Origin of the sequence: Thermosphaera sp., assembly GCA_038827615.1 — an archaeon.
GTDB lineage: Archaea > Thermoproteota > Thermoprotei_A > Sulfolobales > Desulfurococcaceae > Thermosphaera.
Genome location: JAWBNK010000001.1, coordinates 169,339 through 224,657 on the forward strand (window position 1 = coordinate 169,339; position 55,319 = coordinate 224,657).

At 48.5% G+C, this 55,319-nt stretch carries 66 protein-coding genes and 6 tRNA genes (1 of these 72 running past the window's edge); 30 read left to right on the top strand and 42 right to left on the bottom strand.

Annotated elements, in window-relative coordinates; all coding sequences use genetic code 11:
- On the bottom strand, positions 1-438 hold the 5' portion of the coding sequence (locus tag QXH45_00980; protein MEM2077828.1) for a protein-L-isoaspartate(D-aspartate) O-methyltransferase. It extends 240 nt beyond the left edge of the window; 438 of the gene's 678 nt are visible here — the first part of the coding sequence; the start codon lies at positions 436-438; its stop codon lies off the left edge, out of view.
- A 61-nt stretch (positions 439-499) separates the two neighbouring features.
- On the opposite strand from QXH45_00980, the gene QXH45_00985 reads away from it, so the two are divergent.
- Positions 500-967, top strand: coding sequence for a DUF371 domain-containing protein (locus QXH45_00985; protein MEM2077829.1), 468 nt, complete (start codon positions 500-502; stop codon positions 965-967).
- On the opposite strand, the gene QXH45_00990 is transcribed toward QXH45_00985, so the two are convergent.
- Positions 914-1,879, bottom strand: a complete 966-nt coding sequence (locus QXH45_00990; protein ID MEM2077830.1) for a methyltransferase — start codon at positions 1,877-1,879, stop codon at positions 914-916. The two genes, QXH45_00985 and QXH45_00990, sit on opposite strands and share 54 nt — an antisense overlap.
- A gap of 82 nt (positions 1,880-1,961) precedes the next feature.
- On the opposite strand from QXH45_00990, the gene QXH45_00995 reads away from it, so the two are divergent.
- Positions 1,962-2,780: an NAD(+)/NADH kinase gene (locus QXH45_00995; GenBank protein MEM2077831.1), complete on the top strand. Its 819-nt coding sequence runs from the start codon at positions 1,962-1,964 to the stop codon at positions 2,778-2,780.
- Positions 2,746-3,291 carry a nucleotide-binding protein gene (locus QXH45_01000; protein MEM2077832.1) on the top strand — a complete coding sequence of 182 codons (546 nt, stop codon included), beginning with the start codon at positions 2,746-2,748 and terminating at the stop codon, positions 3,289-3,291. Before QXH45_00995 ends, QXH45_01000 begins: the two co-directional genes overlap by 35 nt.
- Here QXH45_01000 and QXH45_01005 read toward each other — a convergent pair.
- Positions 3,266-4,429 carry an RsmB/NOP family class I SAM-dependent RNA methyltransferase gene (locus QXH45_01005; GenBank protein ID MEM2077833.1) on the bottom strand — a complete coding sequence of 388 codons (1,164 nt, stop codon included), beginning with the start codon at positions 4,427-4,429 and terminating at the stop codon, positions 3,266-3,268. The genes QXH45_01000 and QXH45_01005 overlap by 26 nt on opposite strands.
- A 94-nt stretch (positions 4,430-4,523) precedes the next feature.
- Between QXH45_01005 and QXH45_01010 the strand changes: the two genes are divergently transcribed.
- Entirely contained in the window at positions 4,524-4,844 is a 321-nt protein-coding gene (locus QXH45_01010; protein ID MEM2077834.1) for a hypothetical protein, read from the top strand.
- A 9-nt stretch (positions 4,845-4,853) separates the two neighbouring features.
- On the top strand, positions 4,854-5,072 hold the full coding sequence (locus QXH45_01015) for a DUF2283 domain-containing protein (GenBank protein ID MEM2077835.1): 219 nt from the start codon (positions 4,854-4,856) through the stop codon (positions 5,070-5,072).
- A gap of 2 nt (positions 5,073-5,074) precedes the next feature.
- Here the strand turns inward: QXH45_01015 and QXH45_01020 are convergent, their stop codons facing one another.
- Together QXH45_01020 and QXH45_01025 are read right to left on the bottom strand one after the other, a co-directional pair.
- Entirely contained in the window at positions 5,075-5,380 is a 306-nt protein-coding gene (locus QXH45_01020) for a hypothetical protein (GenBank protein ID MEM2077836.1), read from the bottom strand.
- Positions 5,381-5,391: 11 nt separating this feature from the next.
- The gene (locus tag QXH45_01025; protein MEM2077837.1) at positions 5,392-5,682 is read right to left on the bottom strand and encodes a NifB/NifX family molybdenum-iron cluster-binding protein; all 291 of its coding nucleotides are present in this window, start codon (positions 5,680-5,682) and stop codon (positions 5,392-5,394) included.
- Between the two features lie 80 nt (positions 5,683-5,762).
- Between QXH45_01025 and QXH45_01030 the strand changes: the two genes are divergently transcribed.
- The 5 genes from QXH45_01030 to QXH45_01050 all read left to right on the top strand — a co-directional run bounded on the left by QXH45_01030 (position 5,763) and on the right by QXH45_01050 (position 11,365).
- Positions 5,763-6,608 carry an N-glycosylase/DNA lyase gene (locus QXH45_01030; protein MEM2077838.1) on the top strand — a complete coding sequence of 282 codons (846 nt, stop codon included), beginning with the start codon at positions 5,763-5,765 and terminating at the stop codon, positions 6,606-6,608.
- The gene (locus tag QXH45_01035; GenBank protein MEM2077839.1) at positions 6,605-7,213 is read left to right on the top strand and encodes an HD domain-containing protein; all 609 of its coding nucleotides are present in this window, start codon (positions 6,605-6,607) and stop codon (positions 7,211-7,213) included. The genes QXH45_01030 and QXH45_01035 overlap by 4 nt, the downstream gene beginning before the upstream one ends.
- A 17-nt stretch (positions 7,214-7,230) precedes the next feature.
- Positions 7,231-8,370, top strand: coding sequence for a radical SAM protein (locus QXH45_01040; GenBank protein ID MEM2077840.1), 1,140 nt, complete (start codon positions 7,231-7,233; stop codon positions 8,368-8,370).
- A gap of 35 nt (positions 8,371-8,405) precedes the next feature.
- Positions 8,406-8,804 carry a hypothetical protein gene (locus tag QXH45_01045; protein ID MEM2077841.1) on the top strand — a complete coding sequence of 133 codons (399 nt, stop codon included), beginning with the start codon at positions 8,406-8,408 and terminating at the stop codon, positions 8,802-8,804.
- 113 nt (positions 8,805-8,917) lie between these two features.
- Positions 8,918-11,365, top strand: a complete 2,448-nt coding sequence (locus QXH45_01050) for a valine--tRNA ligase (GenBank protein MEM2077842.1) — start codon at positions 8,918-8,920, stop codon at positions 11,363-11,365.
- On the opposite strand, the gene QXH45_01055 is transcribed toward QXH45_01050, so the two are convergent.
- Positions 11,355-12,029: a PHP domain-containing protein gene (locus QXH45_01055; protein MEM2077843.1), complete on the bottom strand. Its 675-nt coding sequence runs from the start codon at positions 12,027-12,029 to the stop codon at positions 11,355-11,357. The two genes, QXH45_01050 and QXH45_01055, sit on opposite strands and share 11 nt — an antisense overlap.
- A 64-nt stretch (positions 12,030-12,093) precedes the next feature.
- Positions 12,094-12,336: a hypothetical protein gene (locus tag QXH45_01060; protein ID MEM2077844.1), complete on the bottom strand. Its 243-nt coding sequence runs from the start codon at positions 12,334-12,336 to the stop codon at positions 12,094-12,096.
- A 67-nt stretch (positions 12,337-12,403) separates the two neighbouring features.
- Between QXH45_01060 and QXH45_01065 the strand changes: the two genes are divergently transcribed.
- A complete protein-coding gene (locus QXH45_01065) occupies positions 12,404-13,141 on the top strand; it encodes a metallophosphoesterase (GenBank protein ID MEM2077845.1) in 738 nt (245 codons plus the stop codon).
- On the opposite strand, the gene QXH45_01070 is transcribed toward QXH45_01065, so the two are convergent.
- The 7 genes from QXH45_01070 to QXH45_01100 form a co-directional block, all read right to left on the bottom strand.
- A complete protein-coding gene (locus QXH45_01070) occupies positions 13,134-13,997 on the bottom strand; it encodes a hypothetical protein (protein MEM2077846.1) in 864 nt (287 codons plus the stop codon). The two genes, QXH45_01065 and QXH45_01070, sit on opposite strands and share 8 nt — an antisense overlap.
- Before the next feature lie 157 nt (positions 13,998-14,154).
- Complete coding sequence (locus tag QXH45_01075; GenBank protein MEM2077847.1) at positions 14,155-15,045, bottom strand: RimK family alpha-L-glutamate ligase; 891 nt, start codon at positions 15,043-15,045, stop codon at positions 14,155-14,157.
- 4 nt (positions 15,046-15,049) lie between these two features.
- Positions 15,050-15,379, bottom strand: coding sequence for a hypothetical protein (locus QXH45_01080; protein ID MEM2077848.1), 330 nt, complete (start codon positions 15,377-15,379; stop codon positions 15,050-15,052).
- Between the two features lie 37 nt (positions 15,380-15,416).
- Complete coding sequence (locus tag QXH45_01085; protein MEM2077849.1) at positions 15,417-16,334, bottom strand: hypothetical protein; 918 nt, start codon at positions 16,332-16,334, stop codon at positions 15,417-15,419.
- Positions 16,295-17,116 (bottom strand): S-methyl-5'-thioadenosine phosphorylase, encoded by an 822-nt coding sequence (locus QXH45_01090; GenBank protein ID MEM2077850.1) that lies wholly within the window; start codon positions 17,114-17,116, stop codon positions 16,295-16,297. Before QXH45_01090 ends, QXH45_01085 begins: the two co-directional genes overlap by 40 nt.
- 3 nt (positions 17,117-17,119) lie before the next feature.
- Positions 17,120-17,803, bottom strand: a complete 684-nt coding sequence (locus tag QXH45_01095) for a phosphoribosyltransferase (protein MEM2077851.1) — start codon at positions 17,801-17,803, stop codon at positions 17,120-17,122.
- Between the two features lie 53 nt (positions 17,804-17,856).
- Positions 17,857-18,414 carry a flavin reductase family protein gene (locus tag QXH45_01100; GenBank protein MEM2077852.1) on the bottom strand — a complete coding sequence of 186 codons (558 nt, stop codon included), beginning with the start codon at positions 18,412-18,414 and terminating at the stop codon, positions 17,857-17,859.
- A gap of 68 nt (positions 18,415-18,482) precedes the next feature.
- Here QXH45_01100 and QXH45_01105 point away from each other — a divergent pair.
- The 5 genes from QXH45_01105 (at position 18,483) to ppa (ending at position 21,728) form a co-directional block, all read left to right on the top strand.
- Positions 18,483-18,567: transfer RNA gene (locus QXH45_01105), tRNA-Leu, on the top strand.
- A gap of 83 nt (positions 18,568-18,650) precedes the next feature.
- A complete protein-coding gene (sucC, locus tag QXH45_01110; protein MEM2077853.1) occupies positions 18,651-19,784 on the top strand; it encodes an ADP-forming succinate--CoA ligase subunit beta in 1,134 nt (377 codons plus the stop codon).
- The gene (gene sucD / locus QXH45_01115; GenBank protein MEM2077854.1) at positions 19,784-20,647 is read left to right on the top strand and encodes a succinate--CoA ligase subunit alpha; all 864 of its coding nucleotides are present in this window, start codon (positions 19,784-19,786) and stop codon (positions 20,645-20,647) included. Before sucC ends, sucD begins: the two co-directional genes overlap by 1 nt.
- A 77-nt stretch (positions 20,648-20,724) precedes the next feature.
- Complete coding sequence (locus tag QXH45_01120; GenBank protein MEM2077855.1) at positions 20,725-21,138, top strand: hypothetical protein; 414 nt, start codon at positions 20,725-20,727, stop codon at positions 21,136-21,138.
- A 62-nt stretch (positions 21,139-21,200) separates the two neighbouring features.
- Complete coding sequence (gene ppa / locus QXH45_01125) at positions 21,201-21,728, top strand: inorganic diphosphatase (protein MEM2077856.1); 528 nt, start codon at positions 21,201-21,203, stop codon at positions 21,726-21,728.
- 78 nt (positions 21,729-21,806) lie between these two features.
- Here ppa and QXH45_01130 read toward each other — a convergent pair whose 3' ends face one another.
- Positions 21,807-22,163, bottom strand: coding sequence for a hypothetical protein (locus tag QXH45_01130; protein ID MEM2077857.1), 357 nt, complete (start codon positions 22,161-22,163; stop codon positions 21,807-21,809).
- A gap of 92 nt (positions 22,164-22,255) precedes the next feature.
- Here QXH45_01130 and QXH45_01135 point away from each other — a divergent pair, with 92 nt between their 5' ends.
- Positions 22,256-23,677 (top strand): ATPase domain-containing protein, encoded by a 1,422-nt coding sequence (locus QXH45_01135; GenBank protein ID MEM2077858.1) that lies wholly within the window; start codon positions 22,256-22,258, stop codon positions 23,675-23,677.
- A 20-nt stretch (positions 23,678-23,697) separates the two neighbouring features.
- The gene (locus tag QXH45_01140; protein MEM2077859.1) at positions 23,698-24,021 is read left to right on the top strand and encodes a hypothetical protein; all 324 of its coding nucleotides are present in this window, start codon (positions 23,698-23,700) and stop codon (positions 24,019-24,021) included.
- Here QXH45_01140 and QXH45_01145 read toward each other — a convergent pair.
- Positions 24,002-24,514 carry a hypothetical protein gene (locus QXH45_01145; protein MEM2077860.1) on the bottom strand — a complete coding sequence of 171 codons (513 nt, stop codon included), beginning with the start codon at positions 24,512-24,514 and terminating at the stop codon, positions 24,002-24,004. The genes QXH45_01140 and QXH45_01145 overlap by 20 nt on opposite strands.
- A gap of 92 nt (positions 24,515-24,606) precedes the next feature.
- Between QXH45_01145 and QXH45_01150 the strand changes: the two genes are divergently transcribed.
- A complete protein-coding gene (locus tag QXH45_01150) occupies positions 24,607-25,971 on the top strand; it encodes an ATPase domain-containing protein (protein ID MEM2077861.1) in 1,365 nt (454 codons plus the stop codon).
- Between the two features lie 334 nt (positions 25,972-26,305).
- On the opposite strand, the gene QXH45_01155 is transcribed toward QXH45_01150, so the two are convergent.
- Positions 26,306-26,381, bottom strand: a tRNA-Gly gene (locus QXH45_01155).
- 95 nt (positions 26,382-26,476) lie between these two features.
- Here QXH45_01155 and QXH45_01160 point away from each other — a divergent pair.
- A tRNA-Glu gene (locus QXH45_01160) sits at positions 26,477-26,551 on the top strand.
- A 252-nt stretch (positions 26,552-26,803) separates the two neighbouring features.
- On the opposite strand, the gene QXH45_01165 is transcribed toward QXH45_01160, so the two are convergent.
- The 15 genes from QXH45_01165 to QXH45_01235 form a co-directional block, all read right to left on the bottom strand.
- A complete protein-coding gene (locus QXH45_01165) occupies positions 26,804-28,042 on the bottom strand; it encodes a pyridoxal-phosphate dependent enzyme (protein ID MEM2077862.1) in 1,239 nt (412 codons plus the stop codon).
- 123 nt (positions 28,043-28,165) lie between these two features.
- Positions 28,166-29,215, bottom strand: a complete 1,050-nt coding sequence (locus QXH45_01170) for a deoxyhypusine synthase (protein MEM2077863.1) — start codon at positions 29,213-29,215, stop codon at positions 28,166-28,168.
- A 285-nt stretch (positions 29,216-29,500) separates the two neighbouring features.
- Positions 29,501-29,575, bottom strand: a tRNA-Arg gene (locus QXH45_01175).
- Positions 29,576-29,630: 55 nt separating this feature from the next.
- Entirely contained in the window at positions 29,631-30,605 is a 975-nt protein-coding gene (locus QXH45_01180) for a complex I subunit 1 family protein (GenBank protein ID MEM2077864.1), read from the bottom strand.
- A gap of 2 nt (positions 30,606-30,607) precedes the next feature.
- Complete coding sequence (locus tag QXH45_01185; GenBank protein ID MEM2077865.1) at positions 30,608-30,949, bottom strand: hypothetical protein; 342 nt, start codon at positions 30,947-30,949, stop codon at positions 30,608-30,610.
- Between the two features lie 10 nt (positions 30,950-30,959).
- Positions 30,960-31,460 (bottom strand): Na+/H+ antiporter subunit E, encoded by a 501-nt coding sequence (locus tag QXH45_01190; GenBank protein ID MEM2077866.1) that lies wholly within the window; start codon positions 31,458-31,460, stop codon positions 30,960-30,962.
- Complete coding sequence (locus QXH45_01195; GenBank protein ID MEM2077867.1) at positions 31,457-31,864, bottom strand: sodium:proton antiporter; 408 nt, start codon at positions 31,862-31,864, stop codon at positions 31,457-31,459. The genes QXH45_01190 and QXH45_01195 overlap by 4 nt, the downstream gene beginning before the upstream one ends.
- Positions 31,861-32,646: a Na(+)/H(+) antiporter subunit B gene (locus tag QXH45_01200; protein MEM2077868.1), complete on the bottom strand. Its 786-nt coding sequence runs from the start codon at positions 32,644-32,646 to the stop codon at positions 31,861-31,863. The genes QXH45_01195 and QXH45_01200 overlap by 4 nt, the downstream gene beginning before the upstream one ends.
- Complete coding sequence (locus QXH45_01205; GenBank protein ID MEM2077869.1) at positions 32,630-32,875, bottom strand: hydrogenase subunit MbhD domain-containing protein; 246 nt, start codon at positions 32,873-32,875, stop codon at positions 32,630-32,632. The genes QXH45_01200 and QXH45_01205 overlap by 17 nt, the downstream gene beginning before the upstream one ends.
- A 2-nt stretch (positions 32,876-32,877) precedes the next feature.
- Complete coding sequence (gene mnhG / locus QXH45_01210) at positions 32,878-33,246, bottom strand: monovalent cation/H(+) antiporter subunit G (protein MEM2077870.1); 369 nt, start codon at positions 33,244-33,246, stop codon at positions 32,878-32,880.
- Positions 33,243-33,521, bottom strand: a complete 279-nt coding sequence (locus QXH45_01215; GenBank protein MEM2077871.1) for an MrpF/PhaF family protein — start codon at positions 33,519-33,521, stop codon at positions 33,243-33,245. The genes mnhG and QXH45_01215 overlap by 4 nt, the downstream gene beginning before the upstream one ends.
- Positions 33,518-33,970, bottom strand: a complete 453-nt coding sequence (locus QXH45_01220) for a 4Fe-4S binding protein (protein ID MEM2077872.1) — start codon at positions 33,968-33,970, stop codon at positions 33,518-33,520. Before QXH45_01220 ends, QXH45_01215 begins: the two co-directional genes overlap by 4 nt.
- A gap of 6 nt (positions 33,971-33,976) precedes the next feature.
- On the bottom strand, positions 33,977-35,098 hold the full coding sequence (locus QXH45_01225; GenBank protein MEM2077873.1) for an NADH dehydrogenase subunit D: 1,122 nt from the start codon (positions 35,096-35,098) through the stop codon (positions 33,977-33,979).
- A complete protein-coding gene (gene nuoB / locus QXH45_01230; protein ID MEM2077874.1) occupies positions 35,073-36,089 on the bottom strand; it encodes an NADH-quinone oxidoreductase subunit NuoB in 1,017 nt (338 codons plus the stop codon). Before nuoB ends, QXH45_01225 begins: the two co-directional genes overlap by 26 nt.
- 4 nt (positions 36,090-36,093) lie before the next feature.
- Positions 36,094-37,632, bottom strand: coding sequence for a proton-conducting transporter membrane subunit (locus tag QXH45_01235; GenBank protein ID MEM2077875.1), 1,539 nt, complete (start codon positions 37,630-37,632; stop codon positions 36,094-36,096).
- Between the two features lie 152 nt (positions 37,633-37,784).
- Between QXH45_01235 and QXH45_01240 the strand changes: the two genes are divergently transcribed.
- A tRNA-Pro gene (locus tag QXH45_01240) sits at positions 37,785-37,859 on the top strand.
- Between the two features lie 338 nt (positions 37,860-38,197).
- On the opposite strand, the gene QXH45_01245 is transcribed toward QXH45_01240, so the two are convergent.
- Positions 38,198-38,374: a 50S ribosomal protein L40e gene (locus tag QXH45_01245; GenBank protein MEM2077876.1), complete on the bottom strand. Its 177-nt coding sequence runs from the start codon at positions 38,372-38,374 to the stop codon at positions 38,198-38,200.
- 52 nt (positions 38,375-38,426) lie between these two features.
- Positions 38,427-38,984: a nucleotidyltransferase gene (locus tag QXH45_01250; protein ID MEM2077877.1), complete on the bottom strand. Its 558-nt coding sequence runs from the start codon at positions 38,982-38,984 to the stop codon at positions 38,427-38,429.
- 72 nt (positions 38,985-39,056) lie between these two features.
- On the opposite strand from QXH45_01250, the gene QXH45_01255 reads away from it, so the two are divergent.
- The 3 genes from QXH45_01255 (at position 39,057) to QXH45_01265 (ending at position 41,381) form a co-directional block, all read left to right on the top strand.
- A complete protein-coding gene (locus tag QXH45_01255; GenBank protein ID MEM2077878.1) occupies positions 39,057-39,704 on the top strand; it encodes an endonuclease V in 648 nt (215 codons plus the stop codon).
- An 11-nt stretch (positions 39,705-39,715) separates the two neighbouring features.
- Positions 39,716-39,790 (top strand) — tRNA-Arg (locus QXH45_01260).
- An 811-nt stretch (positions 39,791-40,601) separates the two neighbouring features.
- Positions 40,602-41,381: a hypothetical protein gene (locus tag QXH45_01265; GenBank protein MEM2077879.1), complete on the top strand. Its 780-nt coding sequence runs from the start codon at positions 40,602-40,604 to the stop codon at positions 41,379-41,381.
- Between the two features lie 374 nt (positions 41,382-41,755).
- Here the strand turns inward: QXH45_01265 and QXH45_01270 are convergent, their stop codons facing one another.
- Positions 41,756-41,884: a hypothetical protein gene (locus QXH45_01270; GenBank protein ID MEM2077880.1), complete on the bottom strand. Its 129-nt coding sequence runs from the start codon at positions 41,882-41,884 to the stop codon at positions 41,756-41,758.
- 145 nt (positions 41,885-42,029) lie between these two features.
- Here QXH45_01270 and QXH45_01275 point away from each other — a divergent pair, with 145 nt between their 5' ends.
- From QXH45_01275 to QXH45_01290, 4 genes are all read left to right on the top strand, one after another.
- Complete coding sequence (locus tag QXH45_01275; GenBank protein MEM2077881.1) at positions 42,030-43,847, top strand: aldehyde ferredoxin oxidoreductase family protein; 1,818 nt, start codon at positions 42,030-42,032, stop codon at positions 43,845-43,847.
- Between the two features lie 49 nt (positions 43,848-43,896).
- Positions 43,897-44,154, top strand: a complete 258-nt coding sequence (locus QXH45_01280) for a MoaD family protein (GenBank protein MEM2077882.1) — start codon at positions 43,897-43,899, stop codon at positions 44,152-44,154.
- 2 nt (positions 44,155-44,156) lie between these two features.
- Positions 44,157-45,284, top strand: coding sequence for a tungsten cofactor oxidoreductase radical SAM maturase (locus QXH45_01285; GenBank protein MEM2077883.1), 1,128 nt, complete (start codon positions 44,157-44,159; stop codon positions 45,282-45,284).
- 181 nt (positions 45,285-45,465) lie between these two features.
- A complete protein-coding gene (locus QXH45_01290; protein ID MEM2077884.1) occupies positions 45,466-46,707 on the top strand; it encodes an OFA family MFS transporter in 1,242 nt (413 codons plus the stop codon).
- 108 nt (positions 46,708-46,815) lie between these two features.
- Here the strand turns inward: QXH45_01290 and QXH45_01295 are convergent, their stop codons facing one another.
- Entirely contained in the window at positions 46,816-47,868 is a 1,053-nt protein-coding gene (locus QXH45_01295; GenBank protein MEM2077885.1) for a hypothetical protein, read from the bottom strand.
- 89 nt (positions 47,869-47,957) lie between these two features.
- Here QXH45_01295 and QXH45_01300 point away from each other — a divergent pair, with 89 nt between their 5' ends.
- Positions 47,958-49,094, top strand: coding sequence for an alanine--glyoxylate aminotransferase family protein (locus tag QXH45_01300; protein ID MEM2077886.1), 1,137 nt, complete (start codon positions 47,958-47,960; stop codon positions 49,092-49,094).
- Positions 49,095-49,122: 28 nt separating this feature from the next.
- Here the strand turns inward: QXH45_01300 and QXH45_01305 are convergent, their stop codons facing one another.
- The 6 genes from QXH45_01305 to QXH45_01330 form a co-directional block, all read right to left on the bottom strand.
- A complete protein-coding gene (locus tag QXH45_01305) occupies positions 49,123-50,082 on the bottom strand; it encodes a 2-hydroxyacid dehydrogenase (protein MEM2077887.1) in 960 nt (319 codons plus the stop codon).
- 69 nt (positions 50,083-50,151) lie between these two features.
- Positions 50,152-50,826 (bottom strand): hypothetical protein, encoded by a 675-nt coding sequence (locus QXH45_01310; GenBank protein ID MEM2077888.1) that lies wholly within the window; start codon positions 50,824-50,826, stop codon positions 50,152-50,154.
- Positions 50,823-51,773: a TRC40/GET3/ArsA family transport-energizing ATPase gene (locus QXH45_01315; protein ID MEM2077889.1), complete on the bottom strand. Its 951-nt coding sequence runs from the start codon at positions 51,771-51,773 to the stop codon at positions 50,823-50,825. Before QXH45_01315 ends, QXH45_01310 begins: the two co-directional genes overlap by 4 nt.
- On the bottom strand, positions 51,773-52,069 hold the full coding sequence (locus QXH45_01320) for a hypothetical protein (GenBank protein ID MEM2077890.1): 297 nt from the start codon (positions 52,067-52,069) through the stop codon (positions 51,773-51,775). The genes QXH45_01315 and QXH45_01320 overlap by 1 nt, the downstream gene beginning before the upstream one ends.
- Positions 52,070-52,121: 52 nt before the next feature.
- A complete protein-coding gene (locus QXH45_01325; protein ID MEM2077891.1) occupies positions 52,122-53,948 on the bottom strand; it encodes a carbon starvation protein A in 1,827 nt (608 codons plus the stop codon).
- Between the two features lie 4 nt (positions 53,949-53,952).
- Complete coding sequence (locus QXH45_01330; protein ID MEM2077892.1) at positions 53,953-54,183, bottom strand: hypothetical protein; 231 nt, start codon at positions 54,181-54,183, stop codon at positions 53,953-53,955.
- Positions 54,184-54,399: 216 nt separating this feature from the next.
- Here QXH45_01330 and QXH45_01335 point away from each other — a divergent pair, with 216 nt between their 5' ends.
- Positions 54,400-55,311, top strand: coding sequence for a glycosyltransferase family 2 protein (locus QXH45_01335; protein ID MEM2077893.1), 912 nt, complete (start codon positions 54,400-54,402; stop codon positions 55,309-55,311).
- Positions 55,312-55,319 lie beyond the last annotated feature (8 nt).

Below are 55,319 nucleotides of genomic sequence, written 5' to 3' on the forward strand. Positions count from 1 at the left end.
GTATCCCAAGGTTCCATCGCCAACGATAACCCTCACGAAATCCGCATAACCAGCCCTCTCGAGATTTAACCTCGCGAACGATGCGAGCTCGGCAATTCTCTCAACTGTGAAGACCATGCCGCCCCCGGCATCCTGCTTCGCAACAATATCTGCTAGAACGGCGGCTTGATACCCGGAGCCCGTGCCGATCTCTAGGACCCTGTTCCCGGGCTCAGGGTTCAACTCCTCCGTCATGATCGCAACCATGTGGATCGCGCTTATCGTCTGCCCCCATCCTATTGGGAGAGGGGTATCGTGGTATGCGAAGTTCTTCATCTTATCCGGGACGAAGAGCTCCCTGGGAACAGTGAGAAGGGCCTTAATGACTCTTGGATTACGGAGGTAGCCGGCGTCCACAAGGGACCTGACGACCCTCTCCCTCTGTTCTATATAGTCCAATTTATCCCCTTGAAAAATATAGGCTACGTGGATTAATTAAACATGGGGATCTAAACTGATAGTGGCGAGCGAGCAGGTCACTGCGAGAGGGCACTTCAACATCACGGGCAGGCATAAGACAACTCTCGAGATCACGAGGGAGCGGGATCTAACGGTGAGGGGAGATTGTATAATAGGTGTTGAAGCAGATAAGGCTGCCTCAGACTTTTCCAGCGAATTCAAGAAAGCCTTGAGGGATCCAAGGAATGTTTTACTGATAATTCTGGAAGCCAGAGGGATAAGAGATTTTCTCCTCGCGCATTGCTCAAGCAGCCTCATTCTAAGCGATACGAGGAGGATTATAGTAAGGAGGAGCGGTTTCATCGAGCCAGCGACGATCGGGTTGCATGCGACGAAAGCAGCAGGCGACTTGAACAGGGAGTTGATCAATGCCTTGAAGAACGGCGAAACAGTATTGAAAGCCGATTTTTACGTTCTAAGGCTTGAACAAGTCGAAGCGGTAGATCCCAGCACCAGGGGAATACTCTAAGACGAGACGTTTACCCATGATTCTCCACTCCGGCAGTAGCGAGACCACCTCTTCCGCCGTCCCTTCAGCATCTCTCGTTAAAACATACAAGTGAAGAAATCCCCCCGGTGCAAGAAGAGTTGAATACGTCTCAGCGAAGTCTAAACTCCTCTTTGGGAGATTTGCGATCACTCTATTGGCGGCCTCCCTTCTGCCAAGTATGCCTGGTATTTCCGCCGCATCATTATTGAATGGTATGATGAAACCCTTCAATCTCTTCTTGTTTAAAACAATATTCTCAAACATTAGCTCGTACGCATCCGGGTTTAAATCATTCGCTATGATAAGTGAAAACCTTTGAGAAGCGATGTGTATTGGAAAACCGCCGATCCCGGAGAACAAATCGACAACGACTTCCCCGTCCCTCACCATTGATGCAATCCTTCTATGCTCCTCTGCCAGCCTGGGATTGAAGTAGACTTTGCCGAGTCTTACTCGAAAGCTGAGGCCGTACTCCCTTGCAACGACCTCTTCAGCAGGCTCCCCCCACAGTAGCTTGAGAACAGGTACTCTGAAATCCTCAACCGTTTCCTCTTTAACGTAAATAGCCCTCAGCCTAGGATACGTGCACCTGAGGGTCTCAACCACATCCCGGGGGTCCATGGTTTCCAAGACCTTACTCCTAAGGATGGCAACATTTCCGACGATGTCGTGTGAAGGCGGCTTAACTCTTGACTCCTTGATCCTTGGATCGCACTCGACTATTTCGAATGAAATATTCTTCAAACACTCGGGGGTGTTAACCACAGGTATTAAGACCTTGTCGCCGGCTCTCTCAATAAGGTATTTCTCATCGATCAAACCCTTCCTCCTCAAGAGGGTTATAGCTTCTTCAGCCCGCCTCTTATCGATGCTTACGCAGAGTTTTCCCAATCCGATAGACCGCCTCCATGGATCTATTTTATTGTTAAACCTATATTACTAGGTTCACCATATCATTGATCGTGGATAGGGAATGTTCGCAAAGGTCGGATTAATCTACAAGCCTACTTTGAAATGTATCGAAATGGTTAAAGAAGTATCCAACATCTTTGCGGGCAAGGGTCTGAAAGTGGACGTGTACACGGTGGACGATGTAATCCCCGCTGAAATCGGGCAATCAGACCTCGTAATAGTAGTGGGCGGGGATGGGACGCTGCTCAAGGCATCTATAACACTCCAGGCTAGTGAGGCGCCGATTCTACCAATTCTGTGCGGAAGGAGAGGAGCATTCTACGACCCATTAGATGAACCTTTAAGCGTGATAGTTGAAAAAATCATCAAAGGCGACTTCGTGATTCAATACTATCCCAGGTTGAAAGCGTGTAGAGGCGGGGAATGCAGAGTTTTCATCAACGAGTTAGCGATCTCGTCAATGGATCAGGGGAAGGTGACGGGTTTCAGCGTTTCTATCAGCACGCCAGGGATCTCGTCCAGGTACGAGTTCGAAGGGGATGGGGTACTGGTTTCCTCCTCGCCGGGTTCAGCAGCCTACAACTTGTCAGCTGGAGGACCCTTGGTCGATGCATGGAATGATTTAATGATAATAACACCTCTCAACCCTATGCAGTTGAAAATACCGTCTATCGTGCTTCCAGCATCCTTAACCGCGGTGAGAGTATCTTGCAGGGGCTTTTCAACGATGTTCCTGGACGGGGAGAAAATAGCGACCCTAGGGAAAGGGGAAGAAGTCTTAATCACGGGTTCAGGCAAATATCTAAGAGTAGCGAGGTTCAAATCCCGGAGGGATTTGATAAGAAATGTCATTGAAAGCAGGAGGGTCGTGTTCGACTAGTAGAGTCATCGTGCTCGACGCCTCCGCAGTTCTCGCAAAGATGTACAGGCTCCTGCCCCGATACGAGCTAGAGGTCTACACCACGCCTGGAGTGGTGAGCGAAATACTGGACTCGGAGAGCAGGCAGGCTCTTGAGGAATCCTTGGAGCTCGGGTTGCTGAGGGTTCGCTCACCTAGTAAGGCAAGCATCGATCTAGTCGTTAAGGAGGCGTCGAGGATTGGGGAAGTCTCAAAACTCTCGAAAACCGACGTGGAAATAGCTGCTCTAGCACTAGAGCTAAGGAATTCTTCAAAAACTATAGTCTTCACAGATGATTACAGTCTCCAAAACCTTCTCCTCCATTTAAAAATAGGCTTCAGACCGGTGAAAACCACGGGAATCACTGAGGAAAGAGTTTATGTGGAGAAATGCCCTGTCTGCGGTTACGTTCCCGGGGAGCCGGGCGAGAAGACATGCCCTCTCTGCGGGGGCGAGATCAAAAGGTTTAGGGCTTCCTCAAAAGAGCGATGAAATACCCGGGCATATCGTTGTTTAAAGGATGGAATCTGTAGCCAACCGTGCCTTTAAAATACACTTTGTCAACGCGTGGATCTCTCAGGTCTGCCTCGATATTTTCGAGGCCGAGTTCTTCAACGGCGTACGACACGATCTCTTCGTTCTCTCTAAGCGTTAGCGTGCAAGTGGAGTATGCGACGACTCCACCGCTCTTCAGGAGCTTATACGCTGTTCTGAGAAACTGCTTCTGATACTCCGCGTTGCTTAAGACATCATTAATAGTCTTATTGAAAACGAGCTTAGGTCTAACCCCGAGATTACTGCAAGGAGGATCGACTAGAACCTTATCTGCTCTTCCCTCGAGTCCAAAGTCGAGGTGAGCGTAGCGAGAGTCGTATGGAATCGCTGCAACGTTGCTGATCAACCCGAGCCTCGTCAAGTTTGACCTTAAAAGGGCGACTTTGCCTTCGTTTCGATCGAATGCTATCACCCTAGCTCTCCCCTTAGTGTACTGTATAACATGTCCTGTTTTCCCTCCCGGGGAAGCATTCAAGTCTACTACTAAGTCCCCGGGGTGAGGATCTAGCAACAGTGTCGTGTACATCGCGGGCAGGCTTTGAGGGTAAACCCAACCCTTCTTGTAAACGGGTAACTCGCTAATGGGTGGTGATTTGTAGATAGAGTGAACGTTTACTCCCACTAAGCCCTCCTTCATTTTGAACAGAGTGCTTGATGATACACGCGTTTCGACCACTCCGACGTAGAAACCGCTCTTCGACAATACTTTAACAAACTCCCCAGTTCTAAAAGAGTCAGCCTTCAAAACCCCAGGTCTGTATAGATTAGACCCCATCATCACGGAAACAGCAGCCTTCTCGTCTACCACTATCTCCTTTTCAACGTCCCTCGGCAAAGAGAACGGTCCTTCAAGCCTCACATAGATTGCTTCACTAACGTGTTCATCCCGCCAGGCTCTTATACCCTGGGCATTAAGCTCGTTCAACACGTCTTCAGCGGTGGTCTTCATCGTGTTGACTCTCAGGTAGAGTCTAATCGGAGGGGCTCTCAGAGCATTTATTAAACTAGCGGTCAAACTCCCGAAGGCTCTTCCAAGCTCTTTTACGATTTCCTCGTCGATTTCACAGCATCTCATCGCAGTTCATCCGGTTTCAGAAATCCTTATTAGATATTTTGTCATATAGTTTTTATCAGCCAGGAATCTACTCGGTTGAAGAGGTGAGAATCGAATGTCTTCCTCGACGCGAATAACTGACAAGGAGCTGAACGAAGCGCTTATGGATAAGCAGGAGAAGAAGCCGGTCGACGAGAAGCAACGATGGGTCAACAGGATCATGAAGAGTGCTAAACAATACCATAAGATATGCCCTTACTTCGACAAGAGGACGAAGATGTGTTTCATAACTCTCGGGACGAAGTGCGACAGAGAGGGAAAATTCGATACATGCCCGGTGTTCAAGGCGTTCTTAGAGAAGAAATTCGACGAGTACAAGGCGAAGAATCAGCCACTGCCCTTGGACTTCTCAGATGTTGTAGCATCCCCGTTGTAGGTGTGAGACTTGGAGAAGAAGTATTTCGTGGAGAACATCGGAAATGCTTGGATAGAATACGATCGGCAGAACGACATACTTTACATAAACTTCACGGATGAGACCAGCGACGCTGATGAAGAAGTGTTAAGCGAGGATGGTGACGTCGTGTTTAGGCTGAAGGAGGGACGTTTAATATCACTAATGATTTTAAACTTTAGCGAGAAAATCGGCGCAACCATTCTCTAGGGTCAATACGCGTCGCCCACGCCTCTCAACATTCTCCTCGCGAAAGAGTATTCAAGCGGTAGCAGCTTACTGATCTCAAGAAACAGCTCTTCCGACCCCTCGCCTATGAGATCGATCAACACTGTGTCGCCTCTCAAGTTGATAAAAGCCATAGTGCTTCTACAAGCATACGTGATAGTTTTCTCAAAGGAGCCGTAGGCCTCCACATTCTCCTCGAATATTTTAACACAGCCCCTCTCTCCAAAGATTTCGTACAGGCTTCCTTTGAGCTTGGAGTACAAAGTATCTATGAGGAAGTGCGGTATCACTTTTACCCCCATTAAATACTCTCTATAAACTCCTTGAACCTCACGGGTTTTACAACGTATACTCTGACCCCTGCTTCCTCTACAGCGAATTCTTTCTCGTCAGCTATGCCCGAGGTGACTAGGATGCTTGCATCGTATTCTTCGAGCAGTTCCTCGAGAGTATCTACGTCGTTTCTCGGGGAAGGTATCTCGGCGATAATTCTCCTCGAATCCATATCGTACACTACTAGCTTCTCCGATGTAGCTAGGGGCGAGATTCGTTCCTTATCGACGGTTATAAATATTATATTGTTTCCAGCCATGAACACACCAATATCAAGGATACTGGCTTCAACAACTTATAAATAACGAGTAGAAATATATCTGGGTGAGGCTTCTGGGAATGATCATTGATTTGGAGAGAGCTAGAGAGATAGGGAGAATGCTAAAAGTTTTCTCGCACCTTACTCATGTTTTCGAGAGAAACGATCCACAGTACCGAGCGGTAGAGAAGATAGTGGAAGCGAAAGGATGTAGTCAGGCCGCGCTAATCGTGCTGGGTAACTCCCTTGCAAGCTACAAGCTCAACGTGAGAGGAGAGGAGTATTGGACTGCGCTCGCAGAATATATTTCACGTTCCGAAGGCACTCCGGAAAGAGCCCTTATCCGGTTCCTATCGGATAGGAGAGACCTCGCTCGCTTAATAGATCAAAAGATAAGGAGGATTCAAGCATTCTTCAAAAGCGAGCTTAGTAGGGAGTTAAGCGTAGATGGTCTGGGATATTGTTCGCGTCTCAACGCATTGAGGAACGAGCTAGCGGCCTCGCTGAATACGAGCAGGAATTCTAAGACGATTTTGTTCGCGGTGAAGATGTATTACTATTTGTGCTCAGCGTGCGGGAGGGATACTGGGGAAGATATCGACCTCCCAATAGACTCGAGGAACTCAAGGCTATCCTTATGGTCTTGCATCGTGAGAGGGTGTCATGGAGGGTTAGATGTCTGTGCAGAGAAGCTGATGAGGGATCCCTATAGAGGGGAGCTGGTTCATGCTTGGAGAATAGTATGTAAAGAATCAGGCATTCCATGCGTAAAGCTCGACTCTGTAACATGGCTTCTAACTGGCGTCCTCGCGGATTCAGGCTTGAACCCGGAGGTTGCTAAGTCGAAGATCTTTGAAAAGTTCAATATTGAACTACCTCTTGAAGTAGTCGAAGAGTTTTTAAAATGCACGGGTGATTCCGAGTGAACTTAAGTATACTGGAGCAGTTATCCAGGAGCCTCCTCGGAGGGGATTTTGACCACGGGTTTCCCCATGTAGAGAGAGTGTTGAACTGGGCTAAGAGGATCTCTTTCCACGAGGATTTAGAGGTAAACTGGGAATTGTTAAAGACGATAGTCCTCCTACACGACCTCGGTAGGATGGTCGGAGAACCTCACGCTTACTATTCTGGACTGATAGCGGAAGAATTACTAGGAGAAATGGAGGCTCCACCAAGCTTCAAGCGCAGAGTCGTCAACGCGATCCTATTCCACAGCTTCTCCTATAGGAGGAGGGAGAAAGTGAACCCGGAGTCTACGGAAGCACTCGTTGTCAGCGATGCTGATAAGTTGGATGCTCTCGGAGTTGTGGGGTTTCTCAGAGTATTCCTGTTCAGCTTCAAGCATGGGAGGAGTTTGGAAGAAACCCTCAGGCATTTTGAAGAGAAGATCTTCAATCTCGACAGTGAATTGTTCTTCAACTACTCGAGGACTCTAGCTGAAGAACTGGCGGCGAGGACGAAGAAACTGGTGGGTGATCTTCTCTCTGAGCTTAGCTCAAACTCCCTGGGTAAGAGTGATAAGGGGTATTGAAGAATTTTTACCAGTGGATGAGAGTTTTGGAATGGTTTATAACGATGATTCGTGCACGACCCGACGCTATTCTAGTATGGGATGATCCGGATGTATGCGAGAGACTTTCATGGTATTACAGCGTGATGAAGAATTTGAGGCCAGCTAAGTTCATGATAGCTAAACGCGTCCGAGTCGAAGAAAATCCATACAGGATGGATTTGCCGACCGAGGAACTATGGAGGATCCACGATAAAGCATCATTAGACTTTAAGAAAATATTCGATGAAGTTAGAAATGATGCCCTGAGTATTGATAAGCTTGAGGAGCCTGAATACAGTCTCATTGACGCTAAGATAGCTCTGGCTTACAGGCTATACTCTCCATGTAGGTTGTGTGAGAGAAGGTGTGGTGCTCTAAGGAGTCGAGGCAAGCCTGGAGTTTGCTCAATGGATAGGGAGTGCATCGTCCACTCCTACTTCCACCATATGGGCGAGGAAGCCCCTCTGGTACCCAGTGGAACAATATTCTATGGGGGGTGTAATTTCAAGTGTGCTTTCTGCCAAAACTACGATATAAGCCAGGTCTCCCCTAGGAGCGGTGAGAGGCTCACTGCCGAGGGCTTGGCGAGGATACAGGAGTCGTTAAGGAATAGCGGGGCGCGCAATATAAACCATGTAGGGGGAGAGCCCACTCCACACTTGCCTTTCATACTCGAGAGTCTGAAGCACGTTAAAGTGAATACGCCCCAGCTTTGGAACAGTAATATGTACATGAGCCTAGAGTCCATGAAGCTCTTGATAGATGTGATAGACATATGGTTGCCTGACTTCAAGTACGGATCCGATGAGTGCGCGTGGAGGCTCAGCAGAGTGAGGAATTACTGGGAGGTCGTAACTAGAAATCATAAGATCGCTTACGAAAACGGAGACATGATCATTAGGCATCTCGTCCTACCGAACCATATCGAGTGTTGCACGAGAAGGGTTTTAGAATGGATTTCTCAAAACACGCCGAGGGTGCTTGTGAACATAATGGAGCAGTATAGACCGGAACACTTAGTCTTGAAATACCCGGATAAGTATCCCGACATTAAAAGACGCCTCACCCGCGAGGAATTAAGGAAAGCGTATGAGATAGGGGATGCGCTCGGCATAGTATATAAGCCCGTTTCATAGTCTAGGATAGTCGAGCGGATTCTACGGTGAACTATTTGGATAGCGGTGAAATCCAAGTAAGCGAGTACTACTTCAGCGATTACTTCAGGGTTGTGCTCCTCAGGGATGGAGACCAGTTCATCGCATCAGTCGACGTCTACAGGAAGGGCTGGTTTTTCAGCGGTCATGAAGAAAAATGCGTCTCTGACAATAGAGTATGCATGATGTTCAAACGCGTTGATCCATCTATACTTCCCAAGGATTTTTCATTAATCATAGACCAAGTAATCATAGTGGGAGCTAGGATTTCGGGAGTCGAAGAGACCATTAGTGTTAAATGGGTGTTGAAGAAAGAGCCAAGCTACGACGAAATCTCAAGGATATATGAGCTGTCGTGGAGGATAATAGGTTGTAAACCTCCGTTGCCGGAACCCTTCCACATAGCTTGTGATTGAATTACCTCTAAGGCCGGCTCTCCCCTATTCTGCTTAGTCTGCACGGTGAGCAATTCTTTATATTCTCCATGCACATGAGAAATAATTGTATCAGTTTATTTAAAGGGTTTAACATGGAGGAGTACACGCCTAGGCTCAAGGAGACGAGGTGGAGCCTCGACAAAGAGAAGGAATTACTGAGTAAATGGGAGAAGGAGAAAATAGGAGCTTTCGAGTTTTCCCCTGAAGACTTGAGAGAAGTAATAGCTATAGATACTCCCCCACCGTATGCCAGCGGGAAGTGGCATGTAGGGGGAGCCGCTCACTATGCCCAAATAGACATGATTGCTCGGTATTTCAGGATGAAAGGATACAACGTATTGGTCCCGTTTTACGCTGACAGGAACGGCCTTCCCGTCGAAGTCCAAGTTGAAAAGAAGCTGGGGGTTAATCCTCACGAAATGGCTAAGACCCCCGATGGCAGGGAGAAGTTTCTCGAGGCATGTAAGGCATTCCTAGATGAGGCGGAAAGGGACATAGTGAGCGTCTGGAGAAGGCTTGGATGTAGCTTCCAGTACTGGGTAAACGGTACCGACAGCCCCGAGTATAGAACTCTCACTCAAGCCACTTTCATAGAGCTCTTCAAGAAGGGACTGATATACGAGGCGGAGAGACCGGTGAACTGGTGCCCAAGGTGTAAGACTAGTCTCGCGGACGCTGAGCTTGAGCATGAAGAGGAGGAGGGAGAATTATATTACATCAGGTTCAAGGTTTTAGAGACGGGCGAGGACCTTATAGTAGCTACGACGAGGCCGGAGATGCTTAGATCGTGTAAAGCTCTCGTGTTCAACCCGTCTGACGAGAGGTATGTCAAGTATAAGGGCATGCATGCCATAAACCCCCTTTACGGTCACGAGATGCCGATACTCGGGTATGAGGAGGTAGATCCGGAGTTTGGAACAGGATTGGTAATGGTGTGTAGCTATGGGGATCAAGTAGACGTTAAAATGTTTAGAGAACTGGGATTGGAGCCGGTGATCATCGTAGACAGGGATGGAAGACTTAACAGTGAAGCTGGAGAGTTGGCGGGGTTAAGGGTCGATGAAGCTAGGCGGAGGGCTGTGGAGCTTTTAGAATCCAGGGGAAGGCTGGAGAAGAGGGAGAAACACGTTCACAACGTCCCTGTTTGCTGGCGGTGTAAGACCCCCGTTCAAATAATTCATTCCCGCGAATATTTCCTGAAGCAACTTGAATTCAAGAACAAGATACTCGAGACTATTGACCTGATGGATTTCAAACCTCCGATGCACAAGAAGAAGCTCGTGGATTGGGTTTATAGTGTTTCGACGGACTGGCCCATCAGCAGGGACAGGTATTATGCGACAGAAGTCCCCGTGTGGAGATGTAGGAGATGCGACTCCACGCTGATACCAGAGCCCGGGAGATACTACCGTCCATGGAGAGACCCGCCTCCATGGGATAAATGCCCGGTCTGCGGTGCGCCGGCCGAGGATATCGAGGGTGAGAGAAAAGTCTTCGACACATGGTTTGACAGCAGCATATCAGTCCTATACGTCACAGGGTACTTGAGAAACCCTGAATTGTTCAAGAAGGCCTTCGGAAACACTCTGAGACCACAGGGTCAGGACATCATTAGGACTTGGCTGTACTACACTATTTTGAGAACATACTTGTTGACTGGTCAGCCGGCTTTCAGATGGGTCAGGATAACGGGGATGGGTCTCGACGAGAAGGGCGAGGCAATGCATAAGTCTAAGGGAAACGTCATAGACCCCGAGCCCTACGTGGAGAAGTATGGTGCTGATGCCTTTAGATACTGGGCAGCGGCAAGCAGTAAGCTTGGATACGACTATAGGTTCAGCGAACAGTTGATTAAAACCGGGCTCTTGTTCGCCACCAAGCTCTGGAACATAGCGAGGTTCGTGTCGAACTTCCCCGAGCCGGAGGACTATGAGCTGAGACCTATCGACAGGTCAACGCTGGCCCTGTTCAACAAGATCTTGGTTAAGGTCGACAGGGCTTACAGCGAGCTCGACGTCTATGAGCCTGCCAACCTGATATATAGTTTCACATGGGATTATTTTGCTTCGAACTATCTCGAGTTGGTGAAGTCTAGGGCGTACAACCGGGAGGAGAAGTACTCGAAGCTTGAACAGTACGGTGCATGGTACACTCTGCACTATATTCTCCGAAGAATACTCAGGATGCTGGCTCCCATAATGCCGTTTATTACCGATGCGATATACAGGGAGCTGTATGGAGAGAGCGTTCACGTCCAGAAGTTCCCTGAACCCGATGAAGAATTCGCCGAGGCCTCAACAAAGCTTGCCGAAACGATAATAGAGGTGAACTCCGCAATCTGGAGCTACAAGAAGAAGAATAATATAAGGTTTAGCGAGCCCCTTAGAGACAAAGTATATCTACCATCTCTATTAGAGGAGGCTTTAAAGGAGATTGTGGATTTGCATAAACTAGAAACAGTCGAGTTCTACGAGGAATCGCCGCCAGAGGATGCTGTGAGCATTGGAGGCGGAGTCTACATATCTCCTTTCACTCCCTGATCCCGCCTAGACTCCTTATTCTGTGTTCAATGCTCCATGACAGTCTTTTCACCATCGAGCGAAAGGGGTATCTACCCTGTACGGGTTTTACCCTGCCCTTCAATAATGCCTCGAAGACCTCGGAGACTGTCAAGTCTTTAGCGTCTACAAGAGTGTAGGCAACCCCGACATGCTCGAGAATGTGTGCGTCGCTATTAGCAATCCCCGGCAGGTTGAGCATTCTTGCAGCTTCCACAGCTTTTTTGTTTGCACCAGTTGTAGCTCCTGCATTCCAAACCTCTATAGCACTCCACCCCTTGTATTCGAAAACCTTATCGCCTATTCCAAACCTCATTACGTCGAACGGGTGTGCCGGGACGACTAGGCAATTGTTTTCTCTAGCCTTATCTATTAGAGCATCCAGTGCTCTGGGGAAATCGACGGCTTCCCGACAATACAGTAAGACGTCTCCATCAATCGTCCTTACCTCCACCCCCATGATCACGACGATGTTGTTCGATGACGATGACAACCTGCTGGCCACCATGCTTCCGTGAAAAGTATCGTGGTCAGTTATAGATATGATAGATAATCCGCTTGCTACGGCGTAGTCTACAATCTCTTTAGGGCTTGCCCTTCCATCACTATATCGTGAGTGAATATGTAAGTCGGCTTTAAAGCTCATTAGCAGACCCACGTGGATGAGGATTCCAGCAACAGTTTTGTCGGGAACTAGGCTGAAAACGTTTTTAAATAGGGTAGTAGGGCTTTAACTCTGATTTACAGTAAGGGCACTTGTAGTGGACCCTTCTAGCATCGGCCCCGCAGAAGTAGGCTTTGATGCCCTGGCTGAGGCACTTAGGGCAGTAGTAGGCGTTGTTCTCCTCGTAGGCTTCGAAAAGATCGATGCTGGTCTTACATATTATGCATTTCTCGCTCGTCCACCCCTTATGTCCTGGCTTGTTGACACCCTTAATCAAACCGCTGGTCATTTAAACCACCATCTACTAGAGAGATATATTATTAGTTTTTTAAAATTAACGATTAGGTGGAATACTGTTGATAATCGCCGCTACAGGCGATGTTCACTCACCGAGGTTTCTTGAGTTATTCGCTAAATCCCTCGGCGAGCTGAACGTCAAGCCCGATGTATTCATACTACTGGGCGACAACGTTGATAAGAACTCAGTGGAGGCCTTCGGCCACGTGATCCAGTTGATAAGGAGAAACCTTCAAAACGTTCTCGTGGTCAGCGTTTTCGGGAACGAGGAGTACAGGGGTTTCGAGGAAAAATACGTCTCAAAATACCGTGAAGTAGTATGGCTTAACGACGAGTCAAAATTTTTCGAACTAGAAGGCTTTAGGATGTGCATAGTGGGCACTAGAGGTGCCCTGGAAAAACCGACTCCATGGCAGGCCAAGAACATTCCTGGCATCGCGGCCTACTACAGGGGCCTCCCCGAGAAGATCGAGAGCCTTCTTAGAGAGTGTAAGAATTTTTCGGCAAGCTACACGGTACTGGCTTCTCACTACGGTGTAACCTACTCAAACCTCAAGGGCGAGGACCCAGCTGTTTACCCCTACCTCGCGTCCCCCAGGATGAGCGATGTCATAAAAACGGGTCTTGTAGACCTCGTTCTCCACGCTCACGCGCATAACGGGGTTGTTGAACGTGTTTTACTGAACAACGTCCCAATTATCAACGCATCCCTTCCCGCAAGGCGTAAAATAGTTACCTTTGAGGCCTCAACGGGGAGAAGGAGCATTATGGATTGGATTAGGGGGCCTCCTAAGTAAATCCTTCGAAGACCGCTAGGGCACCGAGAACCGATACTATGTCAGCGTAGTGATTCAGACTTACCCCCTGTTTGCCTAGGAGCAGGTCTGCCTCGTATAGCTTCCTCGCCCCCTCCTTGCTCGTCATCAGGCCTAGGCTCCTGGCCTCGTCGATAATCCTTTTAGCATCAGAAGTCATGAAGGGCTCTGCGATGTCCAAGTAGATGGCGACCAAGGCGTTGTTCAAATCCTTAGCCTTCCTGTAATACTCTGCGATCTTCTTCAAGTAGTTGAATACGAGGGTTTCACGCGAATCGAGGAGAGTGAAAGCGGGTTGCTTGGAGCCGAGCGTTTTGAAGACCTCGCTGAAGGAAACGCCCGACTGCACTATCGTTATCTGGTCTACGCCCGTAGAGGATAAATGTTCATACAGGTCTGCCCTACCTACGGTTTTGAAAGCATCAATCATTGCCTTAACCTCTCCCCACTTGTTAATCGAGAGCACTAGGTCCAAGCTCCTCTTGAACTTGCTGGTGTCGCTTGAAACGCTCACGACGTTACTATGTCCTATCGCAATCGACAAGACCAGTAGGGGGATGGTGTAGGAGGGATGGCAGTTGCCGCAGAACCTGTATGATTCTCGCATCAGCCTGCCGGCGAGTTTTCCAAGCTCTACGCTCGCAAAGCTTAGCTCGCCCTTCCTCACCCTCTCCCCTATGGAGAAGGCTTCATCTATAACATGTATTGATGAGACGATATTGCATGAAGCTTCATCGAAGATTCTCAAAGGCTTCAACCTGTGCAGGCTCCCGGGTTTGAAGTACGCGTTGAGACCCGTTAAAGCCCCGTGTAAAAAGCTCCTTGTTACTTCGTTCACCAACGTGCACACCTAGATAATGCTTTACTGCACAAGGAATTATTAATGTGTATTAGTCAGGCTGAGAGCTCTTCTTCACGTATCCGACGGTTCGCTATTCATCATCGAAAACAATTATGCTTGAAGTTATTTAAAATAATGCCATAGGGAGGAAACACTACTTCCTAATCTTCTCGACTAAGTATTCAATAATGTAGTCGGGCGGATTAACCCCGGTAGCCGACCTCAACCCCTCCCAATATGGGAAAGCATTTACTTCGAGGATGTAATGCTTCCCTGTTGAAACGTCTTCGGCAATATCTACTCCTGCGTAGTCAAGCCCGAGCACTGATGAAGCCTTCAAAGCTGTATCAAAGATTTCAGGCGCATCAGCCTCTCTCACGGGTTCTCCAACAGCTCCTCTGGCAATATTGGTTTTCCAGCTGGACTTGCTCACTCTCTTCATGGCGCCGATAACGCGGTCCCCGACGACGAAAACCCTGTAGTCGTAACCCGGCTTCTCGAGGAATTTCTGCAGGTAGCTTGCGACCCCAACGTTCATCAAGCTCCTAGTGGTTTGAAAAGCGAGGTCAGGGTCTTCGATCAGCGCGCTTCCAAGCCCCAAACTCCCCATTAGAGGTTTATAGACTATTTTCTTCTTTCTCTCAGTATATTTCATTGCAGAGAAGGGGTTCTCAGTCACCATGGTGTCGGGAACGGGTAGCCCATGGAGCGATAGTCTGAGCAGGCTTCTCCACTTATCTTTCGCTACTAGGGCGTTTGAAGGTTTGTTGATAACCGTTGTAATGCTCGACAAGGTCTCAAGAACTCCAAGCCTTTTCTCGAAGACATCAAGGCTCATAACGAGCCCGATGCCGCGAAGTACTGCACCATCGATGCTCACAGGCTCATCCCGCGCCTTAACGACGATTTTACCATCTTCGATCACAGCGTCAAGGAGGGGGAGCTTCAAATACACTGGTTCAACTCCTCTCTTCTTTGCAGCCTCCATTAGATCGACCACGCTTCGGGGAGGCTGCCTCCTGTAGTCGATAATACCTATCTTCAACTCTTCAACCCCATGAAACTATTACTGAGTATACTAGGGCGAGCATGCCCAATCCAGCAACATAGAGTATGCTGGAGAGGCTCGAGAAGCCGTTCAACAATAAGCCTGTTAAACCCCCTAGGATAATCGAAGTCGTGGAGAGATATGAAAGGGCCTTGGCCTCACTAATGCTGCGGGTGGATGCGTACTTGGATACAAGAATCATCGACGCGAGCACTACGATGGCACCGGCTACAACATAGTAGAGTTCTACAATATAGGTCGAGATAGCTGTTCCCAAATAAGATACGATCAATGCTAGATCAACGTGCTTTTTGCCGAGTCTAATAGGCATTGAATCCCCTCTCATGAAAATGTGGAGATAGGGTATTTTAAAGTATCCTCAACCTGTCAACGTAAAGTGATAGGAGTGCTAAGTATAATCCGGCCTCCAAGGGGTCTGTATTAAACATGAGCTCGAACGCCTTCAAGCCCATGCGAGCGTACTTGAACTTCAATTCTCTGACGTAGTATTCTTCAACGCTTGTCGATACTAGAACTAAGTTACCCGGCCCAGTAACGCTCTCGGCATACTCGTACCGAGTTTTTAAGCCCACACGCCTTAATGCTTCATTAAGGAAGAGGGAGGGGGCCTCCATGAGCTTGCTCGAAGTAATCACAGCGTCCTCAAGTGATAGGATTTTGGCAAGGGGGTCGGAATACCTCTCGACTAGCTCGTCCACAAGTCCTACGAACCCCTCCCTGCTGTGCTGGAATAGCCTGGCCCCGCGCGCTTCAAGCTTACCCTTATACAAGCCTGAGAGAGCGTGATTCACTGCGAAAGCCATCACGAGAGATGCTTCAAGCTCATCCCCTCTATCAATGTAGACTGGGTTGTAGCGGTCTAGGATACTCTTAACTCTCTCGTCCGCGGGCTTTACGGTGACAGTTAGCATTTCATGATTGAGTAGCCTAGCCACCTGCATTATGTTCAACAATCCCGCGTATGGATTGCTCGCAAAAACTAGGATTCTCCACCCCTCTCTATAGGCTAAGCCGTATAGAGATACTGCTGGTACGTCGCTGATGAAGACGTTGAGCTCGGGGTCAACCGTTGATACATGCCATAGCGCGGTCGAAGCTGGGAGATATCCTTGCCTATTATAGGCTATGATCAAAGGCTTTCGGCTACCGGTTAAAAAGGCTTCGATCGTCTCCGATACTCTACTAGCCTCTCTTTCTAAATCCTCGACTAGCCTCGTGAAGCTCGCTAGACCAGCGCGCTCTCTAAGCTTCTGCAACAACTGCATAACTTCTCATCCGGCTTCTCCGGGAGTTTCTCAATGATTCTTGGAAGCAAGCTCTTAGCTTTAACGGTATTCTCCGACATGGTCCTGACGACTTCCTCAGCGGTCACAGGCTTCTCAGCCCACACATCGTAGTCAGTAACCATCGACACTGTTGCGTAGCACATTTCAGCCTCGCATGCGAGATTAACCTCCGGCACTAGAGTCATCCCTATAATGTCTGCCTTGAAAACATCTTTCCAAACCCTGCTCTCCGCTCTCGTGCTGAACCTGGGTCCTTCGATGCATACATATGTTCCCCTCCCGTGAATTCTTATACCCGGGGTTTCAGAGGCCGCTTCCAGGATAATGCGTCTCAAATGCTCGCAGAAGGGATCGGCGCAACTCACGTGACCTACAACTCCTCCCTCGAAGAACGTGAAATCCCTGACACCCTTAGTCATATCTATGAATTGATCGGGTACGACGAAATCGCCGGGCCTATAGTCCTCCCTCAGGCTCCCGACGGCTGAGAAGGCTATAAGCCACTTCACCCCGATCGTCTTCAACGCCCAAATGTTAGCCCTATAGTTTATTCTATGCGGGGGTATCCTGTGGCCTCTCCCATGCCTTGGGAGAAAGGCAATAGTTTTTCCTTTTAGCTCTCCTATGATGATGTTATCGCTTGGAGCTCCATAAGGAGTGTAGACTTTGATCTCCCGAAGGTTTTCAAGCCCAGGTAGATCGTAAATACCGCTTCCACCGATCACTCCTATGGTAGCCCTATGCTTGGGCTCTACGAGCACGGCTCAACCCCTGAATCTGTACATTTGCCTGACATCGTCATACTCGAGTATTTTCTTCTCCACGAGTATTCTCAGGGCGTCGCGATAGTATTTTTCGCCTACGTCTATTCCATACCACTCTTTGAACCCTTTGACTATCTCTTCATAACTCCACTCTTGTTTTCCGGTTTCCTTGAATGTTTCGCTCACCATTCTCTTAATGAACTGGTAGGTGTCTTCGAGCCTCGTCCACGGGTACTGGAACCATATCCACTCTCTGACATCTATGTAGTAGTAATCTGGCTTGTATTTGGCAACAGGGCTAATCCACTGTAACGCGGCGGTTTTAACGCTTCTCGGACCCCATTTCTCAGCTATGAACTCTTTGGCAAGCTTTAACGTCTCACCCGTGTCAACTATGTCGTCAACTACTAGCACGTTAAGGTTTGAAGCATCTATTATTGTGGGGAACTTGATAACGGCTTTTTCCTCGGCTTTCGCTGCCTCAGTCCAGTGTTGGCTTTGTATGCTCGCTAGATTGTCTATACCGAGAAAATCGCACAGAAGTCTCGCGGGGACAAAGCCGCCTCTAGCCACGGCGACGACTAGGTCTGGTTTAAAACCGTCTTCTCGGATTATCCTGGAAAGATTCCAAGTCCAGTCTACGATCTCCTCCCACGAAACTAGTTGTGCTCTAACCCGAGGCATCCTCATCACATGAGATATTAATGATGTAGTGAGATATAAGAGTTTTAACTAAACTACTTGGAAGCCCTTATTAGATTGCCAGTAGTAGTGAAGCTTCTGCCGGCCAAGTGGAGAAGTATCTTCGCTTTAGACAGGTTCCAGCCGTATTTTTCGTAAACGCTTTCATCCACGTGAATCGCTTTGGATTCACAGATGAACAGCGTTGACTCTCCCACCGGTATTTTCTCCTTTACAACGCATTCGACAAAGCCTAAGACGCCCTCAAGCCCGGGCGTTGAAATATACTTGGAAGGAGTTGGCTTGAGGTTGAGCAGTTTGAACTTATCCACTTCGGCACCTGACTCAGAGCCCGCCTTCCACGCCAGTTCAACGTGATTCTCGCCCAGCACGTTTATCGTGAGCTCCCCCGTCTCCATGATGTTTCGATGAGTTAAACTACCTCTCCAAATGGATACAGCAATCAGTAACGGGTCGTCGTAGATGGGTGAAACCCAGGATGCAGACATCACGTTTAATCTCCCATCCTTACCCTTGGAGACGATCAAATACACCGGCCTGGGATGGAGGACATGGTAATCGTTCGGAGATGCTTCGACATACATTTCGGACATCCTTTTTCAAAATATGTAGTAGCCGGTTAAAGAATATAAAAGCCCAGTATGCATTAAACATTTTTGAAGCGGGGATGCCCGAGCTTGGCCAAAGGGGCCGGGTTGAGGACCCGGTGGCGTAGGCCTGCGTGGGTTCAAATCCCACTCCCCGCACTATTTCATCCTTCTTAGCTGATTCGCATGTCTTGGTTTACTTTTTAATCAGTGCCAACATATACTTAAACCGGTGTTTCTGCTTGAAACTCTACGAGTACGAGTCCAAGGAGATCGCTAGAAACTATGGGGTCCCCGTTCCAAGGGGCAGGGTTGTTTCAACCCCTGAGGAAGTCTTGAAAGTAGCAGAGGAGCTGGGACCTGTAGTGTTGAAGTCCCAAGTCCTGGTTGGAGGCAGGGGTCTAGCGGGCGGGGTTTTAAAGGCTGAAACTCCCGGCGAGGCTTACGAGAAGGCAAAGAGCCTCTTGGGGCGAGAGATTAAGGGTGAAAAAGTTGAGAAACTCCTTGTCGAGGAGAAGGTTTGCATCTCCCGCGAGTACTATGTATCCATAACTGTCGACCGGGCTTCGAGGCAAGCGGTCTACCTGGTCTCTTCAATGGGTGGTGTCGAGATAGAAGAGCTCGCTAGGAAGCATCCTGACATGATCAAGAAGATGCCGGTGAGCCCGATGGTTGGCTACACAAGCTACATGTCCAGGGAGGCAACGGTTTTCATGGGTCTGCCCTGGGAGTTAAGTGCATCCGTCGACAAGATCCTTTCAGCAATGTACAAGATCATGGCGGATTATAGTGCGGAGCTCGTGGAGTTCAACCCTCTCGCCCTCACATGCGACGGTAAACTCGTAGCCCTTGACGCTAAGATCATCGTCGATGATAACAGCTTGTTCAAGCACCCGGAGCTCCAGCCCTTGTTTGGGAGAGGGTTGTCGAGCTTCGAGAGGAAGGCGAAGGAGTTGGAGTTCAATTATGTTGAGCTCGACGGCGACATAGGCGTGATAAGTAATGGAGCCGGGCTCACAATGGCCACCATGGACGCCATCCTATACTACGGGGGCAGACCAGCGAACTTTCTCGATATCGGTGGTGGAGCTGGTAGAGATAGGGTTAAGGAGGCCGTTAAGCTACTGCTAAGTCATCCGAAGGTCAAAGTATTGCTAGTGAACATTTTCGGCGGGATAACCAGGTGTGATGAAGTAGCTCGTGGAATAGTAGACGCCTTGGCGGAAACCGGCGTGTCAAAAACCATCGTTGTCAGGATGCTTGGAACCAACGAGGAGGAGGGGAGGAAAATACTTGCCGAGAAAGGTATCACTGCGTACTCGGAGATGGATGAAGCGGTCTCCAAAGCAGTCTCCTACGCTAGAGGTGGTGAGTGATGGGCATCTTACTATCTAAGGAGACCAGGGCAATAGTTCAAGGGATTACTGGGAGGGAAGGAAGCTTCCACGCCAAGCTTATGCTGGAGTATGGGACAAGGATAGTTGCTGGCACATCGCCAGGGAAGAAGGGGTTAACAGTCCACAACATTCCAGTTTACAATACCGTTGGAGAGATAGTTCGCGAGCACGGCGAGGTTGATGCTTCAATAATATTCGTCCCGGCGAGGTTCGCGCCGGACGCAGTGTACGAAGCGGTCGATAATGGAGTCAAGCTGGTGGTTGTCATCACCGAGGGTATATCCTTGCACGAGGAGCTGAGGTTTGTGAACTACGCTAGGAGCAAGGGAGTAGTTGTCGTTGGTCCAAACACTCCCGGCATCATGACTCCCGGAGAGGCTAAGCTTGGGATCATGCCCTCTCACGTCTTCAAACCGGGAAGGGTGGGATTGGTTTCGAGGAGTGGAACGCTGACATACGAGGTGGCCCGAGAGCTTGGGAAACACGGATACGGAGTATCCACTGTGCTGGGGCTTGGAGGAGACCCCGTCACTGGTCTCGACTTCATAGATGCTTATAAGATGTTCCTTCAGGATGATGCAACGACTCACGTGGTATTAATAGGCGAAATAGGGGGAGACGCGGAGGAGAGGTTTGCTAAATACTACGCCGAGCTTTCAGTAAAGAAGCCTGTAGTAGCTTATGTAGCAGGTAGGACGGCTCCCCCAGGTAAGAGAATGGGGCATGCCGGCGCCATCATATCGATGGGCATAGGTGATTACGCGTCGAAGAGGCGGGCTCTCGAGGAAGCCGGCATTCCGGTTGCTGACACGCCTTCGCAAATACCCCTCCTTTTACGCTAATTAGAGAATGATTTTTCGGAAAAATTTTTATAATGAAAAAATCAATTATTATTAAGTCGTATTAGAGGAGGATTTGAATGAGTCAGATAATTAAAGAGTACTCTTCCTTTGCCGAAGTAATAAAATTCATCGACGAATCAATAGCTTCCCTGAGGCAGCAGCTCGCTGAAAATCTCAAGAAGCTGGAAGATGCTCGAGCAAGGGCTGAACAAGCGAAAAAACTCAGAGAACTGCTCAAGTCCCTGGCTGGCGAGGAGATATCTGGTGCGGGGAAGGTAATTGATTTGAAGGATGCCAAGATACTCGTCAACCCAGACCCTGTCACCGAGCTCCAGGTCATTGAAGAAGCTATTGAGAGGATAAACAGGACGATACTCTCACTACAGAACTTGAAGAAGGCGTTAGAGCCCTGGAGTAGCGTGGAAGTCCCCAACAAGATTACTGTCGTAGTCAAGGAGGGCATTCCATCCTCATTCATCCTGAGGCTTTAGGCTTTACTGTTTTTTAAACCAGTACTCATTTAATAATTCTTAGAAGTTTCACGGTGGTAGGCATGAGCGTGTATGATAAAATCGGGCCCGGGTCCAAGGCGCCTGAGGAAGTAAATGTCGTAATAGAGATACCAGTGAACTCAGGCGTTAAATACGAGGTCGATAAGGAGTCAGGGGTTTTGGTAGTGGATAGGATACTATACACTTCAATGGTGTACCCTTTCAACTACGGGTTCATCCCTGGAACCTTGGAGGAGGACGGCGACCCTGTTGACGTATTAGTAATATCATACGACCCGTTAATACCGGGTTCCGTCATAAAAGTCAAGCCCATCGGTGTATTAGAGACAGAGGATGAGAAGGGGCGGGACGCTAAAATCGTGGCTGTTCCATCAGGCAAGATAGATCCGAGGTTTGAAAACATCAATGATATAACCGATGTGCCCGAAGCCGTTAAACAGCGGATAGAACACTTCTTCGCTCACTACAAGGAGCTTGAGAAAGGGAAGTGGGTTAGAGTTGTTGGATGGAGGGATGCGGGAGAAGCTAAACACCGGATAGCCAGGGCGATAGAATCCTATAGGAAGTAGCACATAATTAAACGCGATCTTCGAGTTTTACTTAATTAAGAATGAGTTATGAATGAGTAAGCGATTTTAACGCGGCAATTACTTTACCTTCCTCAACAATTCAGCCATTTCATCTCTTGCCCTCTCCGGGTTTTCAATGAATAAATCACTTAACTCCTCCTCTTTCCCATAGGGGTTTTCTCCGAGTACCATGAACACTGGGATTATGATCATTTCTTTGACTATGAATTTGACTGATTCAATGCTTCCCTCGTAGTATTCGAGAAGAAGATCCTTGAACAACCTAGGGTTCGTGAAGAACAATTCTATGCAACCGATCCTCGCCCTCCCCTTACACACAAACTCCTCAAGCGCGAGTCGGAGTGCCAGCCCGATGCGTTTCGAATGATAATCAACCTTTCTAAGCAAAGCAGGCAGCAGTGGCTCAGGACTCATCGTCGCCCCTGATTAAATATTGTAAGCAATCGTATAAAAAGCATGGCTCGCGCTTGAATTAATGTTTTTAATCAAAGCAAGATATATATAAAATGAGCGGTTATATGAAGTATTCTACCGGCACAAGCGAGCTAGACTCCCTTATTGGTGAAGCATTGTACCCGGGGACAACAATAGCTGTCGTGGGGCACCCCGGAGCTGGGAAGACAACTTTTGCATCACAATTCTGCCACGCCAATGCGCTACTGGGGCATAAATGTTTGTACATTAGTTTTCAGGAAGAGAAAGAGAAGCTCTATAGAAACATGAAAAGACTAGGGATAGATCTAGAAGAGCTGGAGAAGAAGGGTTTATTCAAGCATGTAAGGCTTCCAATGATGGTCGTAGTTGATGAGGTGATCAGGGAAATATCCAATTTAATCGCTCAAGCAGGCTTTGACGCGGTAGTCGTCGACTCCGTCAACGCGCTTCTCGAGCCTTTGAAGAGCAGAGAAGATCAGAGGATGGTCTTGCAGAACTACTTTTACGAGCTCTCCCGCACTTTCAAGGGTGTGCTAGTCCTCTTAGCTGAGATCCCCATGGGAGAAGAAAGGATCAATCTTGGAGCAATAGAGTTTATCGCAGACATAATCATTATTTTGAAGCACAGGGTTACATACGGATTGTTGACGAGGATACTTGAGGTCCGGAAGGCTAGAGGCGCCCCGCTCAAGGTCGTAGAAATACCGTTCAACATTATCGAGGGTTTTGGTGTACGAGTATATCCTCCTCCCAGGTTTGAGAAAATAGCTCTCGGGAATGGAAAACCCCTTTCATCGAAGCTCTCCCTCACGAAGACGGTGTTTAAAACCCTATTGAAAGGGGAGAACGTCTTCATTACTTACTCACCGATGGCCCGCTCGGGACTTCCCGTCCTATTATTACTGGATTTCCTCGTCTCGAACAATGCCAAGGCATTACTGATTTCCTATACTTACTCAAGGGACGAGGTAGTGGACGCAGTCGTCGAGAAAGTAGTTAGGTATGGAGGTATCCCCAGGTATGATGCTCAAAGGTTGTTGACCAAGTATCTTAGGGTCGAATCGATAAATCCCGTTGGAGAAGCGATAATTGCTTTACACACATCGTCAGTTCAAATGGTCGAGCAGTTGAATCCCGATATCGTAATCTATCACGGAGTCGAGGTATTCAGTAAGGTTGCAGATCCGCGCGAATACTGGTCCTCACTGATAAATGAGCTCGCATGGTATAAGAACAAGGGCGTGACGGTGTTCCGATTCGGCTCCTGCACTCCTAAAGATTGGTGTCAAATGAACGCAGCAGTCTCGGACGCGGTGGTTAGAGTGAACTACGAGTATAGGGAGGGTAGGGTTACTCCCGTAATCTACTCGTGGAGGAGGGCCCATTCGCCATCTTACATTGAGCTGACAGACCCGGTTAGAAGCAACCTCATGAAGGAGTTCCAGGAGCTCGTGAAACCCGTCTTAGCAGATTCAACCGAGTCATTGGAGTAGCGAGAGAGAAGGGTTAGCTTATGGCGCGGTTGGAGGGTTTAAGGAGGCTGGTTGAAGATTATATGAGGCAAGTCTCTCCGGGCTTATATTATTCCCTGGAATCAGCGTGTTTGAAGAATAAAGGTAAGACGTGCATTGAGCTCCTCGTCGAGAATCCAGCAGAGCTCAGGGAGATACTTGAGAGAAAGTATGGGAGCAATTCATCAATCCGAATAGTCTCCCGCTTAATAATATACCCCATAGTCTCGAAGTTTAAAGGCGATGGAATAGTAGATGATTATTTAAACTTGTTCCTTGAAAACCCATCAGAGTTTAAAAAGAGGGTCAAGGAGTTTTTCTCTTAACCGATCGTTTTTCAGCGATATCCATAGCCTTCCTCACGAGCTTCTCATGATGTTTTTCATCCTCTATGATCTTGTTTATTATCAAGGATGTTGCTTCTGCTAGCCCCGCATCTCGTTCCGAGAGAGCATCCTTCAGCAGGGGGAGGATGATTCGAGTGAACGTTTCCTCGCCTACAAAGTTTTCCACGAGCTCAAGATCTTTCAAATACTCCGGCAGCGAGATTTCTATTGCAACGTCTAGTCGAGAGGTGAGGGATTCTACTCGCCTCCAAGGCTCTCCGACAATTTCTCGACAGTTACCGGGTGGTTCAAGGAATCCCAGCCTCCTCGCTAACTCCACAAAGATTTGCGAGTGTGTTCGGCTATCCATCGATATTAATTGGAGAATAAGCGATACCGACTCATCACTTACTCTCTGAGATAGTTTCTCGTAGAATGATGCAGTAAACATTTCAAACTGCGCAATACAATAAACTATTGAATCAGCATTCATTTCGACTCCCCAAATTCGAACGCATGTCTAAAAATATATATCCCTGAAAAAGAAATTTAACTATTTAGTGTTGAATACGGGTTTCAACAACAATGTTCGAAACCGGGATCCCGGGCATTGAAGAATTATTAAGAGATGCTTTTAAACCGGGCACGCTCATGTTGATAACAGGTTATCCTGGAGCAGGTAAAACGACCTTTGCGACTCAAATATGTCATGCTAATGCTTTGAAAGGATTGAAAACCATATACTACTCTTTCCAAGAAGAGAAGAGCAAGTACTATGCCATGATGAGTAAATACGGTATGGACTTATTGTCGCTGGAGAAAAAGGGTCTCTTCAAATATGTGAGCATGCCTTTGATTAAACGTGTCGAGGACTTGATCAAGGAGATATCAGCATCTGTAAGTGAAAACCCGAACATCATCGTGTTAGACTCAATAAACCCATTGATCGAGAGCTTTGAAAAGGATATTGATAGAAGGGCATTCATCAGAAACTTTTTCGCAGAGCTGGCTAGAAATATTGATGGAATCGTCATCCTCATCGGTGAGATTCCCTTTGGAGAGAGAACGCTATATTTCGGGGGGATAGAGTTCACCGCTGATGTAGTCGTAAATTTAAAGTATAGATTCGAGAGAGGATTGTTGGTGCGGCACTTAGAGCTGAGGAAGCTCAGACACTCCCCATTATTTATCTCGGAGATACCGATAAGCATCAGAGAAATGGTTGGGGTCGAGGGATGGATACCTCCTGTTTTAAGCACAATCGATCACACGCTAGCAAAGCCTTTCGACCTCCCGAGCAAGTTATTGAGCAGCGTCGTAGAGAATCTTAGGCCTAGCGAACACTTATTCATCTCACATCCTCCAGAGAACGAAGATCCGTTCGTCTTCGTATTCATTCTTTCAACGCTGTTTCTCAATAAGGCCAGAGCAGTAATGATCACTTATAAGCGTTCACCACAAAGCCTCAAGATGTGGATGAAACGGACGATCTCCAGGGAGATGCCTGCTCTCCATAAGCTCATAGAGGGATTGGATAATTATCTGATCATTCATGGTATAAATCCATACTCATATTCGGCTACGCAACTTATAGCGCTGGAAACCCAGCTGGTTAGAAAAAACAAACCGGATGTGGTCATTTACCATGGCGTCGAATTGCCTTATTACGTTATAAATCGCGACGAATACGTATCTCTCATCTATAACGAGATAAATTATCACAGGCTAGATGGAAGATTAGTCATCAGGATAGGTGGAATCATCGATGAGGAATTCTATAAAGTAAACAGCACGCTAGCAGACGTTATCATGAAGTTTGACTTCGATAAGGAGCAAGGCAAGCCTGAGACTAAATTGTTGATTATTAGGAAAGGGCTTTCGCCTAGAGAATTTACTCCCAGCGAACTCGAACAAATAATTAGTGAGATCAATAACGCGTTATCTAAATGACTCAATGCAGTATTTTACTCTCTCTTACGACTAGACTTGTCTAAAGATATTCCTCAACACCAAATCTTAGAGTTAAACATCGAGAAAAACCTCAAGGAGAACATATTTAGAAATCGTGAAAAATTAGTAGTGTTAAATTCATCCCCCCACTCATCAACCCCCTCTAAAAGCCTGAATGATAAAAGGGCTAGTTTTGCTAGCGGTTTCGAAAAGAACTATAAGAGACGCGTTCATCGTATCCAGCCCAGCTCTTAACGATTATTGCATGAAAACTCGGTACTTGTGGATTGGAGGGCGAATCATTGGTGTGAGCAATTCCTTTAAATAAGAGCAGTGCGGCGGCCGGGATTTGAACCCGGGATTTCCGGCGTGGCAGGCCGGCGTCCTAGTCCAGGCTAGACGACCGCCGCTTCAATAATAAGTGATTAACACTCGGAGGTTTTAAATATTCACGCGTCAGACCGGTAAAGTATTTAAGAGCTCTACAGACTATTTTGAAAAATAGGCCGCCGTAGTATAGCCCGGTCAAGTATGCGGGCCTTTCGAGCCCGTGACCCGGGTTCAAATCCCGGCGGCGGCATTCCAAGCCTTCTCGGATTAACTTTAGCTCTTGACTACGTAGGGACTGGAGAGGAGTGAAAGAGTGGTATCGGACTTAAAACACCGACCGTATAATCAAATCCTTCGAGGTAGGATTAACTGGTGGTATATGGCGTCAAGTCTCAAAGCGAGGCATTATCTCCCGAGCTTCTTTTGGAACAGGTAACCGGGATTAACTGGCCTGAAAAATTTTTCATCTATAATTGAGCTTATGGGAAAGCCTGTAACGGTATTAAGCTTTTAACGGAATGTTTCGGATTTTCGACTCGGCGTTTTCACCGGATCCATTTATGCAAGGTCTTGCTAGAATAGTTTCTAACAGCTCAATGTATTTCACTCCATGGTCGGGGACGATCAATATTGCATCGCCCTCCACGCCCCCCTCATCTATCAGCTTACTTAGGGCTTGCGCTGCTGCACCAGCGCTCAAGCCAAGAAGGATACCATCGCTTCTAGATACTTGGATAACTCCCTCGAGAGCTTCTTCAAGCGAGACATCTAAAACGCCGTCAAGTTCAGCATACTTAATCCACTTCATCCCAGTCTCAACCCGCCTCAACCCAGGTATGAACGAGCCTTGTGAGGGCTGAACGCCGTAGACTTTCACCCCTCCATACATGTTCTTAAAATAAAGCGATAGGGCTGATATGTGACCCGAGGTACCCATGCCAGACACGATTAAACTCGGCTTCAGCCCTTTAATCTTCACCTGGTAGTCGAGTTCCTTCGCTGTCCCGCGGAGGTGTGCTATAAGGTTTAAATCGTTTTCAAACTGGTTAAGGACAACAGCTCCTTCTCTCCCAGCATCCTCAATTACTTCTCTAATTAACTGCGTTGTCAAAGGGACGCTTCTTCTCGAGACTTCAGCACCCATCGCTGCGAACAAGTAGTCCACGCACCTCTGAGCAGTTGATGGAAGGTAGATTCTCGTCTTGAGCCCGTAGAAGTTGCCCAGGCCAACGAGCCCGAGCCCAGTGTTCGTCGATGTAGGTTCGAAGAGCCTCGGATGCTTGAGCAGCCCTTTCTTCAAGGCGTGGGATATCATAGCTGAAGCAACCCGGTCCTTAATGCTGAGGCTGAATGGATGATACCATTCGAGCTTGGCCCAAACCCTCGCACCGTTCTTACTGAGTGATTTCAGCCTTACAAGAGGGGTGGGGGCATCTTTCTCTGCAAGCTCGGCAACGCTCTCAAATACTCTCCCAGGATTCTTCGTGAGGCTGCGGTAATAGTCCAGAGCTTCAAGGGGGATGCGCTCGCCAAGCTCCTCCGCCTGCTCGGCAACAGGTACAAGCCCTGCTCCGAGAGCCCAGAGTGAAGCGTATACTTCGATCCCCTTCAAAACCCTGCCGCCCCCGTCTATCATAACGGGGTGTGTAGACTTGGCTTTTAGGATGTCCTTCAACGTCTCTATGAAATCGGGCAGGGGCGGGATTTCCGATTTAATCGTGTCAACAGCGGCAAGCTTCACCTATCTCCACCCTTCTCTAAATCGGTATAACAGTGTTATACCTCTTTAAAAACAATCAACACGCCCTCCAGGTCTGGGGATGTAGTTTCAAAAACCCCGCTGGATTTAAGAGGACCGCGTGGACTAACCTCTATTAAAGAACCATGAAGTATCGAACGGCTTCTCTCGTCTAACTCCCGCCTCGAGCAGTGCGTGGGAGATTAGAGGGAGAGCTATTGTAGCGTCAACATAGACTGTTTTCTTCTTGGCCGTTGGGGCCACTTTACCCCAGCTCACAGCTTCGTCGAGTGTTGCCCCGCTGAGACCTCCCCACTGTGGAGAGTCCGTTGTGAACTGCACCACGTACTCCAAGCTCTTATAGTAATCGTGTACACCCCCCTCGTATTCCGCTATAAGTGTCTGTGCAACCGTGACAAGGTTCACGTAGTCCTTAGGCACCCCGCCTCCAATATATATTGCAGAGAGCTTCTTCGCCTTTCTCCCTAACTCGACGATGTCGTTGAAATCTTTCACCATGTCCAGAACAACTCTGTGCCCCCTTCTATAGGCCATTAATGTTCCCATACCGTACGCGCTGTCCACTAGGGCGGGCGAGAAGACTGGAACTCCAGCCCTATACGCGGCTGAGACTATCGAGTCAACCCCTCTCTCACTAAGCCATTTACCGAATAAATAAAGGTATTCAGCAGTCGAGTATGTTCTATCAGTCGGCAGGGTCTCGGTGAACTCTTGTATAAGCTTCTCCATCTTCCTGTAGTCTAGTTCGCTCGCCACTGTGTCGTAGAACCTGTCAAACTTATGCTTGAGCAGCGTCTCATCGTCTACGCTGGGCAGGGTCTTGTAGTATTTGAACCCCATTGCCTCATATATGTCTTCGCTTATAATTGCACCGGTTGAGACTACCACGTCGACAAACCTGTTCTCCACCAGCCATTTTATAATCCTCCACATCCCTGCGGTGCTCATAGAGCCCGCGAGCCCTAGAAATATAGTGTTATCCGGGTCCCGGAACATCTCCAGCAGGATTCTGTAAGCCTCTCCCAGGCTCCTTCCCTGGAAACCTGTATCGCTCATCGAAAGCAGAAGGTCGTGAAGGCCTCTCTTCTCAACGCTTAAAGATTTGACCTCCCCAAGTATGAAGTACAGGTCTCCTCCCACTTCGAACCCCAGCATGCAGGCACGATTAACCCTATACTCCCTGTCTTTAAAAGCATTACCACAAGGCTCAGCCCGCTGAAAAATCATCACAAGTCAGACACTGGCGGCTTCATCAAACCCCATCGTTCTATTAATTTTGATACAACAAGTTATATATTGGTGTTATCGGCCGATTTCACGAGTTTTTCTTCTCACAAGAACCATTAAATAAACAATGCGCCCGCAGGGCTGCAAGGCTCTAGAAGAACCTGAATGGCAAGCGACGGGTTGAAACCCTGGTGGTGTAAATGAAGAGAAACGCGGGCCCGCGGGGATTCGAACCCCGGGCCTCCGGCTTAGGAGGCCGGCGCCCTATCCTGGCTAGGCGACGGGCCCTTATGCGCCTCCTTTATTGAGTTATTGTGTCTGCTCTTATAAGTGTTAGCATCCCCTATAATGCGGCTAGTATTATGCTGACTACTGCGGGCGGGTAAAGGTACTTTAATATGAACTCTACTGCCTGCTCCGGCTTGTACCTGGGGAGGGTGTTGTCTAAGATTGTGATGATAGTGAAGACTACGGTAGTCTTCAAATACAGTATCACTGCCCCTGGGATCGTGAAGCCAGGCTGAAACGGGTAGGTCGCGCCCAGGAATAGGGCAGAGTAGATGAGCGGGTAGACCACCCTCTCAGCGAACTTTAGGAAGAAGCCCAGGGCAAGCCTGGGGCCGCCGAGCTCTGTGAATACACCCCAGTATATTTCGGACTCAGCCTCGGGGGAGTCGAAGGGTTTAGCCATGACGACGGCGAGCATCGCTGTGAAGTTGATTATAGATGCAACCAGCATAGCAGTAGTCTTGGAGGCTGGGAGCGTCCAGAGGTAGTGGGATGACTCGGCAGCCCTCAGTAAGGAGTATTCACTCCCGAGAAACCTCGAGGATAGCATCAATGGTACTAGGAGGCTTACAGCATACAGGGGTTCGGAGACGGCTAATAGGGCTAAATATCTAGCGGCGCCTATGGTAGCGTACGGGTTGGGGTGAGAGAGGGATAAATAGGCTATCGCTAACGGGACGATTAGCAGGAAGTATAGCACTACTATGAAGTCGAAGGGCGCACTTATAGGCTTGTACGCGACGGGGAGAGCAAGCTGAGCAACTATTACAAGCCCTGTGGCAATAGATACGGCGACAACAGGGCTCAGTTTCATTGAATACTTATTCACTAAGTCCTTCTTCGACACGAGCTTCAACAAGTCGGCTAGCGGTTGCAGGAAACCAGCGGGTCCTGCGTGGATGGGACCCCTTCTGAACTGCAGTCTAGCCGAGAGCTTCCTGTACAGCCACTGGGTGAAAATTATGAATCCTATGGTGAACATCAATCCCGGGTAAACTAGGGTTTGAATTATTAAGTCTGCGAACTCCATGCTCACCACCCGTATAGAATGGAAGCAATAAGCATAGCAAGAAGTGCGAGCAATCCTAGAGCGTACCACCTGCTGGCTCCAGTGAACAACCAACTCCAGCCCCTTACTCTACTAGCGCCGAGTGCCCGCTTGAAAATATCCCTCACCATTTGCGTAAGGGATTGATTAAGGGGTTCATCGTAGACGAAACCGCCCATAACCATGTATTCCGATATGGTGCTCCTCTCGCTAGGAGTTTTCGACGCGACAAGCTTTTGGAACATGTAGTAGAACACGAAATATATGACCATGCCGTTTAGCAATCCGAGGCCGAGATAAGTGATCAAGAAGTCTTGAATGCTCATCGAGCACCACCTACTCGAAAATCTTGCTTACACGCTTCTCAAAGTCCAAGGAGATCATCCTCCTCGCCTCTTCGTCAATCGTCGAGGAAGCATCTATCCAGTGAACGTAAAAACTCTTATCCTCCTCATCCAAGTCTACGACAACAGTTCCTGGAGTATTCGTTATAGAGTTGGCGACGGCAAAGACCGAGTAATCGCTTTTCAATTCATAAGGCACTCTTACGATCGCGGGCTTATATTTTGCAGACGGATTTAGAATCAGTTTGATAACGCTCCAGTGAGCCTTGACTTCAACGATGGTGAAATACAGGATGAGATACTCCAACGCTCTCGCGAACCTTGCAAGACTTATCTTTGAAGGATCATGGATCAATTCCCTGGCGAACAGGCCAGCTACTGTTATCCCGAAAAACACTGCTAGTACTGCTTCCAGCAGGGTGTAAGACCCTGTAAACAACACGTATACTGCGGAGAGCAGTAAACCGTAGATGATTAATGAGGCCTTACTCAATCCTCGCCACCTCTTTCAATCTTGGAGAGGTTTAGACTTCCCGTCTCACTGGCGATCTTAACTGCGATCACAGCCATTAGTATAAACACCGCCAGACCTATCACTATGGCGGTAACTATCAATACTTGTGGAACAGGGTCAACGCTTGAGTGTGCGAACAATGCTATTTCACTCCCCTCGGGAAATGAAGGATTCTCTAAACTCCCACCGGGGTAGACGGGAGGCATGGTCGCATTCAACCTGAAGCCTAAGTATACGAGGAGCGCGTAGACAGCGTCTCCAAGTATTGTGAACAGCGCCATCTTCTTAACTATGTGAGGCTTAACCGCGACTCCATATGCTGAAAACGCAAGGGTTAACACTATTGTAAATCCAATATAATACCAAGCGAGCTCTTCGATCACTTCTCACCACCCTCCTCGAAGAATCTAGTGAGGAGATATAAGGACAGTGTGAACCCTGCCGAGACAGCAATGTACTCGAGGATGTTGTATACGATCAAACTCCCGGAGAGCAATATTCGCGTGAACCCTAAGTCCAATACTCCCGCGTAGGCGAAGGGCGATCCAGGTTTCGCCAGGTTCTGGAACAAGTATGCGTTAAAAGACTTCGTGAAACCATAGATCAGTGGGGTGAGCCCCGTCGCCGCGATCATGACTAACGCTAAACCTCTAGCCATCATTAATCGATTGCTCTTTAACCCCATTCCCTGGATCATACCGCCGGATAGCGCCAGCATGATCATGAGGGGGGCCACTACGAACACGACGCCGCCTTGGAAGCCCCCTCCCGGTGATATGTGCCCGTGAATCGCGATCGAGATCGAGATTACCGCGGTGAGAGGCGCAAGGACTCTGGCAGCAACTCTAGGTATCAGCGTCATCTCCCGCTTTTCCACTACCTTATCTTGGAGACCGCCCAGTAAGCCAACCGCGGCCACTACGGCGGCGAAGAGCACAGTGGTCTCAAAGAAAGTATCAAAGCCTCTGTGATCCCAGATCACAGAGGTAACTACTTCATAGCTGAGGGAAGTGTATTGATTAAACGGGTTGGGAACGATCTCCAGGTATTTCAAAGCCAGGGTTGTAGCGCTTCTCGAAATCGAGAGCAATCCCGTAGAGTATAGTAAGACGTAGAGTACGGTTCCAAGAAGTATTGGAATAAGGATTTCAAGCCTCCTCTTCAAACCTCTCACCCTTAGAGAGCACGTAGAATAAGATGACAGTGTTAGCTCCCAGCCCCACCGCAATGTAAGCTATTAGGAGGTCTGGAGCTAGGAAAACTGATAAAACTATTGCGTAGAAAACCGATTCTATTCCCGCAACAATAATTGTCTTTGCAACATCCCTACTGTAGACTGCTATTACTGTTGCTATTAGCGCGAGGGTCGATGCTATGGACGCAAGTATGAGCATGATCACTTCCCAACCACCTCCTTTCTCTCGAGCTTATCCTCCACTACGACCGGTTTAGCTTCACCAGACTTGTACGAAGACCTGGCTAGTGCATGGGTGCCGGATGGAACGCCGACTGCAATAATCGCCGCTGATATTAAACTCACGCCTGCGAATGATAACTTGACTTGTAGATCAACGTCTAATCCCAGCGCAACTAACGCTAAGCCTATGAGAGGGTAGAATCCTCCCCCTATGGCTCCTATGGTCGCCGCGTGCAGTCTAGTGTAGAAGTCTTTAAACTTGAAGAATCCTATTGCTGCAATTATGTCGAGCACGCCACCGATGATGGTTAGGGTAACTCCTAGGTAAAACAACAGGGCGTCTATCACTTCCCACCACCCTTCTCCAAGTACCTTGCAACGATCAAGTCTAAGATGAAAATCCATGTGGCCAGAGGTATGACGCCTATGAGAAGGAATGTTGACCTATAGTAATATGCTATGAGAACTAAGATCACTAATAGGTCGACTGTTAAAGCGTCAACGGCTAGCGTTGCGTCAGCAATATTTTTCGAGGTGAAGACCCTGATGGAGTAAATTATCATCGCTATCGTAAACAAGGCTATGAGTCCTGGAATAAGATTCTCGAGCATGATGGGGCTCACGAGGACTCACCTCCAACGGGATATGGCTTCATGAAGTCGTTCTTGCTGACTGTTGGCTCCCCAACGGGTTTGGCGAGGTCGGAGGGTTGCTTCAAGGTCTTAGCCTTATCCAGAGTAAATAACTCGAACCCGGTTACATTCGTCATCGACAATGCTCCAAAGGGACAATATTCTACACACAGCGCGCAGAAAGTACATTTACTGTGATCTATCCTGGGGAATCTGGATCTTGGATTCTGAGGCCACTTGCCATCGACGACCACCATGTCGATGCAAGCCGCGGGGCAAACCTGCTGGCACATAGAGCACCCGGTGCACTTGTTCATATCTAAGACGTGCGCTCCCCGTAGAGATTTAGTCTTAAACGGGCTCTCCCTCTCAGGGACAAGCCGAGTATAGGGCTTACGAGTCAAGTACTTTAGGGATTTAATGATTGTTGAGAGAACCATAAGGCATCACCTGTCTAAATCGGGTGGGCATGGATCCAAGGATGCCAGGATGACCGGGAAGTCAGCAATAGTCACCTCCTCTTTTTCAAGTATTCTGTTCACAGCAGTAGTCAATAACGGCATCGACATGCTTCTGAGCCTAACCCTGTATGGTTTTCTCCCTCCATTGCTGATCACATGAATCATGTACTCCCCTCTCGCGCTTTCCACTCTTGCAACCCCCTCTCCCACTGGGGCTGACAACGGTACTTTAACGCGGAATGGGTTGTCAAGGCGCAATTCTTCAACAGCTTGTTTAACTATCTTCAAACTCTCTGAGACTTCTCTTAGGCGGACTAGGGACCTGTCGAAGGCGTCGCCGGATTCGCCGGTCGGAATGTTGAATTTCACCCTATCGTATGCTAGATAGGGCGCGCTCCTCCTTAGGTCGTAGGCGAGCCCAGCGCCCCTCAGGCTTGGACCCGTAACTCCTAACTCTAAGGCCTCCTTAGAGGTGAGCCTGCCGATATCCTTGGTGCGAGCGCGGAATATTTTATTACCGATTAGTGCTTTCTCAAAATCCCGTGCAACCTCTTCGATGTAGTCTACAAGTTTAAGGACGTCATCCTTAAAGCCCTCGGGAGGCTTAAACCTTACTCCTCCGGGGACGCTCAAGTTGTGGTAGACCCTATGGCCGGAGATCCTTGCAAACCACTTCAGGATTTCTTCCCTAGCTGTGACAGCCCAGTAAGCAGGGGTCCTCAGCCCTACACTACCGCCCATGAAGTGACCCCAGAACAAGTGCGAGGCTATTCTTCCCAGTTCGCACTGTATCACTCGCATCCACTTAGCATTTTCAGGTATCTCAGCCTTGAATATCCTTTCAACGCTGAGCGCGTAGGCTACCTCCAAGTGATCGGGGTCTTCTACGCAGAACCTGTAGCTTAAAGTAACGTTCATCTCCCAGGTCCTGTTCTCCATCATTTTCTCGAATCCTCTGTGCAGGAATCCTGGTACAGCTTCAGCCTTCACCACCCTGTCTCCGTCGAGCAGGAGTTTAAATGCTATATTCCCGGGGACGCCCGGGTGCTGGGGGCCGAAGTAGACACTAGTGTATTTGCCGCTATCTCCCATACCTATATCCTCCATACATTGTTTTCACCACGAAGGAAACGGTGTCTACATCCTTCCTAAGCGGCGGGGGGCCCTCCCAGTTATCCTTTAGAATCCACTTGGATAGATCGGGGTGTCCGTTGAACCTTACTCCCATCATCTCGTGGACTTCTTTCTCAATGAAGAATGCTAGAGGGTGAATATCGTGAATACTGTCGATGATGGGGTTGAAGCGGTCTACGAATGTTTTGACCCATTTTTGCCACCCGTTGCCCGGGTTTTCCAGGATGTAGTATAGCTCTATCACACCTTTATCCGGATAGTCGACGGCATCTATGTTTACGAGCAGAACGTAGCCATCCTGCTTCAGCCTAGCGATCGAATCTCTGATTACTGATGCCTCAGTGCTTGTCTTGCAGATCTTCAATTGCTCGTCAGTCTCAAAGCACTCTGGAAATGTCGGCTTAAACTCGTAGTTACTCAAGGGTTTCGAGGCTTTAAGGGATTGCTCATATTCATCCTTGAACCTTCTCTCCAGCTCCTCGTAGTACTTGATTTTATCGAAAGCATCCGGCTTAACCCTGGATAAATGCTTCTCAAGGGGGGTACTCGACAGCTTAGTCCTCAGGTGTTTCAGCAGGCTGAGGTAGTCGTCAGGCATGGGCATGCAGCCAGGTACCCAACCCTCTACCTCGACGAAATCATCCAACCTCTTGTAGGTTGCATAACTATCCCAGTATAAACCCCCGGTTGCAGTGCAGTTGCATCCCGCTGCCACGAGCTTGGGTTCAGGGACTTGCATATACATGTTGAGAAACAGCTTCACCGTCTTCTTAGTTAAATACCCCATTCCAACGTATAGGTCGCTTTGCCTGGGGGTTGGAGCGGGCATGTAGCCGTATCTCTCCCAGTCGACGGGCGACATGACGAGCGGCGGGAACTCTACGGCACCACAGGCTGAGCAGTAATGTATCATCCATAAGCTCCTGCTCCTGGCCCACTGCGAGATTTTATCGAGAGCTACCATGGTTTCACCCTTTAAACAAAGCTTGAAGCACGCTTTCAACGTAGGCATCTCTCGCATCGATGAGCATGCTTGAAGCAGGCTCCACAATCCCGGCTTGAACAAGCGGGTAAGCCAGTCCCAGGATCACGGTCAACCCAGCTAGAACAAGCACGTATGCTTTGAGAACTCTACCCGGCCCCCTCACCGTTGCTGACCGGGGCGTCAGCATTGTGGTAGCTATCACCTTTAAGAAGGAAGCGAGTGCTAGCCCCGAGCCGGCGAGAGCGGTAACGAGGGCTAGCGCATCCACCGGGTTATAGACTACAGTGTTCAATAAACCCATATAAAGCTGTAGTTTGGCGGCGAAGAGAATTGTAGGCGGGATGCCTATCACAGCGGAGGCGCTGGTTAAAAGTCCTACTTGAAGTATTCTAGACGACCTGAAGACTCCTTGAAGGCTCTCAAGCTTGTCGTCTCCCGCCTCCTCCCTAGCCCATCCTGCCAGGAGGAATAACAGTGGTTTAACGATCATGTGGGCTGCTATGTAGAAATAGGCAACCGATACTCCAAGGGGTCCGAGGGACAGTGCGACTGCTACGTAGCCCGAGTCGAGAATGACACTATAGGAAACTATTTCTCCAAGCCTCTTAGAGTAAACCATTCCCAAGCCTCCAACCAGTATCGTGAGAATCCCCAGCGTCTTCAAAGCGTTTGAAACTGGTTCTGGGAAGCCGTTTGATACAGTGTAGAATATTCTCATTAAGGCGTAGTACGCGACTCCCTCGGATGCCCCGGCCAGTAGCGACGACACCACTGGGTGTGCCGACGAGTAAGCTCCTGGAAGCCAGAAGTGGAGGGGGACTAGGGCTTCATCTATCACGAGGCCCCAGAAGAGGATGATGAAGAAACCCGTGATCGCTAACGAGGGGTTTAGCGAGTAGCCACTGTACCCTGTTTCTACCCCGTTGAAAACCGCAGCCAAGTGGCCAATGTTGAGAGTCCCTGTAGCAAAATACACTAGGACTACCCCGGCGAAGAAGATCAAACCTCCAGCTCCAGCGACGACAATGTACTTGAACACTGCAATAAAAGCCCTCCCCGTCCTAGACATCGCTATTAACCCGTATGCTGAAACCAGCATTACCTCCATCATGACGAACATGTTGAAGAGGTCTCCCGTTAAAACTATCCCGAGGAGCCCTGACTCAAGCCCGAGGTAGAGTGCGAGGAAATACTCATCAACCCCGATCCTGAAGACACGTGTTAGAGGGAAAAACGCGAGAAAAATCGCTGAAACCAGCACGGCGAGAGTAGAGGAGAAGGCGTCTACAACATAGGATATTCCAATAGGGGGTGGGAACCCGCCTATCGTGTAAATCAACACCTTGTTTTTAACAGTTTCAAAGTGAATTAGCAGTGCCGTGAAGAAGGATGAAGACAGGAGCACGAGTGAAACGGCTTGAGCCAGTGGTCTCGGAAGTTTTAAAGCCTTCATAAAAACGATTATGAAGGCTCCAGTCGCAAGCAAGTACGGGGTTAAAGCTGTTAAAAACTCGTGTCCCATATGTTAGATTCACCTAACCTAACAATAATAGGAGTTTAAACCCGGGTATATAAATCATTTCATCATCAATCCTCGGCGGTGCTCGGCCTTCATTAAACGTGGAGGATAAGCTTTAATTTGGAGCAAACCTTATTCTTCTTACTAGTCGAAAAGGGGCCGTAGTCTAGCCTGGCTAGGATGCGGGGCTTGGGCCCCCGTGACCCGGGGTTCAAATCCCCGCGGCCCCATAAGACTTGGACACATGCCGTATATGTGTAAACTCTCCTTCACAGCTTGATCAAACCTGGGACGCTGTTTTCAACGCTTTCAAACAAGTCTCCCCGAAATGTTCATCACGGGAGGAAGCTGGGACTAATAGCGATTTCATTGATTGTGTTTTGATCAAAACCTCTATAGCCTCAGCTACTGGCGGACACTGGGGTGGCGAGGAGCAGGCACTATTGCTTTTCCGAGGGTTTCGAACACCGGGCTCCTTGAACCCTTCAACAGTATATGTTAACACCTGTAAGGAGCGAACGTTTTGGGAAGATGATGAAAACCGTGTTTAAAGCTTGGGCGAAGAATGTTAGGCTGCCTTGGTCGCAGTCCTCACGGCTTTCTTCGGCCTTAAAGTGCCTTTCGACTTGCATCTCCTGCACTTTGTTGCTCCGGGCGGGTTTAGGGCTCCGCATTTTCTACATACCGTTTTATTCAACACCCGGGCCTGCACTATTCTCAATAATTCTGGGTCGTTTATCGGCATGAGCGCTCACCTTTCTCAACCAATAGTGTTGGGTGCTTAAAAATATTGTAGTTTAGATTGTTAGTCCTATGCTCCTGAGCCTCTCTCTCATCGACTTGTCCTCGTATTCGGGGAATAATCTTAGAGCATCTTCAACGAGCTTCTTGCTGAACCCTTTTCCGCCCAGCTCCTTGAGGTATCTTCTAAGCTTATCGAGGTCTACGCCCTGCCTAGCTTTCAACACGAAGTAGTGTTCGGGGCGGAGGGCTCTTACCCTGATGTCTCCAAGGCTTATCTCGACCGCGGATTCCAACAGTTCTTGGGGGATTTCGACATCCATGAAGTTCTCGTAGAGCTCTATCTCCACGCTCTCTCCGTCAACGTGTGCAATGATCTTAGGGGTTCCGAGCTCGGTTAGCGCTACCTCCCACGAATGTTTCTCAGCTAGCCCGTTGTAGAAGTCCTGCTCTGTCAAGGGACTGGGGTTCTCGACGAACAAGTCTACATCTCCCTCCAACACTTCACGACCCAGCTCCAGCTGCACCACCGTGTCACCTATTACTATGAACTCCACGCCTTCTTCGATGAGTTTTTTCAAAACCTCGGCGAGCTTTTCCGCTCTGAATCTCATGGTTGAATCACACTTGGATGCATGTTTTAATTAAACCTTGAAGGCTATTAAACAGAGTGGCGGGGCTGAGGCGTGCTGTTCAGCTACGAGAGAGCTGTGAGAGCTCAGCGAATCCTCGGCGAGAGGGTCTTGCGCGAGGTCGACAGTTTTCCGAGAATCGATTTCTCCACTGTAAGGTACGTAGGCGGCTTCGACTCCTCGTTCAAGAATGGACTGCAGGTCGCCGTTGGAGTCGTATACGATGTCTTGAATGATGAAGTAGTCGAGGAGAGAGTTGTTGTCAAGAAACCCGTAATCCCATATATCCCGGGGCTTCTCGCGTTCAGAGAGCTCCCGGGCTACTTATCGGTCTACACGGGTCTAAGCTTGAAGCCGGACGTTCTCATAGCCGATGGTCACGGCTTAACGCATCCCAGGGGCTTCGGCATAGCAACTCATTTAGGCGTAGTCCTGGGGAAGCCGAGCATAGGTGTTGCAAAAAAGCCCTTGCACGGAGAGGTGGATGGTGGGAACTATATCATCGCACACGGCAAGCGGGCGGGAAGAGTGATCGTGAGAGGACATCGGAAGATATACGTGAGCATAGGATACAATATAAGCCTGGAATCAGCCGTGGAGCTAGTTGAAAGACTCTTAAAACCCGGCAAGACCTTGCCTGAACCACTCTACTACGCGGACAAAATATCCAAGAGCTATAATTTAAGCCTGCAAAACCAATAAATAATAAGCCGGGGCCCGTAGCCTAGCCAGGATAGGGCGCCGGCCTTCGGAGCCGGAGGACCCGGGTTCAAATCCCGGCGGGCCCGTTCATATCCGCTGGGGACTTAAATATCTGTGAATTCCCTCCTTTTTGTTGTGAAAAGAAGTTCATAAAACATTTTTAATTTATTGAAGATTATTAATGTTAATGGAGAGTTCAGACTTAGATAAGGTCTCGGATGAGGATAGAAAGAGCCTGTTAGAGATGCCAGGTAATGTTGGGGCTATTTTCTTTTTGATGTTTATTCGAGTTGTTGAATGCTCATTCAAATTCTTGTAAGTCATGGTTTTGATGTACGGTGAGCTTGATGAGCTGGGTGAAAGGAAACACCGTGAATCCTGTATTGCTGTAGAGAGTTGGGTGAACTGCTGGCGATGACGAGGTCTGCTCTCGTAAGTTAGGTGAGAAAAGAATAGATCGTTGAGATGTAGACGGCGGAGGAGTGAGTAGGAATTGGCAAAAAGGCTTATGAACAGCTATATATTGAGAGACGGTCTCTGAGGATACCTTAGAGAGGATTGCAAAAGCTTTGTAACACTTTAAGAAGCCTTTAGATAAATGTCAGGGGATAAATGGATTTTATAGTAGTAGAAAAGCCGGTTGAGTGAATCATGGTAAGGTGATAGCTTGGTCAGGAAGTGTGTTTGGCCAATCTCCTAGGACATTGACTATAAGAATGTTGTGATGCCGTACCGATGATAGGAATGCTTCGAAGAAGTCCTATGAATAAGATTTATTTTCTACCTTTAATAGTTTTCAATATGGATGGTTAATGTAATTTATTTCATGATGAACTGCTTTTTATATCTTGAAAGATTTATAAACCGATAATTGTACAAAACATTTTCGGTGTAATATTGAAAATACCTTTAGTTGCGGTTCTGACCGCGGTTATTATAATATCTATTGCTTTAATCTATGGCTTGATGTCAGCACTACTGCCAGGAGGTCCGGTTACTTCCACTACACATACCCCCTATACGACTCCCACCATTCCGTATACAACATCAACGACAACCTCACCACCGGTAGAGAAGTATATCGAGACGTTTGAGGAATTTATAAACTTAGTACGTCATATGAAGTGGAGGTTGAGAGATTACGATCGCGTTGACAATGAATTGAAGATAGAGCTCTTCTATTACTCCAATGAGGGAGTTGAAGTAATAGGAGGTGTGGAATACACGAGGATAGAGTTTATAGTTGAAGAAGAGAGCGGTAATACAACCGTTGTCGTATGGCTTCCAAAACAGACTGGAATCACGCCTAAGGCGATGGTCAATGGAAATGAAATACCATCATATATGATAGAATACGTGGTAGCACAGATAGAAGGTTCGTTTATGAACTTCTTTGTCATTCCCCATCAATTCTTGACTGCAATGATACTATGGCCTAATACACCTCCAGAAGTAGGTACACTATCTTACGTATCATCAGCCCCACTATCCTATGGAAACGTTACTTTAAGTGTTGATAAGTATGTGTTCTCACCTAACCCCGACAATCCAGACTTTGCCAATATTACTAAGGCGGATATATGGGTCTCTCTTTACAGGGACTATATGTTGTGCGTATATTTCATGATGGAGACTAGGACATCCGAATTAACGTATGAGCTAATAGAGATAGCATGAATTATACAATACAGATGTAAGATTATTTAGCAGAAGATCATTCCATTCAGTATACTTCATTCCAAATGTTGTGAGCTATCCATTCCTCCCGCTATGTTCATTGTATAAATTTATTCTCTAATAGGCCGCATACTAAGACACATTAATTTTTTCACCTATGTTGAAACTATCTTCGCTTTCTATTGTTATAACATATTACTACTGCACGCCGCCATGATACATTCAACCACTCCTTAATACTTAATTATTGTGAAATCCATCCTACTTGTATTAGGTCTTCGAGAAGTATTGGTATTTTTACGTGCAAAACCGGCTCCCGGGCCGACAAGATGTTTAATATGAGGCTACATTGCTAACAGAGAGGCGAAAACAAGCTATTGCATGATGACTCTTCTCTTTCCAAAGTTGGGTAAAGTCCTGAGCACTGTTGAAGCTCTTGGTTCGCTTTCTGCTGTTCTGTATGCATGCGTCGCCTCCCCGCTCCTGCAAACTCTTCTATTCACTATTGATAAACAACCTGCAGGATCATAACGTGTAGAGACAGTGCGTGCGGATAATATGGCATAGCCGGTTTCACTGTATGTATACTTCTGTTGATCCTAGGTAAGGTTTAAATGTGGGTGACCTCTATATATACATGGTGAAATCTTGTTCGGGAACTGGGGTAAAATAATAAGGGTTGACATGTCTTCTAAAGAGATCAAAATAGAATCATGGGGCGAGGATATCGCTCGAAAGTGGCTAGGGAGCAGGGGCCTAGGGATTTATTTGATGTTGAAAGAAGTGGATCCGAGAGTCGAACCCCTATCCCCTGAGAACAAGCTAATAATTGCCGCGGGACCGTTAACAGGCACTTCGGCGCCGACAGCGTCTAGATACAACGTTATCACGAAGAGCCCTCTCACTGGGTACATTACTTACTCTAACTCCGGCGGTTACTGGGCGGCCGAGTTGAAGAAGGCGGGCTATGATGCCGTCGTGGTTGAGGGTGCATCAGAGCAACCAATGTACTTGTATATCAATGACGACCATGTGGAGTTGAAGAGCGCCTCTTCAATCTGGGGCTTGAAGATGTCGGAGACTGAGGCGAGGATTAGGGAAGAACTGAAAACGCCAGACGCGAAAGTCCTGGGCATAGGACCTGCTGGGGAGAAACTCGTGAGGTTCGCCTCGATAATGAACGATGTCCACAGGGCTGCTGGACGAGCTGGCGTGGGAGCCGTCATGGGCTCTAAGAAGTTGAAAGCGATCGCCGTGAAGGGAACGAAGACCATTCCAGTGGCGGACCGTGAAAAGTTCATGCTAGTCGTTAGAGAGAAGGTTGATAAGATACGTAAGGATCCGGTGGGCGGTGGCGGCCTCCCGAGATATGGGACGTCAGTGCTGGTTAACATAATTAATGAGAACGGTTTATACCCGTACAAGAACTTCCAATACTTGCAGTACGAGCACGCTTACGAGCAGAGCGGTGAGGCGTTAGCGAAGAAGTATCTAGTTCGCAATAAACCATGCTACGCCTGCCCAATAGCGTGTGGAAGAGTGGTGAAACTGCCCACCGTAGGGGTCTCGGAGGGGCCGGAGTATGAGAGCATATGGGCGTTTGGATCAAACCTCGGAATCAACGACCTCGCCACAATAGTTGAGGCAAACCACATGGCGGACGAGTATGGGTTTGACACGATCTCCCTGGGCGGCACTCTAGCCACTCTCATGGAGCTCTACGAGAAGAAGCTCGTACCCGAGAGCGACCTAGGGGACTTCCCTCCGCCGAGGTTCGGGAACACCGAGGTATTGCACTACTATATCGAGAAAATAGCTGAGAGAAAAGGGATCGGGGACAAGCTCGCTGAGGGAGGTTACAGGCTTGCTAAGATGTACAATGGAGAGCAGTATTTCATGGGCGTGAAAAAGCTTGAACTACCGGCATACGATCCGAGAGGAGCTGAGGGGCATGGCCTGGGATACGCTACAAACAACAGGGGTGGATGCCACATTAAAAACTACATGATCTCGCCGGAGATACTGGGGTATCCGAAGAAGATGGACCCCCACGACGTCTCCGATGAGAAGGTGAAAATGCTGATAACATTCCAGCACATCACCGCGTTAATAGACGCCGCCGGAGTGTGCCTGTTCTCGACCTTCGGCTTGTGGGCAGATGACTACAGGGACCTCTTGAACGCCGCCATGGGCTGGAACCTATCTACTGAGGAGTATTTGAAGATCGGAGAGAGGATTTGGAACGCTGAGAGGTTATTCAACCTGAAGGCAGGGCTCAACCCGTTAGAGGAGGACACGTTGCCGAAGAGGTTCCTAGAGGAGCCCGCGCCTAATGGGCCGAATAAAGGCAGGACTGTAAGACTGAGAGAAATGCTACCTAGATACTATGCGTTGCGCGGCTGGACTCCTGATGGCAGGATCCCCGAGAGCAAGTTAAGAGAATTAGACCTCATAGACTTTATTTAATTTTTTATAAACATCCATCCTTAATCCATATCGCCCGGGGGCTGGGATTTTGGCGATAGAAATCCGGTTGTTCGCGACGCTAATAGACTTCGCTAAAACGAGGAGGCTTGTTTTAGATCTCGATGAGTCTACAATAGAGGATTTACTAAATATTCTGGACGCCAAGTTTCCAGGGTTTAAAGCGGAGCTCGAGCCAGGATATATTATATTGGTCAACGGTTTCAACATAGAGCATCTTAATGGATTGAAGACCAAAGTGAAGAACGGCGACGTGGTCTCGATATTCCCGCCATCGGGCGGAGGTTAGCGTTGGGCGGTGACACGCTAGTGGAGTATAAGTTTCCCATGCGGGATGGAGAGGTCGTAATCAAGCCGAAGCCTGATCTGAGAATCCTGTACATCGAGCTAACCACTAGGTGCAACCTGGCATGCGATATGTGTTTCAAGCAACACTGGATGGACGTCGAAGGAGACATGGATCACAATCTATTCCTGAAAATCCTGGATGATGCCGGGCACCTTCCAGAGTTGAAGACGATAGTTTTCGGAGGTATAGGGGAGCCTACAGTTCACCCGCGATTCGAGGAGATGGTTTACGAAACAGTGGGCAGAGGTTACAAGTTGTATTTGACAACCAATGGGCTTTATCTAAGCGAGAAGAAGTTCACAGGGCTTGCCGAGATAGGCATTTCCGGGATATACTTCTCCATCGACGCCGTTCCCGGGGTTGAGACGAGATTTCAACACATCGGTTCAAGGAGAGTTGTCGAAATCATTAAATCCCTGGTTTCGTGGCGCAGGAGCAGGGGTAGTTATGAACCGCTTATAGGTGTGGAGGTCGTCGTGACGAGGGCTAACTACTCCATGATCCCTACTCTAGTGAGAAATCTAAGGGAGATTGGGGTAGATGAGGTGATAATCTCTAACATTCTACCGGTCTCACAAGCTCACAAGGATGACATAGTGTATGATGGTTCAACTGGTCATGAGGACCTGGTTGAGCGTTTAGAGAGCGAGGCGCACCGGGGAATTAAGATTAGAATCCCCAGCTTCCAAGTGAAGACAGAGAGGAAGTGTCTATTCGATGAGGCCAGGGCCGCAGTGATTAGGTGGGACGGGGAGGTTGTTCCATGCTATAGATTCCTCCACACGTATAGGGAGTTCGTTCTCGGTCGGGAGAAGATCGTGAAGGCCCATTCGTTTGGAAATGTGAAGAACAGGAGCTTGAAGGATATATGGATGAGCAGGGAATACTCCTTCTTCCGATTCATCACGCGTAACTATTACTACCCGAGCTGCACCGACTGCAGGCTGAACACTTCGTGCGATTTCGTTAACAGCACTGAGCAAGACTGCTGGGGCAACACCCCCTCGTGCGCCGACTGCCTCTGGGCAAGGGATATTGTCCAGTGCCCGATACCATCTGAGCCCTTTTGAGCCTGGGCCGCATCGATCACGTGTCTCCAACTCCAGTTTAATTAAGTCCTCTCTGAGCGGTCATCGTCAACAGTGCGGGGCTGTCTTCCTGTTGCTGAGTGCTCGCTCCGGTTTGAACCTTACACTCCTCCTAGTGGGGTTTTTAAGCACGCTCACCGGTTAATGATTATTGGTTAAGGTCATGAACTCTCCGTCTGCACCAGGTAGAAGGCAGGGCTGGATATCGATAGCGGCAGGCACAGCGATCACATCAGTCCTCGGAGCATCATACGCGTACAGTGTATACAAGAGCTTCTTGGAAGCCCTGTGGGGGAGCTCGTTCTGGGCGGCACTGCCCTTCTCAGTGTTCATAGCCGTCTTCGCATTAAGCAGCGTTATTGGAGGAAAACTCTACATGCAGAAAGGAATTAAGAAAACAGCAGGCCTCAGCATCGCATCAGTATCATCGGGGCTTCTACTATCCTCCCTGGTCGAATACATCAGCCTACCACTATACCTAGTCGCGACCTACGGGGTTCTAGTTGGGCTTGGAAACGGGCTGGGCTACATACCTGTCGTCACGTTGGCGAGGAGGTGGTTCCCCGATAGGGCTGGACTAGTAACAGGTATCATAATACTCGGCTATGGGGGGAGCGCGGTCGCGTTTGCCCCATTGAAGACAATGATTCTCCAACTGCACGGCCTCTCTCTAACCTTCGTCGCGGTTGGGATAATCTCGCTAGTAGTGGGCGTTCTAGCCGTGGCCGCTATAAGGGACCCCAGCTCGGAGGTCACAAGCTACTACTCCAGGTTTTCCAAGAAGAGAGCCGTCGTGCCGAAGCAGGATCTAGAGCCCTCCAGAGTGATTAAGACCCTGGACTTCTGGCTTCTCTGGTTGAGCTTCACCCTTGTGAGCGGCGCGGGGCTAATGCTAATAGGTCACATGGCGAGCTTTGCGAGGTTCAAGGGACTGGATGTGATGGAGGCTGCTCTAGCAGTCAGTGTTTTCTCAGTAATGAACGCTCTCGGGAGACCCCCCGCCGGCTGGATCTCAGACTTGCTTGGGAGATATGGAAGGCCCATTACGATGACGATGTTCTTCACGATCCAAAGCTTACTGATCATCGCGCTGGCGTACGCGGGGAGCGGTAAGCTGGAGCTGTACTTGATGACGGCGGCCCTGGGCTTCACGTACGGCTCTGCCCTAGCGTTATACCCGGTTGCAACAGGAGACTTCTTTGGACTGAAACACTTGTCAACGAACTACTCCCTGGTGTTCACGGGCTGGGGGGTTTCAGGGCTGATCTTCCCATCCATCGGAGGATACATACACGACGTAACCGGTAGCTACGACCTAGCGCTCGTCGTCTTCGGAGTCATCAGCCTGGCCGGAGCACTAATCTGCGCATACCTGGGAAGGAGGCTCAGAATATACCTAGGGTAGGATGCCGCAACCAGGCCCCTGCCAGGGGTCAAATCCCACTTCATTTTTACACCACAATTTGCCGGGGTAGCCGTGGTTGAAAAAGGGAGAGGGTTCGAGCATAAAAAACTAGTTGTTAGAGCGCCTCCTCCTCCGGAGCTCGTAGCCGATGAAGCCCGTAACAGGTATGAGGGATCCAGCGGCCACCAGCAACCCGGGCTCCGGGACAGGATAGTACGGCGGGGTCGTCGTGAAATATACATCGGCAAAATAATCCACAACTCCATCCCCTACTTCATCCCACGTGTTCGGTCCAGCAGTAGTCATGGCGTCCAAGGCGTCGCTGGTGTTATCCCCACCGATGTCCCATGCCTCGCCCCCGTTACCATTATAGTCGCTCCAGCCCCTCGCAGTTATCAAGGATAGCCTCAGGAAAAATACGCCGCCGCTGGGAACGTCGCCTATCAACCCCCAGGGTATCCTGACCTCTACCGAGTTTCTTGACAAGTCGACTCCCATCAAGGCTCCCTCACCTGTGATGAAATTCCAGCTTTTGTCGACCAAGTAGAATATACCGCCCCAGTTGGATTGAAGGCCATCGGTCAACGCCGTCTTCCATTGACCACTATACCTGCTGTCGGCCAGGTTGACCACGACCTGGTAGTCCCATGCGGCATCGCTCGCTACTTTTGTTTCAGAGTAGCCGGCGAAAAATTCCGTGCCGCCAGTGCTCCCGTTTCGATTGATCGCTAACGCTATGAATGTGGCCCCGTTATCTCCGATGCTGAATCCGCTCGTGTCGTTGAGGATGAAGAGGAGGTAGAGAAACTCGCCGTCCCCGGTCACCCTGAACTGTAATAGGTCGGCGCGCTTGTCTGGAGAGGAGAAGTCTGTCCTCTCGTCGCCTCCGGCATCGCACCATATCCACTGGGGGACCCCGCCCACAGTGGAGTAATAGTATAAGCCGTACGCATTATCGACGGGTAATTCTGGACACGCGAAATCCCCCCAATCGCTTGGATCGCCGTCAATACTGATGTTCTGCGATATTCCCGCCGCGAGCGGCAGTGCCTCGATCGCTGGTGATGCCTGCGGGCTGGAAGCCAGCGTGAGGAATAGATGGAGGGCGATGGCTAGAACTAAGAATCTCCTACTCAGCATACCGGACCTCTCCTGATACAAAATTATCCTCTCTCGTATATAAACTTTGACCGTGTGAAAAGCGGGAAGTTTTATATTAAGAGATCGTTCATAATATAAGTGGTGTCGGAATGCCAAGAGCCTTGTTGATGATTCCTGGTCCCTCGATAATAGATCCCCTAACTCTCCTCGACATGGCTCAGCCTACCATGAGTCACGTGGCGGCTGAATTCGATGAGATGCACAGGGAGTCTCAAGAACTGCTTAAGAAGGTCTTTGGGACACAGGGAAAAGTAGTCGTCATACCGGGCAGTGGCACGGCTGGACTCGAGCTCGCCGTAAGGTCTTCCGTGAGGCGTGGAGAAAAAGTACTCGTCTTAAAGACAGGGTACTTCGGAGACTACTTGGTGGAGGGAGCTAGGAGGATTGGAGCTGAGGTTGACGTGGTTCAATCCCCGCTGGGCAGAGGGTTCGATGGAGGCAGGGTTGAGGCGATTCTAGATGAGAAGGAATACGATGTTGTAATGCTCCAGCATGTTGAAACCTCAGTATCGGTGGCTAACCATGTTGGAGAAGTGGCGAGGGTTGCAAAGAAGCGTGGTATCAGAGTAGTAGTGGATGGAATAGCCTCCGTAGGGGGAATGGAGATGAGAATGGATGAGTGGGGAGTTGATGTATGCATAACTGGCTCGCAGAAGGGGCTGGCCGTGCCCCCGGGGCTCGCGTTGGTTGCTTACTCTAAAGACTTCGCCCCAATAACCGATAATGAAACACTGTACTTCAACATTACCAAGCTCTTGAAGGAGATGGAGTCCACGAGAAACTACTATATTACCCCTGCAGTGAACATGATCTACGCGCTCTACTCTTCGCTCAAGAGGATTGAACGCGAGGGCGTTGAAAACAGGTTCAGAAGGCACAGAATCCTTGCGCAGGCTGTTCAGAGAGGAGTCGAGTCCCTTGGATTGAAACTCGTTGCAGAGGAGCCTTACAGGGCCCACACGGTGACAGCTGTTTACTTGCCTGAAGGCGTCGAATGGGCAAGATTTTACAGCGAGATGCGTTCAAGGAATGTTGAGATTGCAGGAGGGTTGGGTGAGCTGAGAGGCAGGGTCTTCAGGATTGGGCATATGGGAGAGGTGAACGCGAACGACGTGATAGCGACTCTAGCAGCAGTGGAGAGGAGCCTGGTTAAAACTGGGTACAGGGTTGAGCTTGGAGCATCTGTTAGAGCGGCTCAGGAGATACTGGCCTTACATGATTACTAGATTGAAAAACGCGTTGCAAGAGCCAACTCTATTTTTTATTTACAACAGTATCCGGTAGACGCCCCTCCTTGACATATTTCACAACAGATTCTGCGACAAACCTCGAAGTCTCCGCTAGAGCCTCCCACGAGAACCCGCCTAAGTGAGGGGTAAGTATTACGTTGTCAAGACCTATCAGCGGGCTGTCGAGAGGAAGGGGTTCTTTCTCAAAGACGTCGAGGGCAGCATATATTTCACCGGTTTTCAGCCTCTCAATCAAGGCTTCTTCATCCACTATCGGCCCTCTTGAAGTGTTGACTATTAACGCTCCCTTCTTAACCTTAAATACTCTCTCCCTGTTGATCAGACCGCGGGTTTCCGGCGTGAGTGCAATAGTTAGCGCAATTACATCGCACGATTCAATCAATTGATCAAGCTCCATGCGAGAGATCTCCAACCCGTGCTCTACCTCGGGCTTAACTTTTCTATCCCAGTAGTATACTTCTGCGCCGAAAGGCTTCAGCCTTCTAGCCAACCCAGCGCCGATTCTGCCCATTCCAACTATTCCGATTCGTTTTCCGCGGAGAACGTTTCCAATCAAGCCTGGGGGAGTACCGCCTACCCATTTCTTCTCCCTGATGTACTTATCTCCTTTGACGATGTTCCTGTAGTGGGCGAGTATTAGAGCCATTATATGGTCTGCGACAGCTTCGGCGATGTAGTCGGGAGCATTTGCAACATATATGCCTCTCCTAGAGGCTTCCGCTAAATCTACTTTATCGAGTCCGGAGCCTTGAACCATGATGAGCTTAAGCTGTTTTCCCAGGTCTATTATTGACTTGTCGACAACGTTCCATGGTGCTGCCACTAATACGGTTGCATCCAATAATTCTTTCTCAAGCCAATCCCTTGGGGCCTCCCTCCCCGGGTATATTGTGAAGTTTACACCGTGGCTTCTAAGTACTTCGACGCCTGCTCTGTGAGGCTCGAACATGTATACGATTTTCATGCGGATTACCTCTATTTAAATAACTAATGGAGACTTGAATAAAAAGCATGTATATTTATTCAGAGCTGACTACTTCTTTGGAGTTTTCTTGACCGTTAATTCTTTAACAACAATACCGTGGAATTTTAGAAACTCTTCCAGATTTCCCAGTGAGAGGTCGTAAGCGACTGATACGAGGTTTTCTTTCGGGGACGCCATTATCAACGTTACCGGGAGGCTGGTCCTACCGGCGAGTTCGATCACCTTGTCGTATAGTTTTTCATCGCTATAGTAGATTAAGTAATCGTAGTAACCTTTAAAGTTCTTCACAAACAACTGGTTCAACCTATCGCCAGCGGAGTGTTTTAAAACGGCTTTATCAATCACGCTGTTCTTCTTAACCAGGTAGACCTCGCCTGGCACAGTGCTGTCAGCCGGCTTAACAGCTATCTCGAGCCTGTCCTTTCTCCCAGCTATTTTGGCTATCGGATAGTAGATCAGAGAGTGCCTAGGAACAGTTGTCACCAGCACGTATACTTGATGCTTGCCCGGAAGGACGTATCTAGCCTTATATCCCACTAGGTATCCTAGCCACTGATACTCCTTGGATGATGGGTTGAAGTGTTTCTCTAGTAGAATGGTTGTATCTCTAAGAAAAACGATCAGTTTTCGTCGAAATCGGAAGAACCATATCGCGGACGCCGCTCCGAGAACGGCTAATACGATTATGATTCCATATATTATGAGGAACTCATCGAGGCTCATGAAACCACCTTCACTAAATTCTCTAGTTCAGCGATATCTTCAAGGCTTTCAGTCGGCTTCCCCAAGTAGCTTATCGACAGCAACGGAATGTTGTAAGAGGAGAGCTCCGACATTATTGCTTCCTGTTGCTCCCTAAGCCCCATTCTATCTGCGACCTCTGCCGGCAGTATCTTGTTTAATACGAGTATCTTAGGACTAGTATTCAACTTTAGTCTAAGGAAGTTGATGGTCTCCTTGAGCTCGTAGACGGGGAGGGGTTCTGGCGTTGCTACGATCGTGTATGATGTTTTAGATGAATCTTTGAGAACATTGACTAGGGTTGAATACTTCTCCCTCATCTCTGTTAGGAGCGTGAGCGCCTTATCTTTGACCTCGGGTTCGCGTCCAAGAGTCTTTGCGATCGCATACTTGAGCGATAATATCTTACCCCTGACTTCGATGAGTTTTTCTATCCATATCTCGTAGAGCTTGGGCAAGTATAGAGTTCTCAGCGTTACTCCGGTGGGGGGAGTATCGATCACGATGAACTCGTATTTGACGTGCTCGTACGTTTCTTGAAGAATCCTCAAAAAGACCTCCTCTTCAACCCCCGGCATGTATTTCACAACGTCTACCACATTCTCTATGTTTAAAACTTTCAAAGATGGAAGCATATCCTTAATCATGCTTGCATGCCGGTTCAATTCTCGAGCTACTTCCATATCCACATCGAGTTGTTTTAGGACCAGACCCTCTCTAATCCGAGCCTCTCTACCCAAGATCTCCTCGCCAACGTACCTTACTAGGTGTTTAGCCGGATCTAGACTCAGCACCAAAGTGTTTCCAATCCTCGACAAGATGAGCCCGAATAGTAGTGAAACTGTTGTTTTACCCACGCCTCCCTTGCCTATGACGAATACCAAGTGGGGGCAACACTCGTATGGTGATAGAAGGTTTAGCAGACTCATCACCACTCGCCTCCCAACGCAGCCATTAGATCTCCTAAAACGTCCTCTCCCTTCACTCCTCTCGTCTCAAGGATGCTTATCTCATCCTTAACAGTGCCCAGGATTTCTAAGCTGAGCAGTGCTGGGGTTGTCTTTACTCCTATTAGCGGTCCAAAAAGAATCGTTAAAAACGCGTTCTCCAGTTCAACGTACTCGATCTCCAGGGCTTCGACGCTCTGCTCTAGTATGGCTTGGTTTAAACCCTTGATGAATAGGAAAAAATTCATGATAATTAGCTTCAACCTATCCAGGATCATTAAGCACACCAATGAGTGACGTGTTTAGAAAAAAGATTACACCATTTTAAACCTAAGCCCTAGGGGCCTGTCTTAACGCTCTAACGAACAGCGTTATCAAGAGTATGTCGAGCCCTAACGAGACTGCAACGATTAATCCCGTGGTTCCAATATATAGGGTTGGCAGATACGGCACAATATAGATCAGCCACACAAACAGGGCAGCTGTCACAGTGAACCAGAGGAACGCCGCGGGAATCATTATTAAGTAGCTCACTCTCCCGCGCACTTTGAGCACGGCGTACACCCAGAGCGCCTCAGTCAATAGGGCTATTGCCGCAAGGAGCTGATTGGTCCCAGCGAATGCTGGCCAAATTACCTGGTACGCGTAGATGTTTCTACCCGGATTTACCGGGTCTGGTATTTGCGGGTAAGCCATCACAGCGCCAATTAGAATAGGTATCAGTGATGCTACCCACCTGTTTGTCAGCAATTTATGGAAGCTTACATTTCTATTCTTCACCCAGTCGAACATCTCCATCCAAGCGAATCTGGCGAGTCTGTTCGCAGTGTCAAGAGTGGTGAGGACGAACGCCGACAGAGTCCACGCCGCGAAGGTTGAGAAGCCCTTGTAGAGCGTGGGGAAGTTTTCAACGCCCATGATCCTTGACCACACTAAAGCTTGTACTAGCCCGTAGGACGTGGTGAATCTGGGTACTCCTCCAAGTTTTAATATATTCGGTGTTGCCGTGATATTGATTCCGGCATTGGTCAGCGCGTTTACAGTCAACCCTGCGTTCGCTGCGAACGCCGAAAAGTCCCAGACAATAGCCGCTGGAAGTATTACTGCTAGGGATGACACGGCACCCTCAGTTAACATTCCTCCATACCCAACGAGGAGGGCATCGAGCTCGTTGGCTAATTGCTTCGAGGTCGTGCCGGAGCCTACCAGAGAGTGGAAACCTGATAGCGCTCCACAAGCGATAGTTAAGGGGACAGTCGGCCAGAACCAAGCGATGTCCCATCCAGCCGGCGGAGTACCTGATATGGCTCCTATCGTAGTGCCCTTAGCGGTGAAGCTCGTGATAAGGGGCCCCGTTAGCCCTATCACGGGGATTGCGAGAGGCACAACAATCGCTAGGGCGACAAATCCCCATAATAAGTAGGCGTTCAAGTAGTCTCTGGGCTGTAGCAGGTACCAGACAGGCAGTGAAGCGGCTATAAAACCATATAGCGTTAAGATTAAGACCCAGGTCTCGTATGGAAGAACAAGCTTGGTGTTGTAGCTTAAGAATATGAGCGCTACCTCGAGAATTAAAGCGATCACTGTAGCAGTCTTAATGTTGACTCCCGCCCTGTATACTAGGACTCCGAAAAACAATGCCAGCGGCATGTAGAATACTGCAACCGTGGCTGCTGAGGGAGTGCTAACGAACGTTGATGACGCCACGCTGAGGAATGCGGCGAGAACCAATACTAGGGCGAACCATGAGTAAGCTAGAAATATGTACCTTGCCCTCCTGCCCATGGTGGATTCTGAAACACTCATTACTGATATTCCACCGTGCCTAACGCTGGACATTATTGCTAAGTAGTCGTGAACTGCTCCGATGAACACGTTGCCGAATAAAACCCATATAAGTGGTAGTCCCCACCCCCAGTTCAAAGCTAATGCTGGGCCCGTGATCGGCCCGGCTCCAGCAATGGAGGCGAAGTGGTGTCCATAGAGAACGTACTTGTTCGCTGGGACGTAGTCTACTCCATCGAACTTAGAGACGGCTGGGGTGGGTTTTGATGCATCGGCCTTGACGACGCGTCTCTCCAGAACCTTTTTACCGTAGAATATGTAGGCTAATGCGTAGACGATTAAGACCACAATGAGAATGAGTATTGGATACATGGTCTCACCTGCTCTCTGTTTTAGTGCCTGTTTTAGCCTCTATGAACTTCTTGATGGCTACGGGTACTTCGCCGAGCCATAGCCATGGTCCGAGCAATATTAATATGAACCCTGCGGTCGCCGCCAGTGTTGCGTTGTCGCCCGTTACTACACCCCCTGTGGATATGAACGTGTAGAAGAGAATGATTATCGCTATGATGGTTATTATTAGCCCCACCATCTCCTTGGGTTTCATACTTACCACCAGGATGTATTTGTACTAGCAAATATAAAAACTATGCTTTCATCCAAGACTTCATTCTCAAACAACTCAGTTATCATAGGATTTAGGAATAGTGTATCTTATACAACCATCTTCAAGATTAAATATGATGAGGCTTAAAATCCGGGGTCGCTCATATTTTAATATATACAGGTGGTTTTTATCCACCAAGACCTAAGAAATGTCACTGTGATTATTCCCACCTTGAATGAGAGAGACTCAATCCCTCTAGTCATAAGCGAGCTATCAGAGGCGGGGGTGCCCAAGGAGAATATAATAGTGGTTGATGGCCACAGCACGGATGGTACGGACAAGATTGCGATGGACCTCGGGGTTAAAGTTATTCATCAAAACGGAAAAGGTAAGGCGGATGCTGTTAGAGAGGGCTTGAGGAGGGCGCCTACAAGGTACGCTGTAATAATGGATGGAGACTACACATATCCAGCTGGGGTTATTCCAAGGTTGCTTTGGAGGGTAGAAGAGGGTTGTTCGGAAGTCCTCGGAGCACGGGTCAGAGGGAGAGAGAACATTCCACCTCTCAATAGAGTTGGAAATAGAATTATCACATGGCTTTTCAACTTGTTCTTTGGGACGAGGCTGAGGGATGTTCTAACGGGAATGTACCTCGTCGATCTGAAAGAGTTAACCGACGCGCTACATGAGACGGAAGGTTTCAGTATAGAAGTAGAGCTGGCTTCACATTTCGCCGGTAATGGATTGGAGGTTTGTGAGGAGGAGATCGAATACAGGGGGAGAATCGGAGTTAAGAAGCTAAAAGCCTTAGACGGCTTCAAGATAACGTGGGATCTAGTGAAAACAGCCTGGAGGTATAATCCCGTTGCGCTCCTCCTTCTATCCGCGAGCCTGCTTCTGATCCCAGGACTCATTCTCGGAGCGTATGTTGGCTACCACTACATTTTCACTGGAATAACCTACCACGTTAAAGGATTGATAGCAATAGGATTAACAATGACGGGGTTTAATTCTTTGCTATTAGGGTTTTTATCATTGTATTTGAAGAGATTTGAGCTTCGAGTGAGGAAGAATTTGAAAAATATTGAACTTAGATTAGAGAGACTCTACGATCATGATGGGAAATAGTTGTGAAA

Excerpts from the sequence above, each read along its gene's own strand:
- QXH45_00995 (MEM2077831.1), top strand. The coding sequence starts at position 1,962 with ATGTTCGCAAAGGTCGGATTAATCTACAAGCCTACTTTGAAATGTATC.
- QXH45_01000 (MEM2077832.1), top strand. The coding sequence starts at position 2,746 with ATGTCATTGAAAGCAGGAGGGTCGTGTTCGACTAGTAGAGTCATCGTG.
- QXH45_01005 (MEM2077833.1), bottom strand. The coding sequence starts at position 4,429 with ATGAGATGCTGTGAAATCGACGAGGAAATCGTAAAAGAGCTTGGAAGA.
- QXH45_01010 (MEM2077834.1), top strand. The coding sequence starts at position 4,524 with ATGTCTTCCTCGACGCGAATAACTGACAAGGAGCTGAACGAAGCGCTT.
- QXH45_01025 (MEM2077837.1), bottom strand. The coding sequence starts at position 5,682 with ATGGCTGGAAACAATATAATATTTATAACCGTCGATAAGGAACGAATC.
- QXH45_01030 (MEM2077838.1), top strand. The coding sequence starts at position 5,763 with ATGATCATTGATTTGGAGAGAGCTAGAGAGATAGGGAGAATGCTAAAA.
- QXH45_01040 (MEM2077840.1), top strand. The coding sequence starts at position 7,231 with ATGAGAGTTTTGGAATGGTTTATAACGATGATTCGTGCACGACCCGAC.
- QXH45_01050 (MEM2077842.1), top strand. The coding sequence starts at position 8,918 with ATGGAGGAGTACACGCCTAGGCTCAAGGAGACGAGGTGGAGCCTCGAC.
- QXH45_01055 (MEM2077843.1), bottom strand. The coding sequence starts at position 12,029 with ATGAGCTTTAAAGCCGACTTACATATTCACTCACGATATAGTGATGGA.
- QXH45_01060 (MEM2077844.1), bottom strand. The coding sequence starts at position 12,336 with ATGACCAGCGGTTTGATTAAGGGTGTCAACAAGCCAGGACATAAGGGG.
- QXH45_01080 (MEM2077848.1), bottom strand. The coding sequence starts at position 15,379 with ATGCCTATTAGACTCGGCAAAAAGCACGTTGATCTAGCATTGATCGTA.
- QXH45_01085 (MEM2077849.1), bottom strand. The coding sequence starts at position 16,334 with ATGCAGTTGTTGCAGAAGCTTAGAGAGCGCGCTGGTCTAGCGAGCTTC.
- QXH45_01095 (MEM2077851.1), bottom strand. The coding sequence starts at position 17,803 with ATGCCTCGGGTTAGAGCACAACTAGTTTCGTGGGAGGAGATCGTAGAC.
- QXH45_01100 (MEM2077852.1), bottom strand. The coding sequence starts at position 18,414 with ATGTCCGAAATGTATGTCGAAGCATCTCCGAACGATTACCATGTCCTC.
- sucD (MEM2077854.1), top strand. The coding sequence starts at position 19,784 with ATGGGCATCTTACTATCTAAGGAGACCAGGGCAATAGTTCAAGGGATT.
- QXH45_01120 (MEM2077855.1), top strand. The coding sequence starts at position 20,725 with ATGAGTCAGATAATTAAAGAGTACTCTTCCTTTGCCGAAGTAATAAAA.
- ppa (MEM2077856.1), top strand. The coding sequence starts at position 21,201 with ATGAGCGTGTATGATAAAATCGGGCCCGGGTCCAAGGCGCCTGAGGAA.
- QXH45_01130 (MEM2077857.1), bottom strand. The coding sequence starts at position 22,163 with ATGAGTCCTGAGCCACTGCTGCCTGCTTTGCTTAGAAAGGTTGATTAT.
- QXH45_01135 (MEM2077858.1), top strand. The coding sequence starts at position 22,256 with ATGAGCGGTTATATGAAGTATTCTACCGGCACAAGCGAGCTAGACTCC.
- QXH45_01140 (MEM2077859.1), top strand. The coding sequence starts at position 23,698 with ATGGCGCGGTTGGAGGGTTTAAGGAGGCTGGTTGAAGATTATATGAGG.
- QXH45_01145 (MEM2077860.1), bottom strand. The coding sequence starts at position 24,514 with ATGAATGCTGATTCAATAGTTTATTGTATTGCGCAGTTTGAAATGTTT.
- QXH45_01150 (MEM2077861.1), top strand. The coding sequence starts at position 24,607 with ATGTTCGAAACCGGGATCCCGGGCATTGAAGAATTATTAAGAGATGCT.
- QXH45_01170 (MEM2077863.1), bottom strand. The coding sequence starts at position 29,215 with ATGCTGGGGTTCGAAGTGGGAGGAGACCTGTACTTCATACTTGGGGAG.
- QXH45_01180 (MEM2077864.1), bottom strand. The coding sequence starts at position 30,605 with ATGGAGTTCGCAGACTTAATAATTCAAACCCTAGTTTACCCGGGATTG.
- QXH45_01185 (MEM2077865.1), bottom strand. The coding sequence starts at position 30,949 with ATGAGCATTCAAGACTTCTTGATCACTTATCTCGGCCTCGGATTGCTA.
- QXH45_01205 (MEM2077869.1), bottom strand. The coding sequence starts at position 32,875 with ATGCTCATACTTGCGTCCATAGCATCGACCCTCGCGCTAATAGCAACA.
- QXH45_01220 (MEM2077872.1), bottom strand. The coding sequence starts at position 33,970 with ATGGTTCTCTCAACAATCATTAAATCCCTAAAGTACTTGACTCGTAAG.
- QXH45_01225 (MEM2077873.1), bottom strand. The coding sequence starts at position 35,098 with ATGGAGGATATAGGTATGGGAGATAGCGGCAAATACACTAGTGTCTAC.
- nuoB (MEM2077874.1), bottom strand. The coding sequence starts at position 36,089 with ATGGTAGCTCTCGATAAAATCTCGCAGTGGGCCAGGAGCAGGAGCTTA.
- QXH45_01235 (MEM2077875.1), bottom strand. The coding sequence starts at position 37,632 with ATGGGACACGAGTTTTTAACAGCTTTAACCCCGTACTTGCTTGCGACT.
- QXH45_01245 (MEM2077876.1), bottom strand. The coding sequence starts at position 38,374 with ATGCCGATAAACGACCCAGAATTATTGAGAATAGTGCAGGCCCGGGTG.
- QXH45_01250 (MEM2077877.1), bottom strand. The coding sequence starts at position 38,984 with ATGAGATTCAGAGCGGAAAAGCTCGCCGAGGTTTTGAAAAAACTCATC.
- QXH45_01290 (MEM2077884.1), top strand. The coding sequence starts at position 45,466 with ATGAACTCTCCGTCTGCACCAGGTAGAAGGCAGGGCTGGATATCGATA.
- QXH45_01300 (MEM2077886.1), top strand. The coding sequence starts at position 47,958 with ATGCCAAGAGCCTTGTTGATGATTCCTGGTCCCTCGATAATAGATCCC.
- QXH45_01305 (MEM2077887.1), bottom strand. The coding sequence starts at position 50,082 with ATGAAAATCGTATACATGTTCGAGCCTCACAGAGCAGGCGTCGAAGTA.
- QXH45_01310 (MEM2077888.1), bottom strand. The coding sequence starts at position 50,826 with ATGAGCCTCGATGAGTTCCTCATAATATATGGAATCATAATCGTATTA.
- QXH45_01315 (MEM2077889.1), bottom strand. The coding sequence starts at position 51,773 with ATGAGTCTGCTAAACCTTCTATCACCATACGAGTGTTGCCCCCACTTG.
- QXH45_01320 (MEM2077890.1), bottom strand. The coding sequence starts at position 52,069 with ATGATCCTGGATAGGTTGAAGCTAATTATCATGAATTTTTTCCTATTC.
- QXH45_01325 (MEM2077891.1), bottom strand. The coding sequence starts at position 53,948 with ATGTATCCAATACTCATTCTCATTGTGGTCTTAATCGTCTACGCATTA.
- QXH45_01330 (MEM2077892.1), bottom strand. The coding sequence starts at position 54,183 with ATGAAACCCAAGGAGATGGTGGGGCTAATAATAACCATCATAGCGATA.